Source organism: Mycobacterium sp. NGS68 (assembly GCF_059812195.1).
In genome coordinates this window covers 285,447-343,117 of the sequence record NZ_JCALCE010000002.1, presented here as the reverse complement: position 1 = coordinate 343,117, position 57,671 = coordinate 285,447, and the positions used below count along the sequence as shown (strand labels likewise).

General features: G+C 68.2%; 46 protein-coding genes and 2 tRNA genes (1 of these 48 only partly in view). 11 read left to right on the top strand and 37 right to left on the bottom strand.

The window, feature by feature from the left end:
- The 13 genes from rplU to AC5Y5V_RS04435 all read right to left on the bottom strand — a co-directional run.
- A protein-coding gene (gene rplU, locus AC5Y5V_RS04495; RefSeq protein WP_499931414.1) for a 50S ribosomal protein L21 crosses the window boundary here: on the bottom strand, positions 1 to 303 show its 5' portion. The gene continues 9 nt to the left of window position 1, outside the view; only the first 303 of its 312 coding nucleotides appear in the window; the start codon lies at positions 301 to 303; its stop codon lies off the left edge, out of view.
- A gap of 575 nt (positions 304 to 878) precedes the next feature.
- On the bottom strand, positions 879 to 3,692 hold the full coding sequence (gene rne, locus AC5Y5V_RS04490; RefSeq protein WP_499931412.1) for a ribonuclease E: 2,814 nt from the start codon (positions 3,690 to 3,692) through the stop codon (positions 879 to 881).
- Positions 3,693 to 3,998: 306 nt separating this feature from the next.
- Complete coding sequence (gene ndk, locus AC5Y5V_RS04485) at positions 3,999 to 4,409, bottom strand: nucleoside-diphosphate kinase (protein WP_499931411.1); 411 nt, start codon at positions 4,407 to 4,409, stop codon at positions 3,999 to 4,001.
- Positions 4,410 to 4,445: 36 nt separating this feature from the next.
- Positions 4,446 to 4,772, bottom strand: a complete 327-nt coding sequence (locus AC5Y5V_RS04480) for a DUF4233 domain-containing protein (protein ID WP_499931554.1) — start codon at positions 4,770 to 4,772, stop codon at positions 4,446 to 4,448.
- 53 nt (positions 4,773 to 4,825) lie between these two features.
- Positions 4,826 to 6,259 (bottom strand): bifunctional tetrahydrofolate synthase/dihydrofolate synthase, encoded by a 1,434-nt coding sequence (gene folC / locus AC5Y5V_RS04475; RefSeq protein ID WP_499931409.1) that lies wholly within the window; start codon positions 6,257 to 6,259, stop codon positions 4,826 to 4,828.
- A complete protein-coding gene (locus tag AC5Y5V_RS04470; protein WP_499931407.1) occupies positions 6,256 to 8,925 on the bottom strand; it encodes a valine--tRNA ligase in 2,670 nt (889 codons plus the stop codon). Before AC5Y5V_RS04470 ends, folC begins: the two co-directional genes overlap by 4 nt.
- Positions 8,926 to 9,016: 91 nt before the next feature.
- Entirely contained in the window at positions 9,017 to 9,625 is a 609-nt protein-coding gene (locus AC5Y5V_RS04465; RefSeq protein ID WP_499931406.1) for a LysM peptidoglycan-binding domain-containing protein, read from the bottom strand.
- A gap of 162 nt (positions 9,626 to 9,787) precedes the next feature.
- Complete coding sequence (locus AC5Y5V_RS04460) at positions 9,788 to 10,333, bottom strand: DUF937 domain-containing protein (protein WP_499931404.1); 546 nt, start codon at positions 10,331 to 10,333, stop codon at positions 9,788 to 9,790.
- A gap of 110 nt (positions 10,334 to 10,443) precedes the next feature.
- A complete protein-coding gene (locus tag AC5Y5V_RS04455; protein ID WP_499931402.1) occupies positions 10,444 to 11,700 on the bottom strand; it encodes a saccharopine dehydrogenase family protein in 1,257 nt (418 codons plus the stop codon).
- 72 nt (positions 11,701 to 11,772) lie between these two features.
- Positions 11,773 to 12,387 carry a transglycosylase family protein gene (locus AC5Y5V_RS04450; RefSeq protein WP_499931552.1) on the bottom strand — a complete coding sequence of 205 codons (615 nt, stop codon included), beginning with the start codon at positions 12,385 to 12,387 and terminating at the stop codon, positions 11,773 to 11,775.
- Between the two features lie 857 nt (positions 12,388 to 13,244).
- Positions 13,245 to 13,844 carry a molybdenum cofactor guanylyltransferase gene (mobA, locus tag AC5Y5V_RS04445; protein ID WP_499931400.1) on the bottom strand — a complete coding sequence of 200 codons (600 nt, stop codon included), beginning with the start codon at positions 13,842 to 13,844 and terminating at the stop codon, positions 13,245 to 13,247.
- Position 13,845: 1 nt separating this feature from the next.
- Positions 13,846 to 14,925, bottom strand: coding sequence for a 2-oxoacid:ferredoxin oxidoreductase subunit beta (locus tag AC5Y5V_RS04440; protein WP_499931550.1), 1,080 nt, complete (start codon positions 14,923 to 14,925; stop codon positions 13,846 to 13,848).
- A gap of 110 nt (positions 14,926 to 15,035) precedes the next feature.
- On the bottom strand, positions 15,036 to 16,988 hold the full coding sequence (locus AC5Y5V_RS04435; protein WP_499931548.1) for a 2-oxoacid:acceptor oxidoreductase subunit alpha: 1,953 nt from the start codon (positions 16,986 to 16,988) through the stop codon (positions 15,036 to 15,038).
- Between the two features lie 589 nt (positions 16,989 to 17,577).
- Here AC5Y5V_RS04435 and AC5Y5V_RS04430 point away from each other — a divergent pair.
- Positions 17,578 to 18,870 carry a PE family protein gene (locus AC5Y5V_RS04430; protein WP_499931398.1) on the top strand — a complete coding sequence of 431 codons (1,293 nt, stop codon included), beginning with the start codon at positions 17,578 to 17,580 and terminating at the stop codon, positions 18,868 to 18,870.
- Between the two features lie 27 nt (positions 18,871 to 18,897).
- Here the strand turns inward: AC5Y5V_RS04430 and clpX are convergent, their stop codons facing one another.
- A complete protein-coding gene (gene clpX, locus AC5Y5V_RS04425) occupies positions 18,898 to 20,178 on the bottom strand; it encodes an ATP-dependent Clp protease ATP-binding subunit ClpX (RefSeq protein ID WP_499931396.1) in 1,281 nt (426 codons plus the stop codon).
- Between the two features lie 341 nt (positions 20,179 to 20,519).
- Here clpX and AC5Y5V_RS04420 point away from each other — a divergent pair, with 341 nt between their 5' ends.
- On the top strand, positions 20,520 to 21,953 hold the full coding sequence (locus AC5Y5V_RS04420; protein ID WP_499931395.1) for a protein kinase family protein: 1,434 nt from the start codon (positions 20,520 to 20,522) through the stop codon (positions 21,951 to 21,953).
- 11 nt (positions 21,954 to 21,964) lie between these two features.
- Here the strand turns inward: AC5Y5V_RS04420 and clpP2 are convergent, their stop codons facing one another.
- The 4 genes from clpP2 to AC5Y5V_RS04400 form a co-directional block, all read right to left on the bottom strand.
- Positions 21,965 to 22,600 (bottom strand): ATP-dependent CLP protease proteolytic subunit ClpP2, encoded by a 636-nt coding sequence (gene clpP2, locus AC5Y5V_RS04415; RefSeq protein ID WP_499931393.1) that lies wholly within the window; start codon positions 22,598 to 22,600, stop codon positions 21,965 to 21,967.
- Positions 22,597 to 23,187 (bottom strand): ATP-dependent Clp protease proteolytic subunit, encoded by a 591-nt coding sequence (locus AC5Y5V_RS04410; protein WP_499931547.1) that lies wholly within the window; start codon positions 23,185 to 23,187, stop codon positions 22,597 to 22,599. The genes clpP2 and AC5Y5V_RS04410 overlap by 4 nt, the downstream gene beginning before the upstream one ends.
- 117 nt (positions 23,188 to 23,304) lie before the next feature.
- Positions 23,305 to 24,777 (bottom strand): trigger factor, encoded by a 1,473-nt coding sequence (tig, locus tag AC5Y5V_RS04405; RefSeq protein ID WP_499931392.1) that lies wholly within the window; start codon positions 24,775 to 24,777, stop codon positions 23,305 to 23,307.
- Positions 24,778 to 24,819: 42 nt separating this feature from the next.
- Positions 24,820 to 24,896, bottom strand: a tRNA-Pro gene (locus tag AC5Y5V_RS04400).
- Positions 24,897 to 25,040: 144 nt separating this feature from the next.
- Between AC5Y5V_RS04400 and AC5Y5V_RS04395 the strand changes: the two genes are divergently transcribed.
- Both AC5Y5V_RS04395 and AC5Y5V_RS04390 read left to right on the top strand, forming a co-directional pair.
- Positions 25,041 to 25,111, top strand: a tRNA-Gly gene (locus tag AC5Y5V_RS04395).
- A 33-nt stretch (positions 25,112 to 25,144) separates the two neighbouring features.
- Positions 25,145 to 26,341, top strand: coding sequence for a serine hydrolase domain-containing protein (locus tag AC5Y5V_RS04390; RefSeq protein ID WP_499931390.1), 1,197 nt, complete (start codon positions 25,145 to 25,147; stop codon positions 26,339 to 26,341).
- Positions 26,342 to 26,398: 57 nt separating this feature from the next.
- On the opposite strand, the gene AC5Y5V_RS04385 is transcribed toward AC5Y5V_RS04390, so the two are convergent.
- From AC5Y5V_RS04385 to AC5Y5V_RS04370, 4 genes are all read right to left on the bottom strand, one after another.
- A complete protein-coding gene (locus AC5Y5V_RS04385) occupies positions 26,399 to 26,662 on the bottom strand; it encodes an Mtp family mycobacterial-type pilin (RefSeq protein WP_499931388.1) in 264 nt (87 codons plus the stop codon).
- Between the two features lie 458 nt (positions 26,663 to 27,120).
- Positions 27,121 to 27,927, bottom strand: coding sequence for an Fpg/Nei family DNA glycosylase (locus tag AC5Y5V_RS04380; protein ID WP_499931387.1), 807 nt, complete (start codon positions 27,925 to 27,927; stop codon positions 27,121 to 27,123).
- Positions 27,928 to 27,930: 3 nt separating this feature from the next.
- Positions 27,931 to 28,410 (bottom strand): ribose-5-phosphate isomerase, encoded by a 480-nt coding sequence (locus AC5Y5V_RS04375; protein WP_499931385.1) that lies wholly within the window; start codon positions 28,408 to 28,410, stop codon positions 27,931 to 27,933.
- A 47-nt stretch (positions 28,411 to 28,457) separates the two neighbouring features.
- Positions 28,458 to 29,066 (bottom strand): TetR/AcrR family transcriptional regulator, encoded by a 609-nt coding sequence (locus AC5Y5V_RS04370; protein WP_499931546.1) that lies wholly within the window; start codon positions 29,064 to 29,066, stop codon positions 28,458 to 28,460.
- Positions 29,067 to 29,170: 104 nt separating this feature from the next.
- Here AC5Y5V_RS04370 and AC5Y5V_RS04365 point away from each other — a divergent pair, with 104 nt between their 5' ends.
- The gene (locus tag AC5Y5V_RS04365; RefSeq protein ID WP_499931383.1) at positions 29,171 to 30,544 is read left to right on the top strand and encodes an FAD-dependent oxidoreductase; all 1,374 of its coding nucleotides are present in this window, start codon (positions 29,171 to 29,173) and stop codon (positions 30,542 to 30,544) included.
- On the opposite strand, the gene AC5Y5V_RS04360 is transcribed toward AC5Y5V_RS04365, so the two are convergent.
- Positions 30,507 to 31,118, bottom strand: coding sequence for an Rv2466c family mycothiol-dependent reductase (locus tag AC5Y5V_RS04360; protein WP_499931381.1), 612 nt, complete (start codon positions 31,116 to 31,118; stop codon positions 30,507 to 30,509). The genes AC5Y5V_RS04365 and AC5Y5V_RS04360 overlap by 38 nt on opposite strands.
- A 198-nt stretch (positions 31,119 to 31,316) precedes the next feature.
- Here AC5Y5V_RS04360 and pepN point away from each other — a divergent pair, with 198 nt between their 5' ends.
- Positions 31,317 to 33,902, top strand: coding sequence for an aminopeptidase N (gene pepN, locus AC5Y5V_RS04355; RefSeq protein WP_499931380.1), 2,586 nt, complete (start codon positions 31,317 to 31,319; stop codon positions 33,900 to 33,902).
- Positions 33,903 to 33,911: 9 nt separating this feature from the next.
- Here pepN and AC5Y5V_RS04350 read toward each other — a convergent pair whose 3' ends face one another.
- A complete protein-coding gene (locus AC5Y5V_RS04350; RefSeq protein WP_499931378.1) occupies positions 33,912 to 34,484 on the bottom strand; it encodes a TetR/AcrR family transcriptional regulator in 573 nt (190 codons plus the stop codon).
- 96 nt (positions 34,485 to 34,580) lie between these two features.
- Here AC5Y5V_RS04350 and AC5Y5V_RS04345 point away from each other — a divergent pair, with 96 nt between their 5' ends.
- Positions 34,581 to 35,198 carry a hypothetical protein gene (locus AC5Y5V_RS04345; protein WP_499931544.1) on the top strand — a complete coding sequence of 206 codons (618 nt, stop codon included), beginning with the start codon at positions 34,581 to 34,583 and terminating at the stop codon, positions 35,196 to 35,198.
- On the opposite strand, the gene AC5Y5V_RS04340 is transcribed toward AC5Y5V_RS04345, so the two are convergent.
- The 4 genes from AC5Y5V_RS04340 to AC5Y5V_RS04325 all read right to left on the bottom strand — a co-directional run bounded on the left by AC5Y5V_RS04340 (position 35,189) and on the right by AC5Y5V_RS04325 (position 37,364).
- Positions 35,189 to 35,956 carry a hypothetical protein gene (locus tag AC5Y5V_RS04340; protein ID WP_499931377.1) on the bottom strand — a complete coding sequence of 256 codons (768 nt, stop codon included), beginning with the start codon at positions 35,954 to 35,956 and terminating at the stop codon, positions 35,189 to 35,191. The genes AC5Y5V_RS04345 and AC5Y5V_RS04340 overlap by 10 nt on opposite strands.
- Positions 35,957 to 35,979: 23 nt before the next feature.
- A complete protein-coding gene (locus AC5Y5V_RS04335) occupies positions 35,980 to 36,447 on the bottom strand; it encodes a DUF5130 domain-containing protein (RefSeq protein ID WP_499931376.1) in 468 nt (155 codons plus the stop codon).
- On the bottom strand, positions 36,434 to 36,661 hold the full coding sequence (gene ctaJ / locus AC5Y5V_RS04330) for an aa3-type cytochrome oxidase subunit CtaJ (RefSeq protein ID WP_499931542.1): 228 nt from the start codon (positions 36,659 to 36,661) through the stop codon (positions 36,434 to 36,436). Before ctaJ ends, AC5Y5V_RS04335 begins: the two co-directional genes overlap by 14 nt.
- Before the next feature lie 64 nt (positions 36,662 to 36,725).
- A complete protein-coding gene (locus tag AC5Y5V_RS04325) occupies positions 36,726 to 37,364 on the bottom strand; it encodes an HNH endonuclease (RefSeq protein WP_499931374.1) in 639 nt (212 codons plus the stop codon).
- Positions 37,365 to 37,479: 115 nt separating this feature from the next.
- Here AC5Y5V_RS04325 and AC5Y5V_RS04320 point away from each other — a divergent pair, with 115 nt between their 5' ends.
- The 3 genes from AC5Y5V_RS04320 to AC5Y5V_RS04310 are packed head-to-tail and all read left to right on the top strand — an operon-like array spanning position 37,480 to position 40,511.
- Entirely contained in the window at positions 37,480 to 37,878 is a 399-nt protein-coding gene (locus tag AC5Y5V_RS04320) for a globin (RefSeq protein WP_499931372.1), read from the top strand.
- Complete coding sequence (locus tag AC5Y5V_RS04315; protein ID WP_499931370.1) at positions 37,875 to 39,434, top strand: glycoside hydrolase family 13 protein; 1,560 nt, start codon at positions 37,875 to 37,877, stop codon at positions 39,432 to 39,434. Before AC5Y5V_RS04320 ends, AC5Y5V_RS04315 begins: the two co-directional genes overlap by 4 nt.
- 60 nt (positions 39,435 to 39,494) lie before the next feature.
- Positions 39,495 to 40,511: a pyridine nucleotide-disulfide oxidoreductase gene (locus AC5Y5V_RS04310; protein ID WP_499931369.1), complete on the top strand. Its 1,017-nt coding sequence runs from the start codon at positions 39,495 to 39,497 to the stop codon at positions 40,509 to 40,511.
- 50 nt (positions 40,512 to 40,561) lie between these two features.
- Here AC5Y5V_RS04310 and AC5Y5V_RS04305 read toward each other — a convergent pair whose 3' ends face one another.
- From AC5Y5V_RS04305 to AC5Y5V_RS04265, 9 genes are all read right to left on the bottom strand, one after another.
- Positions 40,562 to 41,155, bottom strand: coding sequence for a DUF8185 domain-containing protein (locus tag AC5Y5V_RS04305; RefSeq protein WP_499931540.1), 594 nt, complete (start codon positions 41,153 to 41,155; stop codon positions 40,562 to 40,564).
- 68 nt (positions 41,156 to 41,223) lie between these two features.
- Positions 41,224 to 41,640, bottom strand: a complete 417-nt coding sequence (locus AC5Y5V_RS04300; protein WP_499931367.1) for an acyl-CoA thioesterase — start codon at positions 41,638 to 41,640, stop codon at positions 41,224 to 41,226.
- The gene (locus AC5Y5V_RS04295; RefSeq protein ID WP_499931366.1) at positions 41,637 to 46,472 is read right to left on the bottom strand and encodes an NAD-glutamate dehydrogenase; all 4,836 of its coding nucleotides are present in this window, start codon (positions 46,470 to 46,472) and stop codon (positions 41,637 to 41,639) included. Before AC5Y5V_RS04295 ends, AC5Y5V_RS04300 begins: the two co-directional genes overlap by 4 nt.
- 55 nt (positions 46,473 to 46,527) lie before the next feature.
- On the bottom strand, positions 46,528 to 48,204 hold the full coding sequence (gene ettA / locus AC5Y5V_RS04290) for an energy-dependent translational throttle protein EttA (protein ID WP_499931364.1): 1,677 nt from the start codon (positions 48,202 to 48,204) through the stop codon (positions 46,528 to 46,530).
- A 127-nt stretch (positions 48,205 to 48,331) separates the two neighbouring features.
- Positions 48,332 to 48,814: a single-stranded DNA-binding protein gene (locus AC5Y5V_RS04285; protein WP_499931362.1), complete on the bottom strand. Its 483-nt coding sequence runs from the start codon at positions 48,812 to 48,814 to the stop codon at positions 48,332 to 48,334.
- Between the two features lie 332 nt (positions 48,815 to 49,146).
- Positions 49,147 to 51,147, bottom strand: a complete 2,001-nt coding sequence (locus tag AC5Y5V_RS04280) for a bifunctional copper resistance protein CopD/cytochrome c oxidase assembly protein (RefSeq protein WP_499931360.1) — start codon at positions 51,145 to 51,147, stop codon at positions 49,147 to 49,149.
- The gene (locus tag AC5Y5V_RS04275; RefSeq protein ID WP_499931359.1) at positions 51,144 to 53,504 is read right to left on the bottom strand and encodes a glycerol-3-phosphate 1-O-acyltransferase; all 2,361 of its coding nucleotides are present in this window, start codon (positions 53,502 to 53,504) and stop codon (positions 51,144 to 51,146) included. The genes AC5Y5V_RS04280 and AC5Y5V_RS04275 overlap by 4 nt, the downstream gene beginning before the upstream one ends.
- A complete protein-coding gene (locus AC5Y5V_RS04270; RefSeq protein ID WP_499931358.1) occupies positions 53,501 to 55,216 on the bottom strand; it encodes an HAD-IB family hydrolase in 1,716 nt (571 codons plus the stop codon). The genes AC5Y5V_RS04275 and AC5Y5V_RS04270 overlap by 4 nt, the downstream gene beginning before the upstream one ends.
- Positions 55,213 to 56,688, bottom strand: coding sequence for a WS/DGAT/MGAT family O-acyltransferase (locus AC5Y5V_RS04265; RefSeq protein WP_499931356.1), 1,476 nt, complete (start codon positions 56,686 to 56,688; stop codon positions 55,213 to 55,215). The genes AC5Y5V_RS04270 and AC5Y5V_RS04265 overlap by 4 nt, the downstream gene beginning before the upstream one ends.
- Positions 56,689 to 56,832: 144 nt before the next feature.
- Between AC5Y5V_RS04265 and AC5Y5V_RS04260 the strand changes: the two genes are divergently transcribed.
- Positions 56,833 to 57,381, top strand: coding sequence for a cupin domain-containing protein (locus AC5Y5V_RS04260; RefSeq protein WP_499931355.1), 549 nt, complete (start codon positions 56,833 to 56,835; stop codon positions 57,379 to 57,381).
- Positions 57,382 to 57,671 lie beyond the last annotated feature (290 nt).

The following is a 57,671-nucleotide window of genomic DNA, read 5'->3' as shown; positions in this document are numbered from 1 at the left end:
GCCGGTGACCTTGAGGACCGTCAGCTGCTGACGGTGGCCTTGCCGCTTGTGGTAGCCGGTCTTGTTCTTGAACTTGTGGATCCGGATCTTGGGGCCCTTGGTGTGCTCGAGCACCTCGCCGGTGACCGCGACCTTGGCGAGCGCCGAGGCGTCGGTGGTGACGTTTGCGCCGTCGACAACCAGGGCTACCGGTAGCGAGACGTTCGCGCCGGGCTCGGAGTCGAGCTTCTCGACCTTGACGACGTCTCCGACGGCGACCTTGTACTGCTTGCCGCCGGTCTTGACGATTGCGTAGGTCGCCATCCTGGGTGCACCTCTGCTTACTCTTGCGGGCACGCGTCACCGGTTGCGTGCGCGTGGTGGGTCTGGGTTGCGGGCCTGTATGTCCCGCGTCGTCGGCCAAAGTCTACGCACAGCTAGTCACCGGCCTGACGACAACTGTCCAAGGGTACGTGACCAGCAGCTACAGGGTCAAACCAGGGCGGGCCGCATCGTCTGCTCCCTGGCACGGCTTTTCGCGTTTCCCGCTGCACGGCTTTTTCTCGCTGCACCCAACGTATGCGGCCACTTTGCGGCCCCTCGCGGCCCCTTTGCGGCCCTGCCTTCGGCCCCTTTGCGGCCCTGCCTTCGGCCCCTTTGCGGCCCCGCCTTCCACCCCTTGCGGCCCCGCCTTCCACCCCTTCGCGGCCCTCCCCTTCCACCCAACGTGAAACCACTGCGAAAAATCAGTCCAGAACTCGCAGTCGTTTCACGTTCGGCGAAGGCCCGCTACAGCGACAGCCCCCGGCGGCCCCGCCTTCCACCCAACGTGAATCCACTGCGAAAAATCAGTCCAGAATTCGCAGTCGTTTCACGTTGGGTGAAGCAAACGCGAGGCTTTAGTCGGCGTGGACAGGCGGGCCCGCGGGACGGCCGGCCGCGCGGCGACGACGCGGGGGCGCCGACACGTCACTCACGGCGACGGCGGGGAGGTCGTCGAGGTCGTCCTCATCGTCGGGGTCGTCCTCGTCGTCGGAGTCGTCCTCGTCGTCGACGAGATCCAGGTCCTCATCCTCGTCGTCGTCCTCGTCGTCCTCGTCGTCGAGGTCGTCGAGTTCGTCGAGTTCGTCGTCCTCGTCCTCGTCGTCAGAGTCGTCGTCAGAGTCGTCGTCGGCGTCGAGGTCGTCGGTCTCGTCGGCCTCCTCGAAGTCCTGGTCGGTGTCCTCGACTTCGGCCTGGGCGACCTCGTCGACCGTCTCGTCGGCCGCGGCGGTCAACTCCTCGTCGGGCTCGCCGGCTTCCTCGTCACCGGCGGCATCGGCCGGGCCGGACGAACCCGCGGCCATCGCCTTGAACATCGGATGCTCGCCGGGAGCGTGCACTGGCACCTTGGCCACCACCGGCTCGTCGGTGCGGCCCTTCTTCGAACGCCTGGCCCGCCGGCTGCCGCCGGGTTCCGACTTGCGGCCGGCTGCAGGCGCCGAGTCGACGGGGTCGCCGTGCAGCAGGATGCCGCGACCGCTGCAGTTCGGACAGGACGTCGAGAACGCCTCGATCAGCCCGGTCCCCAACCGCTTGCGGGTCAGCTGCACCAGGCCCAGCGAGGTCACCTCGGACACCTGATGGCGGGTGCGGTCGCGGGCCAGCGCCTCGGTGAGCCGGCGCAACACCAGGTCGCGGTTGGATTCCAGCACCATGTCGATGAAGTCGATGACGACGATGCCGCCGATGTCGCGCAGCCGCAGCTGGCGAACGATCTCCTCGGCCGCCTCGAGATTGTTCTTCGTCACCGTCTGCTCGAGGTTGCCTCCGGAGCCGGTGAACTTGCCGGTGTTGACGTCGATGACCGTCATGGCCTCGGTCCGGTCGATCACCAGCGTGCCGCCCGACGGCAGCCACACCTTCCGGTCCATCGCCTTGGCCAGCTGCTCGTCGATGCGGTGCACCGCGAACACGTCGGGGCCGTTCTCCGCGGGCTCGTACTTGTTCAGCTTCGAAACGAGCTCGGGGGCAACGGAATTCACGTAGTCGTTGATCGTGCCCCACGCCTCGTCGCCGGAGACGATCAGCCCCGCGAAGTCCTCGTTGAACAGGTCGCGGATGACCTTGACCAGCACGTCGGGCTCTTCGTACAGCGAGACCGCGGCCCCGGCAGCCTTTTTCTTGGTTTCGGTCGCCTGGGCCTCGATCTGCTGCCAGCGCTCCTGCAACCGGGTGACGTCGGCGCGGATGTCCTCCTCTTTGACGCCCTCGGACGCGGTGCGGATGATCACCCCGGCGTTGGCCGGCACCACCTCACGCAGGATCTCCTTGAGTCGCTGGCGCTCGGTGTCGGGCAGCTTGCGGCTGATCCCCGTCGACGACGCGCCGGGCACGTACACCAGGTAGCGGCCGGCCAGTGACACCTGCGTGGTGAGCCGCGCGCCCTTGTGCCCGACGGGGTCCTTGCTGACCTGTACCACGACGTAGTCGCCCGGCTTGAGGGCCTGTTCGATCTTGCGATCGGCTCCGCCCAGACCGGCGGCCTCCCAGTTCACCTCACCGGCGTAGAGCACACCGTTGCGGCCGCGGCCGATGTCGACGAACGCCGCCTCCATCGAGGGCAGGACGTTCTGCACGATGCCCAGGTAGATGTTGCCCACCAGCGACGCTGAGGCGGCCGAAGTCACGAAATGCTCGACGATGATGCCGTCTTCGAGCACGGCGATCTGGGTGTACCGAGCGCCCGGGTGCGGCGGCTCGGCGCGGACCCGGTCGCGCACCACCATGACGCGTTCGACGGCCTCGCGGCGGGCCAGGAATTCGGCCTCGGTCAGCACCGGCGGGCGGCGACGCCCGGCGTCCCGCCCGTCGCGACGGCGCTGCCGCTTGGCCTCCAGCCGGGTGGAGCCGTCGATGCCTTTGATCTCGTTGCTCGACGAGCCGCCAGAGCCGTTGTCGTCGCCGCCGGACTTGCCGCCCGCCCGCGGCGCGCGCTCGTGCACGACGGTGTTGGGCGGGTCGTCGGGCGACGGACTGTCGTCGCCGTCGTCACCGGCGCCCGACTTGCGCCGCCGCCGACGCCGCCGGCGGCGGTTGCCCGCCTCCGCCGATCCGTTCTCGTCGTCACCGTTGTCGGCGTCGTCGGAATCCTCGCCGTCGGCGTCCTCGGCCCCGGAGTCCCTGGATTCGGTCTCGTCGTCGTCGGCGCCGTCCGATCCGCCCTGTTCGCCGCGGCCGCGGCCACGACCGCGACGACCGCGACGGCGGCGCCGATTGGCCGGCCGATCGGCCTGTTCGTCCTCGTCGTCGGCCTCGGCGTCCGCGGCCTGGTCGTCCTGGTCGTCCTGGTCACCCGCGTCGTCGCCGCTGTCGCGTTCCGGGGTGGCGCTGACGGGTTGCGGCGCGACGAACAGCGGCATGTAGTGGGGCCGCTCGATTGCGGTCTCCAGCATCAGCCGGGACTCGGGTTCTTCGGGCGTGGCGGCCTCGGCGTCCGCGGGGGCTTCCGGCGGCTCGGCCGCCAGCAGGTCGCGCACCTTTGCCGCATCGACCTTGTCGACGCTGGAGTGCGCGCTGCGGATCCGCCCGTCGAGCGCGCTGAGCGCGTCCAGCACCCGCTTGCTGGTGGTTCCCAGCGCCCGGGCCAGCGAATGGACTCTCAGGCGGTCCGGCAATTCCTCGCCCGGCGTCGGCTGATTTGCTGTCTCTGAAGTTGGGGCACCGTCTACCACGTATTCTCCTCAAGCCCCCGGGCGCGTCCTTGCGACGCGGCCACGCGAGGGCTTCGCTATGGGCCCGGGCCAGTGCTCCCGGGCATGTAATGGTCTCGCGCCGAGCAGCTCAACAGAACCAACTCGGCGCCGGGCTGAATGATGGCTCGGCATGCCGCGCCGCATCGCGGATGGCGATGGTCGCGCTTGCCAAAGTCTTCATTCGGGTGTCTGACGCCGGTCCGGCGACGTTCACCCGCAGCCAGTATTCCACATCACTCAACGGGGTCATCCGCTCGTGACCTGGGCGCAGTCCCGACGGGTTAGTCAGCCGCCGGGAAACCAGAGCGCGATCTCGCGCTGTGCGGATTCGGCCGAATCCGAACCGTGCACCAGATTGAACTGCGTCTCTAGCCCGAAATCACCCCGGATCGTCCCCGGCGTGGCCTTTTCCACCGGGTCGGTACCACCGGCGAGCTGCCGAAACGCCGCGACCGCCCGCGTCCCCTCCACGACCGCGGCCACCACCGGCCCCGACGTGATGAACTCCAGCAGCGAACCGAAGAACGGCTTGTCTTCGTGTTCGGCGTAATGACGGCTCGCCAGCTCCTCGCTGACGTGCCTGAGCTCCAGCGCCGCGATGGTGAGGCCCTTGCGTTCGATCCGGCTGATGATCTCGCCGATCAGCTGCCTTTCGACGCCATCCGGCTTGATCAGTACGAGGGTCCGTTCGGTCACGGCGGACAGCGTACCCAACGGATCGGGCCCCGCGGGTCAGTCCGGCGCAGACGGGTCCCGTTCCTGGCGCCGCCGGACCTCGCTGCGCAGGTAGGCGATCAGCCCCCACACTCCGGCGAAGAGCAGGCCGATGAATCCCACGCCCGGGTACACCAGGAACCCCGCGATGAGCAGCAGCTGCGCGCCCAGGTTCACCCAGACGCTCGCCCACGGTCTGCGCTGCAGCCCGGCGAGCGCGATCAGCAGCACGGTCACGCCGAGCAGATAGCCCAGCGACACCCCCGTCAGGCCGCCACCGACCGCGCCGACCACCGGTATCGCCAGCAACACCACGACGGCCTCGAGGAGCAGCGTCGCGGCCATCACCGCGGCGAAGCTCTTCCAGGGGTCCGGGGGCTGCTCAGTCGGCTGCTCGGTCACTGCGGATCACGACCGAACAGGCTGCGTGCGGCGCCGGCGGTGACGACCGAGCCGGTGATGACGATCCCGGTGCCGGAGAAGGCGTCTCCCGCTGACGCCGCCTCGTCGACCAGCGCGGTCGCGGCGTCGATGGCGTCGCGCAGGTTCTCGGCGGTCAGCACCCGGTCGGGCCCGAACCGCTCGCGCGCCGCCAGCGCCAGTGACTCGACGTCCAGCGCCCGCGGCGACCCGTTGTGGGTGACGACGACGGAGTCGAACGCGGGCTCGAGAGCGGCGAGGATGCCGTCGACGTCCTTGTCGGCGAGCACGCTGATCACCCCGATCAGCGTCCGGAAGTCGAACTCGTCGGCGAGCGCCTGCGCCAGCGCCGTCGCCCCGGCGGGATTGTGCGCGGCATCGATGAACACGGTCGGCGCGCTGCGCACGCGTTCCAGCCGGCCGGGGCTGGCGACGGCCGCGAAACCGGCCCGTACGGCGTCGACGTCGAGCTGGCGCTGGGCGCCTGCACCGAAGAAGGCCTCGACGGCCGCCAGCGCCAGGACCGCGTTGTGGGCCTGGTGTTCGCCGTGCAGCGGCAGGAAGATGTCGCTGTACACCCCGCCGAGGCCCTGCAGTTGCAGCACCTGTCCCCCGATCGCGATCTGCCGGCCCAGCACCGCGAACTCGGAGTCCTCTCGGGCGACCGCGGCGTCGGCCCGCACGGTCTCGGCCAGCAACACCTCCATCACCTCGGGCGCCTGCCGCCCGATCACCGCCACCGTGTCCGGCGCGCCCTCGGGCGCCCGGGTGATGATCCCGGCCTTCTCGCCGGCGATGCCGGCGAGTTCGGGGCCGAGGTAATCGACGTGGTCGATGCTGATCGGGGTGATGACGGCGACCGGCGCGTTGACGACGTTGGTGGCGTCCCAGCGTCCGCCCATGCCGACCTCGACGACCGCGACATCGACCGGCGCGTCGGCGAACGCCGCGAACGCCATGCCGGTGAGGACCTCGAACTTGCTCATCGCCGGGCCGCCGGCCTCCTGCGACTGCCGGTCGATCATCTGCACGAACGGCTCGATCTCCCGGTAGGTCTGCACATACTGCGCCGGGCTTATCGGCTTGCCGTCGACGGAGATGCGTTCGGTCGCCGACTGCAGGTGCGGGCTGGTGGTCCGCCCGGTGCGCTGGTGCAGGGCGGTGATCAGCGCGTCGACCATCCTTGCCACCGAAGTCTTCCCGTTGGTGCCCGCGATGTGGATCGACGGATAGCTCAGCTGCGGTGAGCCGAGCAGATCCAGCAGCGCGCTGATCCGGGTCAGGCTCGGTTCGATGCGGGTTTCCGGCCAGCGCTGGTCCAGCAGGTGTTCGACCTGCAACAGGGACGCGATCTCGTCGGGAGTGGGCACCGGGTCGGCCGCGCCGGAGTCGTCGGAAAGCTCAGAATTCACCGCAGCGTTGCCAATCGGGCCATGATCCGGTCGATCTCTTCCTGCGCCAGCTGCTGACGGTCGCGGATATTGCCGACGATCGCTTCGGGCGCCTTGGCCAGAAAGTCCGCGTTGCCCAGTTTGGCGGCGGTCTGCGCCAGCTCCTTCTGCGCCGCAGCCAAATCCTTTTCGAGGCGGCGACGTTCGGCTGCCACGTCGATGGTGCCCGAGGTGTCCAGTTCGACGACGACGGTCCGCTTCATGTTTGAGCCGAGCCGAATTTCCAGCGACGCCGTGGCGCTGAAGTCCGGCCCCGGGTCGGTGAGCCAGGCCAGCGCCGTCACGGCGGAAACCTGGCCGCCCAGATCCGCCTCGCTCACCCCGCTCAGCCGGGCCGACACCTTCTGCCGGTCCGCCAGGCCCTGATCGCTGCGGAACCGGCGGATCTCGGTCACCAGCTTCTGCATGTCACCGATCCGTTGCGCGGCAACCGGGTCCAGTGCGAGACCGGACGGTTGCGGCCACTGCGCGATCACCACCGATTCACCGCCGGTGAGCGCCTGCCACAGCGCCTCGGTGATGAACGGGATCACCGGATGCAGCAGCCGCAACAGCGTGTCCAGGCCGGCCGCCAGCACGGCGGTGGTGTGCGTAAGCCCCTGGGCCAGCTGCGTTTTGGCCAGTTCGACGTACCAGTCACAGAATTCGTCCCACGCGAAGTGGTAGAGCGCCTCGCAGGCGCGGCTGAACTCGTAGCCGTCGAACGCCGAATCAACTTCGGCGCGGACCTCTTCCAGCCGCCCCAGGATCCACCGATCGGCGTCGGTCAGGTCCTCCACCGGCGGCAATGGCGCCTCGGAAGACGTGGTAGCGCCGTTCATCAGCGCGTACCGGGTGGCATTGAACAGCTTGGTGCCGAAGTTGCGCGACGCGCGGACGTGGTCTTCACCGACGGCCAGATCGCCGCCGGGGCTGGCCCCGCGGGCGAGCGTGAAGCGCAGCGCGTCGGCGCCGAACTTCTCCACCCATTCCAGCGGATCGATGACGTTGCCCTTGGACTTGCTCATCTTGCGGCCCGACTCGTCGCGGATCAGCCCGTGCAGGAACACGTCGGTGAACGGCACCTGCGGGCCGCGCCGGCCGTCCAGCGTGATCGCGTCGTCGCCGCCGACGAAGGTGCCGAACATCATCATCCGCGCCACCCAGAAGAACAGGATGTCGTAGCCGGTGACCAGAACGCTTGTCGGATAGAACTTTTCCAGCTCGGGTGTCCTGGCCGGCCAGCCCAGGGTGGAGAACGGCCACAGCGCCGACGAGAACCAGGTGTCCAGCACGTCGGGGTCCTGCTCCCAGCCCTCCGGCGGGGTGTCGTCGGGGCCGACGCAGACCATTTCGCCGTCGGGCCCGTACCAGATCGGGATGCGGTGGCCCCACCACAGCTGCCGGGAGATGGTCCAGTCGTGCATGTCGTCGACCCAGGCGAACCAGCGCGGCTCCAGGCTGGCGGGGTGGATCACGGTGTCGCCGTTGCGCACCGCGTCGCCGGCGGCCTTGGCCAGTGTCTCCACCCGGACCCACCACTGCAGCGACAGCCGCGGCTCGATCGGCTCGCCGCTGCGTTCCGAATGCCCGACGCTGTGCAGGTAGGGGCGCTTCTCCGCGACGACCCGGCCCTGCGCGGCCAGCGCCTCGCGCACCGCGACGCGGGCCTCGAAACGGTCCATGCCGTCGAATTGCGTTCCGGTGTCTGCGATTGCACCCTTGGTGTCCATGATCGTGAGCATCGGCAGCTGATGGCGCAGGCCGATCTCGAAGTCGTTCGGGTCGTGTGCGGGCGTGACTTTGACTGCGCCGGTGCCGAATTCGGGGTCGACGTGCTCGTCGGCGACGATTACCATCTCACGATCGACGAACGGGTGCGGCAGGCTGGTGCCGACGAGGTGGCGGTAGCGCTCGTCGTCGGGGTGCACCGCGATGGCGGTGTCGCCGAGCATCGTCTCGACGCGGGTGGTGGCGACCACGATGTGGGGTTGGGAATCGTCCAGCGAGCCGTACCGGAACGACACCAGTTCGCCGTCGACCTCTTCGTGGTTGACCTCGATGTCGGAAAGCGCCGTCTGCAGCACCGGCGACCAGTTCACCAGCCGCTCGGCGCGGTAGATCAGCCCCGCGTCGTAGAGCCGCTTGAAGATGGTCCGCACCGCGCGGGACAGGCCCTCGTCCATGGTGAACCGGTCACGGCTCCAGTCCACGCCGTCGCCCAGGCGGCGCATCTGCCCGGCGATGGAGCCGCCGGATTCGCGCTTCCAGTCCCACACCTTTTCGACGAACAGCTCGCGACCGAAGTCCTCCTTGGTCTTGCCGTCCACCGCAAGCTGCTTTTCCACCACGCTCTGGGTGGCGATGCCGGCGTGGTCCATGCCGGGCTGCCACAGCACCTCGTAGCCCTGCATGCGCTTGCGGCGGGTCAGGGCGTCCATCATGGTGTGTTCCAGCGCGTGGCCCATGTGCAGGCTGCCGGTCACATTCGGCGGCGGCAGCACGATCGAATACGGCGGCTTGGTGCTGGCCGCATCCGCGGTGAAGTAGCCCGCGTCCAGCCACTGCTGATAGATCGCGTCCTCCATCGCGGCCGGATCCCACGACTTGGGCAGGGAGTCGGCGGTGGGGTGGGGGGTGGCGGTCACCGGTCAATTCTAGGAACCGCCGCGCGCGGGAGTGAAAAGCGCACCCCGCTGAGACCAGCCGGGTGCACTTCCTGGTGAGGCTTTGCGGCGATTAGGGAATCGTCAGCACCTGTCCCGGGTGGATCAGGTCGGGGTTGCTGATGCCGCTGGCGTCGGCGATGACCTGGTACTTGCTGCCGTCTCCATAGAACCGCTCCGAGATGGCCCACAAGGTGTCGCCGGACTCAACGGTGTAGGTCCGCGGCGCGGGCTCCGGCTCCGGCGCGGCCTCCCCGACGGGCTCGGCGACGGCCTCGTCGACGGGTTGCGGGGCGCCGTCGTCCGCGGTCTTCTCCTCGGCGGCCTCGGGGGCCGGTGGCGGCGGCTGGTCGGTCTCGGTCTTGGTCGACCAGGCCGGCCCGCTCGAGGAGTAGAGCACGAGGTTGCGGTCGTCCTGCAGGACCAGCTTGACGTCCTTCTTTCCCTTGGTGTCGCTGTGCCAGACCGGCTTGTCCGCGGTGTAGAGCACGAAGTTGCCGTCGGACTGGACTTCGGCGCGCACGACGTCCTGGCCGTTGGTAGAAGTCGACCAGAGCGCGTTGCCGCGCGAGGCCAGCACCAGGTTGCCGTCCTCTTGCAGGGTGAGCGTGTAGGCCCCGTTGTTCGAGACCAGCGATTCCCCTCTTACCAGCTTCTGGCCTTCAGTGAGCGTGTCGGACATTCTTATCCCTCTCGATCCTTCTTGTTTGTCTATGCGGCCGGCGGCATGCCGGACATACCGAACCATTGATCTTGATTGGGCCTGGGCATCACCTTCTCGATGCAGATCAAAACCACCCCGACACGAACGCGGCGCACTCCACTCAGGGGATGCGCGCGTCAGTTACTTCTTGCCCCCGAGCAGACCGCCGAGAATGTCGCCGAGCCCGCCGCCCTTGTTGGCGCCCAGCACGCTGCCCAGGATGCCGCCCAGGGACTTGTCGTTGCCGCCGCCAAGGATGCTGCCCAGCACATCGGCCAGGCCGCCACCGGATGCTTCCTGCTTGGGCGCGGGAGCCTGCGCGGCGCCGCCGGAGGTGAGCTGTTTTCCGATGTAGGCCAACACAATCGGGAGCACGACGGGCAGCAGTTGCTTGATCAGATCGCGATTGCCGGCGCCGCCGCTGGCCAGTGCCGCGGCGACCTGGTCGGTGTCATTGCCGCCGAAGAGGGTCGCGACCGCCTGGTGCCCGTCGGTGCTGTCCGCCTGGCTCGCGCCCCCGTCGACGTCGAGCAGACCCCGCGCCGCAGTCTCGTTGTGCTGAAGTCCGCCCAGCAGCACCGGCACCAACGTCTGGATCGCGCTGTCGACTTCGCCCTCGTCGGCGCCGATCTTGGTCGCTATGTCTGAAGTAGGGATTTGGGCGTAAAGATCGTCAAGATCGGCCATAGTTGCAAACCACCTTCGTCGCTGAAATGGAAGAGCAAAGCCAGTACCGACACTAGCCGGGTGCGATCTGGATCGACACCCCTTGCCGCAGGCCGATTCCAAGTTCGCGGTCAGTGCAGCCGTTCCACCTGTAGCGACACCCCGGCGGCTGGAAACCGCGCCAACAACGCCTCGCCCATCGCGGCCGCGGGAGTCAGCACACCGCGCAGGTCGGACAGCTTGTCGCGGTCGGTCGCCAGCGCCAGACCACACTCCCCCAGCAGCACCGACGTGGCCTTGTAGCCGGGGTCGCCTTCCTGAGCCATGCGCGCCACGTACCGGGCGCCGGTGGTCGTGGTGGTGTACGTCTCGATCCGGTAGTAGCCGCGGTCCCGCGCGGCCGCGCTCGGCCCGCTGCCGGGCTTGGGGACCACGCGCTCGACCAGCCCCTTCGGCACCAGCCGGAAGAAGCGGCCGCCGAGGCCGGTCATCGTGCTGCCGACTCCGGTGAGCAGCGCCGACGCCACCGGCGCCACCGCCGAGGACCCCGTGCTCATGGTTTCGCTGTATCTGAGCCGCTTGCCGTATGCCCAGTCCAGCAACGCGTTGCTCCGGCGCACGATCCGGGTGTTTGCGGCCGCCATCATGAATCCGCCCGTCCACACACCGTCCAATTCCGGCGCGATCCGGCGACCCCGACGCCATTGCAGGTCGGGCTGCTTGCCCAGGTCGGGTTCGGCGCCGCGGTCGGTGCTCAACGTGTAGGGGTCGCCGAACTGGCGACGCAATTCCGGATCAGCGGAGACCGCCCTGAGGATCTCCAGCATCGACGCCACGGTCCCGCCGGACACCCCGCCGCGCATGGAGCGCAGCACGAAGTCGGTGTCGGTCAGCTCACCGGCGTCGTCCGCCGCCGCCGCGCGGTAGAGGGCATAGACGCTCAGATCAGACGGAACCGAGTCGAAACCGCAGGAATGCACGATCCGGGCGCCGGTGTCGGCGGCCTGCTTGTGATAGAAATCGATGCTCTCGCGGATGAACGGCGACTCACCGGTCAAATCGGCGTAGTCGGTGCCCGCCTCCGCGCACGCGGCCACCAACGGCAAGCCGTAGCGCATGTAGGGCCCGACGGTGGTGACGACGACCCGGGTGCGGACCGCCATCGCGGTCAAGGTGGACGGTTGGTCGGCGTCGGCGGTCACCAACGGCCAGGACTGCGCGGATTCCCCGAGGGTGTCGCGCACGGCCCGCAGCCTCTCGGCCGAGCGGCCGGCCAGCGCGATGCGGGCATCACCCCCCGCCCGGGCCAGATATTCGGCGGTCAGCTTCCCTGCGAAGCCGGTCGCCCCGTACAACACAATGTCGAATTCGCGCGGCGTCTCTGTCACCAACCCGACGCTACCGTGAGACGCAAGAATGCCGGACGCAGTGCGCCCGGCATTCTCGTTTACTGCCTTAGGTCAGCCGCGGCGGCCGCAGACGGGCCACGCACCGATGCCCTGCGAGTGCAGCACGTTCTCGGCGACCCGGATCTGCTCCTCGCGGCTCGCGCCGTTCGCGGAGCCGGAGCCACCGTTGGCCCGCCACGTGCTCGCGGTGAACTGCAGGCCACCGGAGAAGCCGTTACCGGTGCTGATGCCCCAGTTGCCACCCGACTCGCACTGCGCGATCGCGTCCCAGTTCACGCTGTACGCCCGGGGAGCGGGCGGCGCCTCGACGGGCGGCGCGTCCGCGGGCGGCGGGACGTTCGGGTCGAAGCCGAGCGGCGCGGGCGGCGGGGCGTCCGGCGCCGGGGGCGGCGGAGCGTCCGGCGGCGGCGGCAAGTTCGGGTCGAAGCCCGCCGGCTCGGCCGCGGGGGGCGGCGCGTCTACGGGCGCCAGCGCGTCCGGCAGTCCGGGCGGGGGGACGTCAGGGTTCCCGAGCGGCGCCGGGGGCGCGGCTTCCGGGGCGGGCCCGGCGGGAGCGACGTTCGGGTCGAAGCCCGCGGGGTCGGCGAACGCGGTACCGGCTGTGGGCACAGTCACGAGCGTCCCTGTGATCGCTGCGACGACGAGCGTCTTGCGGACGTTCCTCAACATTGTTCCTTTCGCGGGGCGCGCGCCAAAGCCAGCCCATTGACGTGGGTTGGGTGCTGGAGACCGGGTTTCCGGGAACTAGCTGCTTTGGGGGGTGCCGTCTCGTTCAGGCACCACAGCGGGGCATTCGATCTGCCCGGCGGGGCTTCCGCCGGCCGCGGCGGCCGCTCAAGTCGCTGGCCCTCCGCAACCCCGCTCACACGCGGGTCCGTGGATTCAGTTTTTGTTGTTTTTCATGTGCCCGCTGGACGGGCTAGATATGGACGGTACGAGAAGGAAATCCATTCGTCACCTTCGACGCGCGGATATCGAACTTCTATAACGATGCGATCACGGTGCGATCCCAGAATTGTCATTGCAGGTCAGCCGCATGATTCAGGCCTGCGGCAATCGGTCGTGATCAACCCGTTATCGTGAGCCGAATCACGCAGTTTTTGTGAGCTGGGACACGGAGTTTGCCGGCCATTCCGTCGAGACGTTCTGCGCCGTCGCCAGCTGCCGCGGCGGCGCAGACTACCAGGCCCGATGGACCGATCCGACGTGACGCTCACCACGCGCGTCGGGCAACCGAGGCTTTACAGAATGTAAACCAAACCATCAGTCCAACAGCGACATTGGATCGATTCAGGTAGAGAACACGGCAGGCGAACGCGGCCCGCGGAGACCGCTTCGAACGCAGGCGTGGCACGGGCGCGACGGCGGGTCCCGAGCCAGCATTCGGTGGCTTGTTTACTAGCGGAAATTTGCGAGATCGAAATCGCCCATGCGCCAACGTGATTCGGCAGCGAATTATTGCAGGAAAAGCCGATAATTAATCAGAATTTATCGGCCGCTAATACTGTGGGAAATGCAGCTGGCTAAGCCAGCGCGCCCAGGTCTGCCGCGGAATTGACGTTGGTCAGCGGACGGGAATCCGAGATCACGATTCGCTGCGCGTCCGAAGCGGTGACCAGGGACCGCATGCTGCGCTCCCCCGCGGCGATCAGGGCGTCCACCCGGTCGGCCAGATCGGTGCGATACACCGCGGCCAGGTAGTGGTCCTGGCCGTCCCACGGCAGGACCACCTCGGCGCCGGTCTCGACGGCGCGGCGGAACAGGTCCTCGATCAATTCGACTGCCAGATAAGGCATGTCGACGGCGCACACGAACGCGAGCCGGGCACCGGCGGCGGCCGCCGCGCGCAGACCACGGCCCGTCGCCAGCAGCGGGCCGATGCCGCGCTGCTCGTCACGCAGGACGGGAACCTGCAGGGCCGGCATCGGCTGCCCCGGGGCCGCCATCACGAAGACCGGCTCGCAACGCTGCCTGAGCACGTCGACCACATGCTCGACCAGCGTGCCCGTTCCCCCGGGAAGCGGCAGGGTGGCCTTGTCGCGGCCCATCCGACGCGATTCGCCTCCGGCGACGACTATCCCCGCAAGTGACTGCGCCACTGCGTCTTGCGTGCGTTCGGCCACGTCAGTCGACGGTCCACGTGTCGCGGCCACGCAGCAGCGATTGCAACGCCGTGGCGTCGTGCGGGATAGCCGACCGCGCGGATTCGACCTGTGAACGGGCCGCGTCGTCGTAGGTGGGTCGGCTGACGTGGCGGAAGATGCCCAGCACGGTGTGGTCGAGGTTCTGGTCGGACAGCCGGGACAGCGCGAACGCGTAGGCGGCGTCGTCGGAGTGCGCGTCGTGCACCACGATCTCCTCGACCGCCACGTCGGCCGTCTTCGCCACCTCGAGGCTGAAGCCGGACTTCACCACGCAGTATTCGCCGTTGGCGCCGAACACGATCGGCTCGCCATGGCGGACGTTGATCACCCGCTCCTCCGCGCCCTCCTTGCGCAGGACGTCGAACGAACCGTCGTTGAAGATCGGGCAGTCCTGCAGGATCTCCACCAGGGCGGCGCCGCGATGCTCGGCGGCGGCGCGCAGCACCTCGGACAGGCCGGCGCGGTCGGAGTCCAGCGCGCGGCCCACGAAGGTGGCCTCAGCGCCCAACGCCAGCGACACCGGGTTGAATGGGTGATCCAGCGAACCCATCGGCGTCGACTTGGTGATCTTGCCGACCTCCGAGGTCGGCGAATACTGGCCCTTGGTCAGGCCGTAGATCCGGTTGTTGAACAACAGGATCGTGATGTTGACGTTGCGGCGCAGCGCGTGGATCAGGTGATTGCCGCCGATCGACAGCGCGTCGCCATCACCGGTGACCACCCACACCGACAGGTCCTCGCGGGCCAGCGCCAACCCGGTCGCGATCGCCGGCGCACGACCGTGGATCGAGTGGAAGCCGTAGGTCTCGAGGTAGTAGGGGAAGCGGCTGGAGCAGCCGATGCCGCTGATGAACACGATGTTCTCGCGGCGCAGCCCGAGTTCGGGCAGGAAGTTGCGGATGGTGTTGAGGATGACGTAGTCGCCACAGCCCGGGCACCAGCGGACCTCCTGGTCGCTAGTGAAGTCCTTACCTTTCTGCGGCTGATCGGTGGTGGGCACACAGGCGTTCTTAGTCACCTTCGGTGTCACGCCAAGGTCCGTGCCTACCAGATTGCTCATCACGTCAGTCACGAGCGCCGCTCCTCCTCATCGCTTCGCTCTGCATCGTCGCTGCGCGGGTCACGAGCGCCGCTCAATCTCATTGCTTACATCCATTATCGCGGCACGCGTCATGCGTTGGCTCCCACTTCCGCCGCCGACAGCCTGGCGATAATCGCCTTGTCCTGCTCGAGTTCGTCCAGCCGATCGGCCAGCGCCGCCCGGATATAGCGACCTACCTCGTCGGCCAGGAAAGAGACGCCCTTGACCTTGGTGACCGAGTGCACGTCGACCAGGTACTTGGCGCGCAGCAGCATCGCGAGCTGCCCCATGTTCATCTCCGGGCACACCACCCGCGGGTAGTGCCGCAACACCTCACCCAGGTTGGCCGGGAACGGGTTGAGGTAACGCAGGTGGGCGTGCGCCACCTTGGTGCCCCGGCGCCGCGCCCGCCGGCAGGCCTCACCGATGGGTCCGTAGGAACTGCCCCAGCCGATCAGCAGCAGTTCGGCGTCTCCGGTGGGGTCGTCGACCTCCAAGTCCGGCACGCTGATGCCGTCGATCTTTGCCTTGCGGATCCGAACCATCAGGTCGTGGTTGGTGGGGTCGTAGGAGATGGCGCCGGACCCGTTGGCCGCCTCCAGGCCGCCTATGCGGTGCTCGAGGCCCGGGGTCCCGGGCACCGCGAACTGGCGGGCGAGGGTCTCCCGGTGGCGGGCATAGGGCTCAAACGGTTCACCCGGTTTGGCGAATATGTGCGTGATCGGCTTGAACGAACTGACGTCCGGCACACACCACGGCTCAGAGCCGTTGGCGATCGCCCCGTCGGACAACACGATCACCGGGGTGTGATAGGACACCGCGATCCGCACCGCCTCGAGGGCCGTCTCAAAGCAGTCGGACGGCGACCGCGGCGCCACAACCGCCACCGGCGACTCGCCGTTGCGGCCGAACAACGCCTGCAGCAGGTCCGCCTGCTCGGTCTTGGTGGGCAGCCCGGTCGACGGCCCGCCGCGCTGGACGTCGATGACGATCAACGGGAGCTCGGTCATCACCGCCAGGCCCAGCGCCTCGGACTTGAGCGAAATGCCCGGGCCCGACGTGCTGGTGACACCCAGCGCGCCGCCGTAGGAGGCGCCGATGGCGGCGCAGATGCCGCCGATCTCGTCCTCGGCCTGGAAGGTGATGACGTTGAAATTCTTGTGCTTGGACAGCTCGTGCAGGATGTCCGACGCCGGCGTGATCGGGTAGCTGCCGAGCATGACCTGCTTGTCGGCCATGTGACCGGCCGCGACGATCCCGTAGGCCAGCGCGGTATTGCCGGAGATCTGCCGGTACTCGCCGGCCGGCAGCGAGGCCTTGGAAACCTCGTAGGTGGTGCCGAAAGCCTCGGTGGTCTCGCCGTAGTTCCAGCCCGCCTTGAGGGCCAGCACGTTGGCCTCCGCGACGTCGGGTTTGCGCGCGAACTTCTCCCTGATGAAATTCTCGCTGGTCTGGATCGGCCGGCCGTACATCCACGACAGCAGACCCAGCGCGAACATGTTCTTTGCGCGCTGACCGTCCTTCTTGGTTGCGCCGATCGACTCCACGGCCCCCAGCGTCAGCGTGGTCATCGCGACGGAGTGGACGACATACTCCTCGAGTTCGTCGGTCTCCAGCGGGTTGGTGACGTACCCGACCTTGGTCAGGTTGCGCTTGGTGAACTCGTCGGAATTGGCGATCACCATTCCGCCGCGCGGCAAGTCGCCGAGGTTGGCCTTCAGCGCCGCCGGGTTCATCGCCACCAGCACGTCGGGGCGGTCGCCGGCGGTCAGGATGTCGTAGTCGGCGATCTGGATCTGGAATGACGAGACGCCGGGGAGAGTGCCTGCGGGCGCGCGGATCTCGGCGGGATAGTTCGGCTGGGTGGCCAGGTCGTTGCCGAGAAGCGCCGCGTCCGACGTGAACCTGTCACCGGTGAGCTGCATGCCGTCGCCGGAGTCCCCGGCGAAGCGGATTACGACGTTTTCCAGGCGCTGCCGGTTGGAGTCGGATGTTGCACCACTATGAGATTCTGGGCCGGCCTCGTTGCCGTTCAGATCCACGTCTTCGCCTTCCATTTGTTACCCGGACAGGCACTCCGCTGCAGGTTTCAGATTACGCGCCGTCGGAGCGGCTCCCGCGCACTCACGCATTACGCCACTGGCGGTATCAATTATGGCACTCGTTGCCGCGTCGCATCGCCGTTCCGAGTCGGCGACAAATCGCTCTTAAGCTGGAAAAACCGATGTCAGACGCGGGCGGGAGTCGACTGCCAACCAAAACTGTGGTATTGGTCACGTCCCCGTATCGGCCTGCCGGGCCGCCGTTTCCGGCATGGCGAACGGACATAGGGCCAGGCCAACGGCGGCGACGGCACCCAGAGCCGCGACGGCGTTAAACACGGCCGCACCGTGCCGTGCGTGACGTCCTGCGCGACGGGGGAAACAGCGCGCCGACGACCATGACGAACCCGATCAACTCCTGGTCCCACGGGCGGGTCAGCACGGGAGGCCCGATCGGACCCACGTCACAGCCTCCCGGTGTTGCATTCGTCGAGCTAGTCGTACGAGAAATTTGGTCAAATCTTTTGAACCGCAACGTGTGTCGCCGCAGATTGATAGGCTCTCTTGCACTAGAGGCAGGGGGAAGATTATGTCCTATCTGATCGTGGCCCCGGACTCGCTGGCAACGGCGGCGGCCAACCTGGAGCAGATCGGTTCGGCTCTCAATTCGGCAAACGCCTCGACCGCCGCCGCGACCGCGGGGGTGCTGCCGGCCGCCGCTGACGAGGTGTCGGCGGCGGTGGCTTCGCTGTTCTCCCGATACGGGCTGGAGTACCGGCAGCTGAGCGCCCAGGCCTCGGCGTTTCACGACCAATTTCTGCAGACGCTGCAGAAGGGCGCCGCTTCGTACGGCAGCACCGAGGCCGCCAGCGCGCAGCAGAACCTGCTCAACATGCTCAATGCGCCGACGGAACTCATCTTGGGCCGGCCGCTGGTGGGCGACGGCGCTGACGCGACCGTCGCCGGAAGAGCGGGTGGCGCAGGTGGTCTGCTGTGGGGCAATGGCGGCGACGGCGCGGCGGGCGCCGCCGGCCAGGCTGGCGGGGCCGGGGGCGCCGCGGGACTACTGGGCACCGGCGGAAAGGGCGGGGCCGGCGGGACGGGCGCGGCCGGCGGCGCCGGCGGACACGGCGGCTGGCTGGCCGGCACCGGCGGAAACGGCGGCGTCGGCGGGGCCGGCGCTGCAGGGCAGAACGGTGGAAGCGGCGGGGCCGGGGGCGCCGCCGGGATATTCGGGTATGGCGGCACGGGCGGGACGGGTGGCGCCGGCGGCGTCCCCGGCGCGGGTGTTGCCGGCGTCGGCGGCACCGGCGGTGCGGGTGGGGCAGGCGGATGGTTGGACGGCACCGGGGGTAACGGAGGCAACGGCGGCGCTGGCGGCACCGGCTTGGGCGTGGTGAACAACCAGATCGTTTCCGCTGCGAATGGCAGCACGGGCGGCACCGGCGGAATCGGCGGGTCGGCGGGGCTGTTCGGCAATGGCGGTTTCGGCGGCGGCGGCGGGACCGGCGGGGCCACCGGTGGTACCTCCGCCGGCGACGGCGGCACCGGCGGCACGGGTGGGCGCGGCGGATGGTTGGAGGGCAACGCGGGCGCCGGAGGGAGCGGAGGAACGGGCGGAGCCGGCACCAACAGCGCCTCCGTGCACACCAGCAACACCGCTCAATACGTGTTTGACCAGGGCATCAACGGCGCCGGCGGGGACGGCGGGCGTGGCGGCTCGGCCAGGCTCATCGGGAACGGCGGCGACGGCGGCGCCGCCGGCGCGAACGGCGCCATCGCCGATCCGAACCTGACCGATTTCATCAACCCGGCCACCGGGACGGGTGGGACCGGCGGGGCAGGTGGTTCGCTCTCCGGAGTGCCCGGCTCCGCCGGGTAATAGGCGGCCGGGCGACCCGGCTGGACGCTACGCGCTCTTGTCGCGGCGCTCGGCGCGGGACGGCTTGCGCGGCACGATCGTCGGCAGCACGTTGTCCTGGACGGTCTCCTTGGTCACGACCACTTTGGCGACATCATCGCGGCTCGGGATGTCGTACATCACGGGCAGCAGGACTTCCTCCATGATGGCGCGCAGGCCGCGAGCACCGGTGCCGCGGTGGATCGCCTGGTCGGCGATGGCGTCGAGCGCGTCGTCGGTGAACTCCAGCTCGACGCCGTCCATCTCGAACAGCCGGATGTACTGCTTGACCAGAGCGTTCTTCGGCTCGGACAGGATCTTGACCAACGAGTCCTTGTCCAGGTTGGTGACCGAGGCGACCACCGGCAACCGGCCGATGAACTCGGGGATCAGACCGAACTTGATCAGGTCCTCCGGCATCACTTCGGCGAAGTGGTCGGTGGTGTCGATCTCGGCCTTGGAGCGGACCTCGGCGCCGAAGCCCAGGCCCCGCTTGCCGACGCGCTCGTAGATGATCTTCTCCAGCCCGGCGAATGCACCCGCGACGATGAACAGCACGTTGGTGGTGTCGATCTGAATGAACTCTTGGTGCGGGTGCTTGCGGCCGCCCTGCGGGGGAACCGACGCCTGGGTGCCCTCCAGGATCTTCAGCAGCGCCTGCTGGACGCCCTCGCCGGAGACGTCGCGGGTGATCGACGGGTTCTCGCTCTTGCGGGCGATCTTGTCGACCTCGTCGATGTAGATGATGCCGGTCTCGGCGCGCTTGACGTCGTAGTCGGCGGCCTGGATGAGCTTGAGCAGGATGTTCTCGACGTCCTCGCCGACGTAGCCGGCTTCGGTCAGCGCGGTGGCGTCGGCGATGGCGAACGGCACGTTGAGCATCTTGGCCAGCGTCTGGGCCAGGTAGGTCTTGCCGCAGCCGGTGGGGCCGAGCATCAGGATGTTGGACTTGGTCAGCTCCACCGGCTCATGCCGCGAGTCACGGCCCTTCTCGCCGGCCTGGATCCGCTTGTAGTGGTTATAGACGGCCACGGCCAGCGTCCGCTTGGCGGTGTCCTGACCGATGACGTAGCCCTCCAGGAAATCCCGGATCTCGACGGGCTTGGGCAGCTCGTCGAGTTTCACATCGTCGGCGTCGGCGAGTTCCTCTTCGATGATCTCGTTGCACAGGTCGATGCACTCATCGCAGATGTACACCCCGGGGCCCGCAATGAGCTTCTTGACTTGTTTCTGACTCTTCCCGCAGAACGAGCACTTCAGCAAGTCACCGCCGTCTCCGATGCGCGCCATGATGCAGAAGGCCTACTTCCTAATCGCCGTTCGTCTTCCCGTGCCGCGTGTATTCACCGACGCTACCCGTTCGATCCGGCACGATGCGACTGTTAGCGCCGAATCGCGTCTTTGATATTCCGGGGTATTCGTGTCCGTCGGTCTGAATGAAACATATAGCCCCACGTCGCTCGCCACTCGCGAAAGGCGCGCATTGCGTGTCTCTGGCGTGTCGCGGTCGTTACCCGACCGCGACTGGTGAGTGACGGACCCCACCCTACCGTGGACAGGCGACATCGGCCCGGCAAAAGCTTTGCGCGGCGATGCCGCCGTGGTCGGCCAAGGACTACCGTCTACAGGGCATGACCAGTGTGCGACCGTGGCGGATGTCGGCAGGTGTCGAGGTCGTCGAACACCGCACACTCACCACCCTCGTGAGAGCCGTGGTGCGCATGGGCACCGCGCCGGACGGCTTGCCGTGGCTCTGCGAGATCGACCGGTCGGCGCGTTCCAGCACGCTGCAGCGGGTGATCGGAGGCCTGGTCGACGCCTTCGAGGCGTCCGGAGTCGCCGATCTGCCCGATTCTGTGCGGGCCATGGTCGAAGACACGCTCACGCCCGCGCTGATGGGTATCCACGAGATCGAACTTTCAGCGGGGGTGGGCAGCCGCGGCTACCTGAGCCGCCGCGCCGCACGCGAGCTGCTCGGACCATCGCTCCTGCAACAGCTGCTGGCGCCGACCCACACAAAGAGCTCCCCAGGGTTCCCCGAACCCCCGGGGCAGGGCACCGCCCGGACCCTGATAACCGCGGGCAACTTCGGCGCTTCCCCTCCCGGAGCTCCCCCTCCTCCCGGCGCGGCCAGTCCCTCGCCGCCTCCCGGGATTGACGACGCACTGGACCGTGCCATCGCCGCCGCCGAGAGCGAACGGCACCTATTACTCACCCTGGACGGGCAGACGTGGACCGCGACCGTGCAGGGACGGGGAGGTTCGCTGCGAACCCCCACGGAGCCATTCCGGCCAGCCGTGTTCGAGTCGTTGGCCGCGCTCAGCGGGGCGGTCGCCAACGTCACCGTGGGGTATGTGACGTCGCAGGCGCCGTTGGCGGACTCCGAGGCCTACGAGACGCTGCTGAACCACGCCAGCACGGCGTCAGGTGGCACGGTCAGCTTCGAACTGCCCCGGACTACAGTGCTCGATCTGCTGATCGACGTCGCCGATCTGAGCGGTCAGCTACACGCCGAGGGAACCGTCCACGGCGACCTGACGCCGGCGAACGTGCTGCTCGACGGCGTGCGGGCTACCGCACCGGACGGCCTGTTCCTACGCAGTGGTGAGATCGCCAGCGGCGCCACATTCGAGTGGGCGCCACCCGAACAGGTCACCGGACGCCCGATCGACCCGCGCAGCGACGTGTTCACCATCGGTCGGATGCTGGCGGCGCTGACAGGTGCGGTGCCGTTCGGCGAGAAGGTGGAATACATCGTCCCGACGGGAGGCACCAATTCCCGTACCGTCACGCTGACCAAGACCGAGGGCGTATTCATCGACCGAACCGCGTTGGAGGTCGACGCCGACTGCCAAACCCGGCGGCAACAGGCGCTGGCCGCAATGCTGGCTTACGACCCCGACCGCCGGCCGGCCGACGGCGCGGCGCTGGCCGGCATGCTGCGCGAATTGCGCGACAGTCACCCGCTGCCGGGCAGCCTGCCGCTCTCCGGTGCGTTCGGCACCGTGACACCCGTCGGACCCGCCGATGAGCGCAGCTACGCGCGGATCGTGACGGATCGCTAGCGGGGCAGGTCTCAGGCCGTCTGCGCGGAGAGCTTGCGGTACTCCAACACGGTATCGATGATCCCGTATTCCTTGGCATCTTCGGCGGTGAGGATCTTGTCGCGGTCGGTGTCCTTGCGGATCACCTCGGCGTCCTTGCCGGTGTGGCGCGCCAGCGTGGTCTCCATCAGGGTGCGCATCCGCTCGATCTCGGCGGCCTGGATCTCCAGGTCGGAGAACTGCCCCTGAATCACGCCCGACAGCGACGGCTGGTGGATCAGCACCCGCGCGTTCGGCAGCGCCATGCGCTTGCCCGGCGTACCGGCGGCGAGCAGCACCGCGGCGGCCGAGGCGGCCTGGCCCAGGCACACCGTCTGGATGTCGGCGCGCACGTACTGCATGGTGTCGTAGATCGCCATCAGCGACGTGAACCCGCCGCCGGGCGAGTTGATGTACATGGTGATGTCGCGGTCGGGGTCCAGCGATTCCAGCACCAGCAGCTGCGCCATGATGTCGTTCGCCGACGCGTCGTCGACCTGGACGCCGAGGAAGATGATGCGCTCCTCGAACAGCTTGTTGTAGGGGTTGGACTCCTTGACACCGAAGCTGGAGTGCTCGATGAACGACGGCAGGATGTAGCGCGCCTGGGGCTGGATCTGAGGGTTCATTGCATTGCTCCGTTGGTGACGTGGGAGGCGCGGGTGATGATGTGGTCGACGAAACCGTATTCCAGGGCCTCTTGGGCGGTGAACCAGCGGTCGCGATCCGAGTCCGCCTCGATGCGCTCGATCGACTGACCGGTGAATTCGGCGTTGAGCCGGAACATCTCTTTCTTGATGACGGCGAACTGCTCGGCCTGGATGGCGATGTCCGCCGCGCTGCCGGTGACCCCACCCAGCGGCTGGTGCATCAGGATGCGGGCGTGTGGCAGGGCGTAGCGCTTGCCCTTGGTGCCCGCCGCCAACAGGAACTCGCCCATCGAGGCGGCCATACCCATCGCGTAGGTTGCGACGTCACACGGCGCCAGGACCATGGTGTCGTAGATCGCCATCCCGGCGCTGATCGATCCGCCCGGGGAGTTGATGTAGAGGTTGATGTCCTTGCTGGAATCTTCCGCGGCCAGCAGCAGAATCTGCGCGCACAGCCGGTTGGCCACCTCGTCGTTCACCTCCGACCCCAGGAAGATGATGCGCTCGGAGAGCAAGCGCTCATAGACCGAGTCCGTGAGGTTGAGACCCTGCGAGATCCCACGCATGTCAGTCACGACTGCGACACCTGCTTTCTTCGAGTTCTGTATGCACCGACACTATCCAACCGAACCGACCGAAGGGGGCTCACGCATCCCCCGAAACGGGCGCGTTCGCTCACAGCGTCACGCCTTTTCGGGTTCGGTCTCGTCCTCGGCCGCTTCCGCGACGGCCTCGTCGCCGTCGTCGGCTTCCTCGTCGGCCGCGTCGGCTTCCTCGTCGGCCGCGTCGGCGGCGGCTTCGGCCTCATCGTCCAGATCGTCGTCGTGATCGTGGTCGTGCTTGCCGAACAGTTCGTCGGTGTCGATGGCGTTGCCCGCGGTGTCGGTCACCGTAGCCGCCTGCGCCACCTCCTTGATGGCCAGCTCGCGCCGCACGTCGGCGAACATCGACGGCAGCTGGTTGTTCTCCTGCAGGTACGCGAACAGCTGCTGGGGCTCGATGCCGTACTGCTGAGAGGTCGTCAGCAGCCGTTCGGTCAGGGCGTCCTGGCCGACCTGGACATCCAGGTCGTCGGCCAGCGCATCCAGCAACAGCTGCCGCTTGACGTCCTTCTCCGACGCGCTGCGCGCCTCGGCGTCCCACTCCTCGCGTGACGAGCCCTGTTCGGCGAGCAGCTCGTTGAACTTGGCCTCGTCGTTGTTCAGGGGGCCGAGCGCGTGCTGCATGACGCCCTCGATCTGCGCCTGCACGTAGGACTCGGGCAGCGGCACGTCGACCTGCTCGAGCAGCGCGTCCACCGTCGCGTTGCGCACCTGCTCCGCCTGCTGGTGCAGCTTGGCGTGGCGCACCTGCTCGGCGAGGTTGGTGCGCAGCTCCTCGATGGTGTCGAATTCGCTGGCGAGCTGGGCGAACTCGTCGTCGGGCTCGGGCAGCTCACGTTCCTTGATCGACTTGACGGTGACGGTGACCTGCGCGTCCTGCCCCTTGTGCTCCCCCGACGCCAGCTTCGCGGTGAACTCCTTGGATTCGTCGACGGACAGGCCGACCACTGCGTCGTCTAGTCCCGCGATCAGCCGACCGGAGCCGACCTCGTGGGAGAGCCCCTCGGCCGTTGCGTTCGGCACCTCCACGCCGTCGACGGTCGCCGACAGGTCGATCGAGACGAAATCGCCGGTCTGCACGGGGCGGTCCACCCCGGTCAGGGTGCCGAACCGGGCCCGCAAGGATTCGAGTTCGGCGGCGACGTCCTCGTCGCTCACCTCGATCGGTTCCACCTCGACCTTGAGCGTGCCCAGCTCGGGCAGGGTGATCTTGGGCCGGACGTCGACCTCGACGGTGAACGCCAGGTCCTCGCCGTACTCCTTGTGGGTCACCTCGATGTCGGGCTGGCCCAGGGGGTGGACCTCCGTCTCGGCCACGGCCTGGCCGTAGCGGCTGGGCAGCACGTCGTTGACGACCTGGTCGAGCATCGCCTCCCGCCCGAACCGCGCCTCCAGCAGCCGCGCGGGCGCCTTTCCGGGCCGGAAGCCGGGCAGCCGGACCTGCTTGGCCAGTTCCTTGTAGGCGCGCTTGAAATCGGGCTCGAGCTCGCCGAACGGCACCTCCACGCTGATCCGCACCCGGGTGGGGCTCAACTGCTCGACGCTGCTCTTCACGGTAATGCTCCTCGGTGCTGGTTACGGGGTCGCTTCGGTGGCTGGTCGGGGTGACAGGATTTGAACCTGCGGCCTTCCGCTCCCAAAGCGGATGCGCTACCAAGCTGCGCTACACCCCGCGCTGACCACGCGATCCTACGGCCCGACAGCACCGGCCTCGCATGGACCTCCGGGGACCTGGCGGACCTCACGGAGCCATCACAAAACGGCTTCGATTAGATTCGACGTCTGCCGCCACGTAAAGTCGCGCTCGACTAATGCATGCGGGCGTAGCTCAATGGTAGAGCCCTAGTCTTCCAAACTAGCTACGCGGGTTCGATTCCCGTCGCCCGCTCGGACCTGGGTGTTTGCGCGAAAGAAAGGCGCCATGAGCGACCTTAAGGCGGATGTGGCCATTCACGGCTCGTGCGCGCCCGCGTTTGTCCCGGTGCGCGACGAGTTCGAACGCAATTTCACGGTGCGCAACGACGTCGGCGCGGCCGTCGCGGTATGGGTCGACGGCGAGCTCGTCGTCAACCTGTGGGGCGGCTCGGCCGACGCCGCCGGCACCCGTCCCTGGCGGGAAAACACCCTGACCACGGTGTTGTCCGGCACCAAGGGCATGACGTCCACCTGCGTCCACCAACTGGCCGACCGCGGCGAGCTGGACCTGTACGCGCCGGTGGCCCGGTACTGGCCGGAGTTCGGCCAGGCCGGCAAGGAAGACATCACCCTGGCGATGGTGCTGAGCCACCGCTCCGGCGTCATCGGCCCGCGCACCCGGTTGAACACCGAGCAGCTGGTCGACTGGGACTACGTCTGCGGGCAGCTGGCCATCGCCGAGCCGTGGTGGAAGCCGGGCACCGCGCAGGGCTACCACATGACCACCTACGGCTTCATCCTCGGCGAGGTGTTCCGCCGGGTCACCGGCCGGACCATCGGCCAGTACCTGCGCAGCGAGATCGCAGAGCTGATCGACGCCGACATCCATATCGGTCTGACGCCGGCCGAGCAACGGCGCTGCGCGGACCGGGTGAACAAGCCGACCGGCCGCCAGTTGCTGGCCGAACTGCAGGCGCCCGGGTGGCCGACCAGCCTGGACGAACATCCCAAAGCCGGGATGTCCATCGCGATGGGTTTCCTGCCCGACGACGACCTGGACACCGAAAACCTGCAGCTGTGGCGTCAGCTGGAGTTCCCCGGGACCAACGGCCAGGTGTCGGCGCTGGGACTGGCGACCTTCTACAACGCGCTGGCCCAGGAGAAGCTGCTCAGCCGCGACCAGATGGAGCTGCTGCGGGTGTCGCAGGGCGGCTACGAACCCGATCTGGTGCTGGGTCCCCGGGTCGCCGACCACGGCTGGGGCTTGGGCTACATGCTCAACCAGCGCTGCGTCAACGGCCCCAATCCCCGTATCTTCGGCCACGGCGGGCTGGGCGGCTCGTTCGGCTTCGTCGACCTCGAGCATCGGATCGGGTACGCCTACGTGGCGAACTACTTCGACGCCACCAAGGCCAACGCGGATCCCCGCAGCGTCGCGCTGAGCAACAAGGTCTACGAGACACTCGGCGTCACCGCGGAGTGAACCGAGGCGTGCGAGCCGCCCCCTCGGATGGCTCGCACGCGGCGGTTCAGCTGTTCCTTACGGGCGCCAGGGCTCCGGTGGCGGAGGCCCCCCTGGCCCCCCTGGCCCTCCGGGTCCCCAGGGGCCTTGGTGCTCCGGTCCGGGCGGCGGACCGTTCCAGTCGCGGCTGTGGTCCCAGCCGTCCATGTCGCGGTGGTGGTCGTCGTGGCAGTTCATGCCATCCCAGTTCCAGCCCCAACCCGGGTCCCACCACTGGCCCGGACACCAGTGGTAGTCCGGCATGGGCGCCGGCTGCGCCTGGGCGGGGGCGGGTTGGACCACAGACCCCACACCCAGAGCGGCAGCCGCCGCGAAAATCGTTGCAGTTAAGCGTGGCAGAGTTTTCACAACCCTTACTCTGACCCACCTAGCCCGGCCCAAAACAGTAGACGCAGGCGTTTCTTGCTTACGATTTCCTGCCAATGTGCTTGGGCTTCCACACATGTCGAACAACGTCAGCGCGCTCGGCCGGGCGCCCTGGCAGTCAGTCGAGGGTGACTGTCGCGACCTGATTCCAGCGGCGAGCCAGCGTGTCGGACTCCGTCTATGTGATCCGGCGGAGCGGAAAGCAACAATCCGAAGGCTGCCGGGCCTGATCCGTCGCTGCCAGTCACGATGCACTCCTGGTCACGGCCCTCGCCGGCCACCTTGTGCAACTCAGTCTGCACTGGTTCAGATAGGCAACCGTGAACCTGAATTGAAACTGCAGGTTCGCGCGACGCTCCCAATCGTGATCGGTGTCACGTCTGGCAGTTGGGGCACCAGAACAGGTTCCGGCCCTCGAGCACCGCGGTGCGGATCGTCGTCCCGCACACCCGGCACGGGTCGCCGGCGCGCCGGTAGACGTAGGTCCGGGGCCGTCCCGACCGGTACGACGGCGGGCCATGGTCATGTTCGGGGCGGACGACGATGATCTTGCCGCGCCGCAAGCCGACCTTCATCAGCGCCACCAGATCGGTCCACGCCGCGTCGAACTCGTCCTCGGAGATGTCCCGCCCAGGCCGATACGGGTCGATGCCGTGCCGGAACAGCAACTCGTTGCGGTACACGTTGCCCACGCCGGCGATGACGGTCTGGTCCATCAACAGCGCGCCAATGGGCCTGCGGGACTTGCTGATCCGTCCCCGTGCCCACGACGGGTCCGCGTCGGCGCGCAACGGGTCCGGCCCGAGCCTGGCCACGACGTCGGCGACCTGCGCCTCGTCCACCAGCTCGCAGACCGTCGGGCCGCGCAGGTCGGTGCCGTACTCCGCGCCGACCATCCGCATGCGCACCTGGCCGACCGCTTCGGGCAGCGAGCCGTCGTCAGGTCGCGGCCATTCCGCGAAGGTGCCGTAGAGCCCAAGATGCACGTGCACGATCGGGCCGCCGGCGTAGTGATGAAACAGGTGCTTGCCCCAGACGCTGGTACGCGACAACACCCGGTCGTTGACGACCGCGGCCGAATCGGCAAACCGTCCCTGCGGGCTGGACACCGCGACCGGCGCGCGACCGAAGCGCCGCTGGTGCAGCCGGGCCAGCCGGTGCAGGGTATGCCCCTCGGGCACGGTTCAGGATTGCGCGCCGGGGACCGGCGGCGCCTCATGGGTGCGTTCGTATTCGGCGAGAATGTCGATACGACGTTGGTGGCGTTCGGCTTTCGACCACGGGGTGGACACGAAGGCGTCGACGATGGCCAGCGCCTGTTCGAGGGTGTGCATGCGGCCACCGATGCCGATCAACTGCGCGTTGTTGTGCTCCCGGGCGAGTTGCGCGGTCTGCACGCTCCAGGCCAGCGCGCAGCGGGCGCCGGGCACCTTGTTCGCCGCGATCTGCTCGCCGTTGCCCGAGCCACCCAGCACGATGCCCAGGCTGTCGGGATCGGCGACCGTGCGCGTTGCCGCGGCGATGCAAAAAGCCGGGTAGTCGTCGTCGGCGTCGTAGCTGAAGGCGCCGCAGTCGACCGGCTCGTGCCCGGTCTTCTTCAGGTGCTCGCTGATCTGCTGCTTGAGCTCGAATCCGGCGTGGTCGGACCCCAGGTAGACGCGCATGCCCGCAATTGTGCACGACGGACTTGCGGGGCTCGCGTCGACTGGCCTCAGCTGTCCAGCAGCCCTTTTGCGAGTTCGCCGAGCATGATGACGCCCTGGGCGACGTGCACGGCGAGCGTCGCGGGATCCGGGTTGAGCTTCTGGGTCAGGTTCTTCGTCAGCGCCAGGGTGGCCAGGCCGTGCGACAGCGACCATCCCGCGACGACCAGGCTGTTCACCTCGTCGTGGGTGACAACTTCGCCACGTTGCGCGGCGAGAGTGGCCCTGGCCGTGTCGAAGAGGATGCCGAACGCCGCATCCTTGGCGGCGACCAGCGCGGGGTCGTCGGCGCGGTAGAGGTAGGGGCGGAACATCACCTCGTAGTGACCCGGGTGGGCGATGGCGAACTCGACGTAGGCCTGCCCGCCGAGCAGGAATCCGTGCGGACCGGCGGCGGCCGGACCGATCACCTCGGCCGCCAGCCGGAATCCCTCGGCGGCGACGGCGGTGAAAATGCCGGTCTTATCACCGAATTGGTAGGCCAGCGCGGCGTGGGACACGCCCGCCCGGCGGGCGATCCGGCGCATGCTCACCGCCGCGACGCCGACGGACTGCACCTCCTCGACGGCGCCGTCGATCGCCGCTCGTTCGAGTTGGCCGTGGTGGTAGGGCCGCACGGAGCTCAACGCTAGCAGCCGATCTAACCATTGATAAGTTTTGCCACACCCGCCAGACTTACCGTTGGTAAGTAACTGTCCATTGGTAAGAACGGGGAGGCATCATGGACACCTTCGACGTCGTGATCGTCGGCGCTCGCTGCGCGGGCTCGCCGCTGGCGAGCATGCTGGCGCGACGGGGGGTGCGGGTCTGCCTGCTGGACCGGGCCCGCTTCCCCAGCGAGACCCCGTCGACGCATGTGATCCAGCCGCACGGCGTGCGGATACTCGACGAGCTCGGCGTGCTGGATGCGGCGCTGTCCGCCGGCGCCGTCCCGTTGGACCGGTTCACGCTGGTCAACGAGGACGTCCGGATCGACGCCACGCTGGACCCGCCGGAATTCCCCCAACCCGGCCTGTGCGTGCGCCGTTCGACGCTGGACGCGCTGCTGGTCGACGCGGCCGCTGCGGCCGGCGCCGACGTGCGCACCGGTTGCCGGGTGACCGGCCTGATCCGCGACACGGCGGGGCGCGTAACCGGGGTGGAAACCGGTGCCGGCCGGGTGAACGCCCGTCTGACCGTCGGCGCCGACGGGCGGCACTCCACCGTCGCGGCGTCGGTCGGTGCCGCGGAGTACCTGGTCACGCCGCCGGGCCGCATGCCGGCCTGGGGTTATTTCTCCGGGGTGGACGACGCCGAGCGCAGGCTGCGCATCGGCCGTAAGGGCGAGCTCGCGTTCCTCGCCAGCCCGACGGACGGCGGCCTGTACATGGCCGTGATCGCGGTCGACATGGCCGCGGCCGGTGGGTTCCACGCCGACCGAGATCTCAATTTCGCCGATGCCGTCGCTCAGTGGCCCGAGCTGGCAGACCTGCTTGCGGGGGCGCAGCGGGTCGGCCCGATTCGCGTGCTGACGGAGTGGCACGGCTACTTCCGCGCCGGCGCCGGCCCGGGCTGGGCGCTGGTCGGCGACGCCGGTCACTTCAAAGACTTCTCCGCCGCCCAGGGCATCTCCGACGCGCTGCGCCAGGCCCGGCGGCTCGCGGACTCGATCACCGCGGGCACCGACCTGGATGCCGAGCTGCGGCGCTGGTGGCGGTGGCGTGACCGGGACGCCTACGCGATGTACTGGCTGGCCCACGACATGGGCGTGCCCGGTGTCTCGACACCGCTGATCACGAGCGTGATGCGGCAGATCGCCGAGGACCCGGCGGCGACGCAGACGTTGCTTCGGGTCCTCAACCACGAGCTACCGCCGGCGAAGCTGTTCACCGTTCGCCTGTTGGGCGCGGCCGCATTTCGCGCGCTCGTCGCGCATCCGCGTCAGGTCCCCGCGACGGTCGCGGAGATCGCGCGAACGGTGTCCAGCGAACTCCGCCGCATGTCGGGTTATGGCACGTTTTCCGGCTGGAAACGTGTCTCAATCCGACACTCGCCCAGAGCGAAGCGAGCGGAACGACTCAGTCGAACTCTGGCCCCTCGGTGCGGGACCGCTTGAGCTCGAAGAAGTGCGGATAGCCCGCGAAGATCACCGACGCGTCCCAGAGCTTGCCGGCCTCCTCGCCGCGCGGGATCCGGGAGAGCACCGGGCCGAAGAACGCCACACCGTTGACGTGGATGGTCGGCGTACCGACGTCGTCGCCGACGGCGTCCATCCCGGCATGGTGACTCTTGCGCAGCGCCTCGTCGTAGTCGGTGCTGGTCGCGGCCGCGGCAAGCTCCGCGGGCAGGCCGGCATCGGCCAGCCCCAGCTTGACCACCTCGTCGAGGTCCTTGTTGCCCTCGTTGTGGATCCGGGTGCCCATCGCGGTGTACAGCGGCTCCAGCACCTTGGCGCCGTGCGACTGCTCGGCGGCGATGGCCACGCGCACCGGACCCCAAGCCTTCTGCATCATCTCGCGGTACTGCTCCGGCAGCCCTTCTCGGTTCTCGTTCAGCACCGCCAGGCTCATGACGTGGAAGTTCACCTCGATATCGCGGACCTTCTCGACCTCGAGAATCCAGCGCGAAGTGATCCAGCACCACGGACACAGCGGGTCGAACCAGAAGTCGGCGACAGATTTCTCGGCCATTGCAGTCCTATCGGTAGGGAGTCAAAGACGATCAGAACACCGTCAAGACACAACCGTAGTCCCGCAGAAACTCTTCCCGCAGACGGCAAAGTTCGCGGTTCAGCCGGGTGTCCCGCATCCCCCGCGTTGCCCACGTTTTGCGGTGTCGTCGATTACTCGGGTTGATAGCCCCGGATCGCCAGCCGATAGGTTGGACGCGTGGCTCTTCCAAATCTCACGCGGGATCAGGCCGTCGAACGCGCCGCCCTGATCACCGTCGACAACTACCAGATCAACCTCGACGTGACCGACGGCTCGGGCGCCCCGGGCTCCGGCACGTTCCGGTCCACCACCACCGTCGTATTCGACGCGCTGGCGGGTGCCGACACCGTCATCGACATCGCCGCCGACACCGTCCGCAGCGCCAGCCTCAACGGCCGCCAACTTGACGTCTCCGGGTACGACGAATCGACGGGTATCGCGCTCACCGGGCTGGCCAACCGCAACGTGGTGATCGTCGACGCCGACTGCCGCTACTCCAACACCGGCGAGGGCCTGCACCTCTTCGTCGACCCCGTGGACGGTGAGACGTACCTGTACTCGCAGTTCGAAACCGCCGACGCCAAGCGGATGTTCGCCTGCTTCGACCAGCCTGACCTCAAGGCCACCTTCGACGTGCGGGTCACCGCGCCCGCGCACTGGAAGGTGGTCTCCAACGGCGCCGCGGCCTCCGTCGAAGACGGGGTGCACACCTTCGCGACCACCCCGCGGATGAGCACCTACCTGGTGGCCCTGATCGCCGGGCCGTACGCGGTGTGGGAGGACACCTACACCGACGACCACGGCGACGTCCCGCTCGGCATCTACTGCCGGGCGTCGCTGGCCGATCACATGGACGCCGAGCGGTTGTTCACCGAGACCAAACAGGGATTCGGCTTTTACCACAAGAACTTCGGCCTGCCGTACGCGTTCGGCAAGTACGACCAGCTGTTCGTGCCGGAGTTCAACGCCGGCGCTATGGAGAACGCCGGCGCGGTCACGTTCCTGGAGGACTACGTCTTCCGTAGCAAGGTCACCCGGGCCTCCTACGAGCGGCGGGCCGAGACGGTGCTGCACGAGATGGCGCACATGTGGTTCGGCGACCTGGTCACCATGACGTGGTGGGACGACCTGTGGCTGAACGAGTCGTTCGCGACGTTCGCGTCGGTGCTGTGCCAGGCCGAGGCAACCGAATACACCGAGGCCTGGACGACGTTCGCGACCGTCGAGAAGTCCTGGGCCTACCGCCAGGACCAGCTGCCGTCGACGCACCCGATCGCCGCCGACATCCCCGACCTGGCCGCGGTCGAGGTGAACTTCGACGGCATCACCTACGCCAAGGGCGCCTCGGTGCTCAAGCAACTGGTCGCCTACGTGGGCCTGGAGCACTTCCTGGCCGGCCTGCGCGACTACTTCCGCACCCACGCCTACGGCAACGCCACGTTCGACGACCTGGTGGGCGCGCTGGAAAAGGCCTCCGGCCGCGACCTGTCCGACTGGGGCAGGCAGTGGCTGAAGACGACTGGACTCAACACGCTGCGGCCCGATTTCGACGTCGACGACGGCGGGAAGTTCACCCGCTTCGCGGTGGAGCAGAGCGGCGCCGCCCCGGGCGCCGGCGAGACCCGGGTGCACCGGCTGGCGGTCGGGATTTACGACGACGATCCCGGCGGGAACGGCAAGCTGGTCCGGGTGCACCGCGAGGAACTCGACGTGACCGGTGCAGTGACGGAAGTCCCTGCGCTGGTTGGTGTTCCGCGCGGCAAGCTGATCCTGGTCAACGACGAGGACCTGACGTACTGCTCGCTGCGGCTGGACGCCGCGTCGCTGCAGACCGCACTGGAGCGCATCGCCGACATCGCCGATCCCCTGCCGCGCACGCTGGTGTGGTCGGCCGCCTGGGAGATGACCCGCGACGCCGAACTGGCCGCGCGCGACTTCGTGGCACTCGTGTCGGGCGGTATCCACGCCGAAACCGAGGTCACCGTGGCCCAGCGGCTGCTACTGCAGGCCCAGACGGCGCTGGCTTCCTACGCCGAACCGGGCTGGGCCGCCGAGCACGGCTGGCCGCAGTTCGCCGACCGGCTGCTGGAATTGGCGCGGGCCGCGGAGCCCGGATCGGATCACCAGCTGGCCTACGTCAACGCGCTGTCCTCGTCGGTGCTCTCGCCGCGGCACGTGGAGACGCTGACGGCCCTGCTCGACACCGACCCCGCCGAGCTGGGCCTGGCCGGCGTCGAGGTCGACACCGACCTGCGCTGGCGCGTGGTGACCGCGCTGGCGACCGCGGGCGCCATCGACGCCGACGGGCCCGAGACGCCCTTCATCGACGCCGAGATGCAGCGCGACCCGACGGCCGCCGGCAAGCGGCACGGCGCGCAGGCGTCGGCCGCCCGGCCGCAGCTCGCCGTCAAGGAAGACGCATTCACCACGGTGGTCGAGGACGACACGCTGGCCAACGCCGCGGGGCGGGCGATCATCGCGGGCATCGTCGCGCCGGGCCAGGGCGAGCTGCTCAAGCCGTTCGCGCCGCGCTACTTCCAGGCGATACCGGGGGTGTGGGCGCGGCGGTCCAGCGAGGTCGCGCAGTCGGTGGTGGTCGGCCTGTACCCGTACTGGAACATCAGCGAGGACGGCGTGGCCGCCGCCGACGAGTTCCTGGCCGACCCCGAGGTTCCGCCTGCCCTGCGCCGGCTGGTACTGGAGGGCCAGGCGGCGGTCAAGCGCGCGCTGCGGGCCCGCACGCTGGACGCGGCTCAGGCCTAAACGAACCGGTCAGCGGGGTCTGACCACCGGCAGCAGGACGTCGTCGACCAGGCGCACGACGAGGTCGTCGTCGATCGGATCCCCGGTCACCAGCAGTCGGTGCCACAACACGCTTTGGCCGAGCTCACGGACGATGTCCAACGGGACATCGGCACGCACCTCGCCGCGGTCGATTCCGCGCTGCAACAGGCGCGCCATCTCGTCCTTGCGCCAGCCGATCACGTCGGCGCGGAATGCCTCGGTCAGTTCGGCGTCGGTCGCCATGGCCGCGATGATGGACCGCATGATCGACGCCTGCGGCCCGGTGAACAGGCCCACCCAGCCCCGCAGCACCGCGAGCATGTCGTCGCGGTAGTTGCCGGTGTCGGCGGCCGGGATCGCGGCCGTCGCGGTGCGCAGCAGAGTGGCCCGCAACAGCGCCGCGCTGTCCGGCCAGCGGCGGTACAGCACGGGCTTGCTGGTGCCGGCGGCCGCAGCGACGGCCTCCATGGTCACGCCCCCGGCGCCGCGCTCGCCCAGAATTCGCAGTGCCGCGGCGTGGATGGCGTCCTCCAAGTCGGTACCGTGCCGCCGCTGCGCCATGCGCCTCCCACCCACCCAGTAGAAACGGTTGCGTTTCTACGGCGCAGAGCATACGCTTCTGAACGTAAGAAACGTATCCGTATCTTGGAGGATGTGATGGCCCTGCCGGTGCTCTTCCCGCTGCGTCCCGTCGACTCGGCTGTGGTGCGCTACACCCGGGCCGCACATCTGCGCCGCCGCATCACGATCGACCACCGGCCTCTCGCCGGGGTGACACCGCAGATGCTGCTGGACTGGTTCACCCACCTGGACGGCACGATGGCCTACGGCGGCCAGACGGTGCCCCGCTACCTGGCCTGGCACCCGCTCGACCACATCCGCTGGGAGCTGGCCAGGCCCGCACCCGGCGGTGGTGCCGGCGAGGGGGCGCGCTTCCGCATCGTCGAGAAGTTCGGCGCGGACCCCGATTTCAGCGTCGACGTGGTCGACGGGGTCGAGAAGCTCGACGAGACGGGCATCCGGTTGGTGACCCGTGTCGCCGGCGCCATCGTCTTCCAGTTGGAGCACACCTGGTCGGCCGGCGCGGCGGGCACGCACTACGTCACCGTGCTGGATATCGGGGGGCGTTCGGCCCTACTGACCCCGGTGAATTACGTGCTGACCCGGCGGCTTCCCGACAACATGGCCCGCGCGTGGGTGCGCCACAACATCGAGGAGGTGGGGCAGTTGGAGTACTTGCTGCCCGAACTCGCGGCGGTAACCAGTCAGCGATAGCCGCCGTCGGACAAACCGGCCTCCTCTTCGATCCGGTTCGTCGTGCGAAAGATGCGCTCGCGCAGCAGTTCCCGGCCGTAGTCCCTGATCATGCCCGCATAACCCCGCGCGGCCCATTGCGCGCTGTGGCGCTCCTCGTGATGCAGCACGCGGGCCAGCGCGAGGCCGGTCTCGCACGGCCTGCCGTCGGCGTCGGAGTACCAGGCGTGCCCGGACTCGACGATCAGGCGCAGCATCCCGGCGGGGTCGGGGGCCTTCATGTTGACCATGAAGATCTCGCCCCACGCCGTGCCGCCCTGCTGGGTGAACAGTCGCTGAATCCAGTTGCCGCCCACGCCCATCAGCATGCCGTTGGGCGTGGTGACCAGGCGCCCGCCGTTGCGGCCGACGAACCCGACGTCCTGCCGGTAGCTCCATCCGTTGGCGCGCTGCCGGTCGGCGATGCGCTGCACCTCGCCGGCGCCGTACGGCGTCTCGGGGAAATCGTTAATGACCCCGGGCGCCTTGCCCGCCTCGCCGTAGCCGGTGCCCGCGTTCAGGACGTAGGTCGCCAGCACCGCGTCGCGCACGTCGTCGCCGCCGGTGCGCGGCGGGATCAGGAAGAACGACTTACCGGCGGGGTCCTTGATCTCCTCCATGTCCGCCAGCACCGCGAAGTTGTCGGCGCCGACGGCGTGCCGTTCGGCGATCTCGGCGATGACCGCCGGCGCCACGTCCTGACGTTCGGCGTTGGCCAACCACTGCTCGTATCGGTTCACCGCGCGAGGGGTCGCGCCGACACCTAGGCCGGGGAAATGCCCGCGCTGAGCACGCCGATCGCGCTGACCAGCCCGTCGACCAGCTCGCCCTGCTCGAACGCCGCGGACGCCGCAGCGACGCCCTGCGGGGCGGCCGACTCCGCGCCGCGACCACGCAGCGCCGAACCGTAGACCACCTCGATGACGCTCTGGTCGGGCGAGACAGCCAGCAACACCGCGTTGTCCGGCGTCGGGACCCTGGCCAGGATTTCGCGCGCCCGCGCGGCGGTGTCGCTGCCCAGGTCGCCCAGGTAGATGGCGAACCGCGCCTGCGATTGCCGCGAACCGTATTTCAGGGCGTCGTCGATCGCGACGAGGTCCTTGATCGGGAACGGGTATTGCGAGGACAGCTCGCCGGGCTCGGTGACACCGGACAGCCGACCGCTGCTGGTGATCGCCCAGCCCCTCGGGAGCGTGGAGTATTCGACCGTCGCGACCTCACCATGTGCCACTGGCGCCACCTCCCACTGTGAACTCCGAACCGTGGCCGTGTCCGTGCCCGCCGCCGACGGCTTCGTCGGTCGCGGCCCACAGGATCGGCGCATGCGTCCACGGTTCCGACAACTTGTACGTCGCGGGGTGGTTGCCCTTGCGCGACCAGATCAGTAGTGACAGCACGGCCACCAGCGCCAGCGGAATGCCGACGAAGATGAGGTGAATCTTCATTGCGTCCACGACGCAAACCGTATCCCACCGCGGGCCCTATCGCTGCGGTTGGACGGCAAATGCGTCAGGCGGCGCCTTCGCCGAGGTACCGGGCCCAGGCCGGGTCGAGTTCCTTGACCGTGGACAACAGCCGCCAGTGCTGCCCGGTGGGCGCCAACGGCGCCCGGCGCAGCGCCCAGCCGAGTTCGGTGAGCAGCTTGTCGCCCTTGCGGTGGTTGCAGGTCGAACAGCAGGCGACGCAGTTCTCCCAGGAGTGGTCTCCGCCGCGGCTGCGCGGCACTACGTGGTCGACGGTGTCGGCCTTGCCGCCGCAGTAGGCGCAGCAGAACCGGTCGCGGTGCATCAGCGCGGCCCGCGTCATCGGCACCCGCGCGCGGTACGGGACGCGCACATAGGACCGCAGCTGGATCACCGACGGCACCACGATCGACTGGGTGGCCGAGTGGATGACCGGACCGGCCGGGTCGTGGTGCACCACGTCAGCCTTGCCGCAGATCACCATGACGATCGCGCGTCGCATCGGCAGCGCGGTCAGCGGCTCGTAGGTCGAGTTCAGCAGCAGAACGCGCCGACGACTCCAGATCGACGCGCTCTCGGGGCGGGGGGTTTCGACGCTATGCAGGCAGGGCGCGGTCGGGGGCCCGGCTAACCCTGCCGCGGCACCGGGACTGCGGTGGCTGCGGCGTCTCTTGCCCTGCGCCATAGATCCTCCGCGGAACAGTCCACCATGATTCGACGCCGATCGCACCCTTATTGCAGGCGCGCGCCGTGTCGATCCGGTGAACAACCAACGCGGCAGATGCCCCACAATGGAGGAGATGGATCAGCCACAACAGTCCTTCTACGACGCTGTCGGCGGAGCCGAGACCTTCAACAAGATCGTTTCGCGGTTCTATGCGCAGGTCCCCGAAGACGAGATTCTGCGCGAGCTGTACCCGTTGGACGACCTCGCGGGCGCCGAAGAGCGGCTGCGCATGTTCCTCGAACAGTATTGGGGCGGGCCGCGCACCTACTCCGACCAGCGTGGCCATCCGCGGCTGCGGATGCGGCACGTCCCGTTCCGGATCTCGCCGATCGAGCGCGACGCCTGGCTGCGGTGCATGCACACCGCGGTGGCGTCGATCGACGCGCAGACCCTGGACGACGAGCATCGCCGCGAGTTGCTCGAGTACCTCGAGATGGCCGCCCACTCCCTCGTGAACGCGCCGTTCGGATGAGCGAACACTGGTGGCGCAACGCCGTGTTCTACCAGGTGTATCCGCGCTCGTTCGCCGACAGCGACGGCGACGGCGTCGGTGACCTCGATGGTTTGACGGCGCACCTGGATTACCTGAAACAGCTCGGTGTGGAGGCGATCTGGATCAACCCGGTGACCGTCTCGCCGATGGCCGACCACGGCTACGACGTCGCCGACCCCCGAGACATCGACCCGTTGTTCGGCGGGCTGGCCGCGTTCGAGCGGCTGATCGCCGCCGCACACGAGCGGGGCATCAGGGTCACCATGGACGTGGTGCCCAACCACACCAGCTCGGCGCACCCCTGGTTCGCCGCGGCGCTGGCCGCCGGCCCGGGCAGCGCGGCCCGGGAACGCTATTTCTTCCGCGACGGCGCGGGCCCCGACGGGTCGGCGCCGCCCAATAACTGGGAGTCGGTGTTCGGCGGGCCGGCCTGGACCCGCGTGGTCGAACCCGACGGCAACCCCGGCCAGTGGTACCTGCACCTCTTCGACACCGAGCAGCCGGACCTGGACTGGGAACACCCGGACGTCTTCGACGACTTCGAGAAGACGCTGCGGTTCTGGCTGGAGCGCGGCGTGGACGGCTTCCGCATCGACGTGGCGCACGGCATGGCCAAGCCGGAGGGTCTACCGGACTCGCCGGACCCCGACATCGAGATCCTGCGGCACACCGACGACGATCCCCGGTTCAACCACCCGAACGTGCACGCGATCCACCGCGACATCCGCGCCGTCGTCGACGACTATCCCGGCGCCGTGACCGTCGGCGAGGTGTGGGTTCACGACAACGCGCGGTGGGCGGAGTACCTGCGCCCCGACGAGCTGCACCTGGGCTTCAACTTCCGGCTGACCCGCACCGACTTCGACGCCGCCGAGATCCGCGACGCGGTGGACAACTCGCTGGCGGCCGTGGCGTTGCAGGGCGCCACGCCGACGTGGACGCTGTCCAACCACGACGTCGGCCGCGAGGTCAGCCGGTACGGCGACGGGGCGATCGGGCTGCGCCGGGCGCGGGCCATGGCGATGCTGATGCTCGCCCTGCCGGGCGCCGTGTTCATCTACAACGGCGAGGAACTGGGGTTGCCCGACGTCGAGCTGCCCGACGAGGTGCTGCAGGACCCGACGTGGGAACGCTCGGGGCACACCGAACGCGGTCGCGACCGGTGCCGGGTGCCGCTGCCGTGGTCGGGCGAGGATCCCCCGTTCGGCTTCTCGACGTCGGCCGACACCTGGCTGCCGATGCCGGCGGACTGGGCGCCGCTGACCGTGGACAAGCAGCTCGCCGATCCCGAGTCGACGTTGTCTTTCTTCCGGCGGGCGATCGAAATGCGCAGGGAACGCCCGGAATTCGCCGGCGGTTTGGAATGGCGTGACGCGCCGTCCGGTGTGTTGGTGTTCCGGCGGTCCGGCGGCCTGACGTGCGTCTTGAACGCCTCGACGCGCGCGGCGGCGCTCCCGCCGGGCGACGTGCTGCTGGCCAGCGCACCGCTTGCCGGGGGGAAATTGCCTGCGGACGCGGCGGCCTGGCTGGTTTAGGTGCGCGCGATATTGCGTCGACTGCTCTATACGTAGTTCATGGCGCCCTACGCATGGACCGTGATCGGAGCCGGACCCGCTGGAATCGCCGCGGTGGGACGGCTGCTCGATCACGGCATCCCGGACGACAGCATCGCCTGGATTGACCCTTATTTTGCCGCGGGAGACCTCGGCCGGAAATGGCGTTCGGTATCGAGCAACACCATTGCCGGGACTTTCCTGGATTACCTGAACGCTTCGTCGACGTTCCGATTCTCCGAGGCGCCCCCGTTGCCATTGGCCGAACTCGATCCGGACGAGACGTGCGCGCTGACTTTGGTGGCGGATCCGTTGCTGTGGATAACGCAACATCTGCGGGAACGCGTGCCGACATTTGCGACGAAAGCGACACGTCTTTATCTGCGGAACCGGCAGTGGCGCGTCGAAACCGAAAGCCAGGAAGTCCGGTCGGAAAATGTCATCCTCGCGGTCGGCGCCGTGCCCCGACGGCTCGACTATCCGCAGCTGAAGGAAATCCCGGTGGAGGTCGCCTTGGACCCGGAGCAGCTGGCCGAACAGCCGCTTTCGGGTTCGACGGTCGCGGTCTTCGGCTCGTCGCACTCGTCGATGATCGCCCTGCCGAACCTGTTGCGCCATCCCGTCGAGAAGGTCATCAACTTTTACCGCAGCCCGCTCAAATACGCCGTATACCTGGACGATTGGATCCTCTTCGACGACACGGGCCTGAAAGGCCGGGCGGCGCAGTGGGCCCGGGAAAACATCGACGGCGTTTACCCGGATCGGCTGGAAAGGTGTTGGGTTTCCGCGCCGGAATTTGACGAGAAATTGCACGAATGCGACCGGGTGGTCTATACCGTCGGTTTCGACCGCAGAAAGCTGCCCGAGACGCCACAATGGGGTCCGTTGGAATACAACCAGCAGAACGGAATAATTGCGCCCGGTTTATTCGGGCTGGGCATCGCATTCCCCGAATACGCCGAGGATCCATACGGCTACGGGCAGTACCGCGTCGGGCTCAAGAAATTCATGGATTACCTCAATTCGGTGCTGCCGTTGTGGCTGAAGTACGGCACGTGACGCGGGGGCGGCGCCCGCCGGCCTCGATTAACTCGCCCTGATCCGAAATCTCAGCGCAGCATCAACGCCGGCTGGCCGCGCCGCCGGTATACCGAGCCGAACCGGGCGTCGACCCGCAGCCACGTCGGCAGCGTCCGGACCCGGATGATTTCGCCTGCGTCGCTGGGTTCCTGTGGCAGGAAGCCCATGGCCGTCAGCGCGAACACGCAGCGCATCGGCAGCCCGACGCTGACGTCGGCCGAGCTGACCTGGATCACCTCCTGATCCAGCAGCGAAGCCGGCGGACCATGGGAGCTGCTGTGCTCCTTGGCAAGTCGCGCGCCGCTGGCCGCGAGGTCCAGCAATACGCTGGCCGGGACGTCGTCGAGGTGGGCAAAGCCGGCTTCCGGGGGCAGCGCGCCGCGCCAGGCCGAGTCCATCGGGAACCCCGGGTCGACATAGCCGGACGCGTCCGCGGCCGCCAGCCCGCGGGCCAGCGCGTCCGCGGCCACCGACAGGTCGGCGGGCCGCACCTTGCCGGCCACCACCCGGCTGGCCAGCACGTCGAAACCCGTCGCCACCCAGGCCGTGAGCAGCCCGGCGGATCTGGCGCGGATCCGGATGACCGCGGCGTCGTCGAGCCGCAGCGCGTGGTCGACGAACATGGCCAGATCCGCGCGGTGGGCCGCGTCACGCAGCCACAACCCGCGCTCGGCCGTCGGCGCCGTTCCCTCTAGTCCCTGAGCCACCGTTGCAGGTACTCCCGATGTTGCGGCGACAGGCGCACCAGGCGCTGCTCCTCGATGTGCACGGCGGCCAGTTGCGACTCGGCGATGACGGCCGGCTTGGACTGCGGGTCGACGTTGACCGAGCGCACCTCATAGCCCAGCGTGAAATCGACCGCCCGCAGCCGCTTGGTCCAGATCGTCACCTGCAGTGGCGAATCCACCAGTCGCAGCTGGTCCTTATAGGTGACCCGGACGTCGGCGATCAGCAGGCCGATGGTCGCGATGTCCGCGCCGAACGGCTCCCGCAGGAACGGGACGCGCGACTCTTCGAGGATGGTGACCATGGTCGCGTGGTTGACATGCTGGTACATGTCGATGTCCGACCAGCGCACCGGCACCGGCGCGACGAATCCCTTGCTCATCCAGAGGATCCCCGTCCGCTGGTGCGTGTCATCTGGCGGATCTGTCGCGCCGCCACCGACAGCGTCGCGAGATCCTTGGCGCCACTCTCGTAGATCTCGCTGAGCGTGCGGCGGGCCCGCTCCACCCGGGACACGCTGGTGTGCTCCCATTCGGCGATCTTCTCTTCGCCGCTCTCGTCCGGCTCCCCGGCGGCCAGCACGTCGAAACACAACGACCGCAGCGAGGCGTAGATGTCGTCGCGAATCGCCAAGCGCGCCAGCGCATGCCAGCGGTCGTTTCGGGGCAGCTCGGACACGGCCGTCAGCAGCCCGTCGGTGCCCAGCCGGTCCATCAGGGCGAAATAGGTGTCCGCGACTTCGGCGGGCTCGATCTCGGTGATGTCGGCGATGTCGATGATGTCGAGCAGGCTGTAGCGGTAGAGGCCCGCGGCGACCCGATAGGCCAGGTCGTCGGGCGCCCCCTGCGCCATGAATTCGGCGGCTTCCTTCTCGACGATGGCCTTGTCGTCACCGCGCAGCCATTGCGACATCTGCGGCGTCAGCGCCCTGACCTTCGCGGCGAACCGGTTGATCTCCGCGCCCACGGCCAGCGGCTGGGGGCGGTAGTTGAGCAGCCAGCGCCCGGCGCGGTCGATCAGCCGGCGGGTGTCCAGGGTCAGCCGGTCGGCCAGCGCGACGGGCAGGTCCGCCGCCAGGATCCGCCGCCAGATGTGGTTCACGCCGAAGATGGCGTCGGTGGCGACCCAGGTGCGCACCGCGTCGATTGAGGTGACGCCGACGTCCTCGCTGATCCGGAACGCGTAGCTGATGCCGGCGTTGTCCACCAAGTCGTTGATCAGCATGGTGGTGACGATCTCGCGACGCAGCTGGTGCGAGCGGATCTCCGGGGTGAACCGCTCACGCAGCGGCCTGGGGAAATATTGCGGCAGCCTGGACGCGATGACGTCCTGATCCGGCAGCTCGGTGCCCAGCACGTCCTCTTTGAGCGCCAGCTTGACGTGCGCCATCAACGTCGCGAGTTCCGGCGACGTGAGGCCCATGCCGGCCTCGGTCCGTCGGGCGATCTCCTTCTCCGACGGCAGGGCCTCGAGTTCGCGGTTCAGCCCGCGCTCGGCCGCCAGGTACCTGATCTGGTCGGCATGCACCGGGAGCAGGCTGGCCGCGTTGGCCCGGCTGGTACCCATGAGGTCGTTCTGGTCGACGTTGTCGGCAAGCACCAGCGTCGCGACCTCGTCGGTCATCGATTCCAGCAGCGCGGTGCGCTCGTCGGGCTTGACTTTGCCGGCGGTGACCAGCGAGTCGATCAGGATCTTGATGTTGACCTCGTGGTCGGAGCAGTCCACGCCCGCCGAGTTGTCCATCGCGTCGGTGTTGATCCGGCCGCCGGACAGGTCGAACTCGACGCGGCCCAACGCCGTGACACCCAGATTGCCGCCTTCGCCGATGACCCTGGCGCGCACCTGGTTTCCGTTGACCCGCACCGGGTCGTTGGCGCGGTCGCCGACGTCGGCGTCGGATTCGGTTTCGGCTTTGATGTAGGTGCCGATGCCGCCGTTGAACAGCAGGTCCACCGGCGCCTGCAGGATCGCGCGCATCAGGTTGGGCGGGGCCATCTCGGCGGCCTCGCCCTCGATGCCCAGCGCAGCGCGGACCTGCTCGCTGACGGGGATGGCCTTCTGCTCGCGGCTGTACACGCCGCCGCCCTCGCTGATCAGCGACTTGTCGTAGTCGTCCCAGCTGGAACGGGGCAGGTCGAACATCCGCTTGCGTTCGCGCCACGAAGAGGCGGCGTCGGGGTCCGGGTCGAGGAAGATGTGCCGGTGGTCGAACGCCGCGATCAGCCTGATGTGCTGGCTCAGCAGCATCCCGTTGCCGAACACGTCGCCGCTCATGTCGCCGACGCCGACGACGGTGAAATCCTCGGTCTGCGTGTCGTGGCCCATTTCGCGGAAGTGCCGTTTGACGGCCTCCCACGCACCCTTGGCGGTGATGCCCATGGCTTTGTGGTCGTAGCCGACCGATCCGCCGGACGCGAACGCGTCACCCAGCCAGAACCCATAGGACTTGGCGACGTCGTTGGCGATGTCGGAGAACGTCGCGGTGCCCTTGTCCGCGGCCACCACCAGGTAGGCGTCGTCACCGTCGCGGCGCACCACCTCCCGAGGCGGGCTGACGTTGCCTGTTGCCTTGTCGACGTTGTCGGTCACGTCGAGCAGCCCGGAGATGAACAGCTGGTAGCAGGCGACGCCCTCGCTGCGCTGCGCGTCGCGGTCGGTGGCGGCGTCGCCCGTCGGCAGCGGCGGACGCTTGAGCACGAAGCCGCCCTTGGCGCCGACGGGCACGATGACGGCGTTCTTCACCGCCTGCGCCTTGACCAGCCCGAGGATCTCGGTGCGGAAATCGTCGCGCCGGTCCGACCAGCGCAGGCCACCGCGCGCCACCGGGCCGAAGCGCAGGTGCACGCCCTCGACGCGGGGCGAGTACACGAAGATTTCAAACTTGGGCCGCGGCAGCGGCAGTTCGTCGATGAGCTGCGCGTTGAGTTTGAGCGACAGCACGTCGCGGCCGCGGGCCGAACCCTCGCGCGTGACAAAGTAATTCGTCCGCAGCGTGGCCTGCACCAGCGACGCGAAGGCCCGCAGGATCCGGTCGGTGTCCAGGCTCACCAGCGCGTCGATGTCCGCGGCGACGGCCGCCGCGGCGGCCTGCGCATCGCGGGTCGACGGGGCGTTTGACGGCCGGGGATCGAACAGCGCCTCGAACAGAATGACCAGAGATCGCGCGGTGGAGGCGTGCTCATTGAGCACCGACTCGATGTAGGACTGGCTGTACGGGAAGCCTGCCTGCCGAAGGTATTTCGCGTACGCGCGCAACAGCGCGACCTGCTGCCAGCTCAGCCCGGCCCGCATCACCAGTTCGTTGAACCGGTCGACTTCGACGCGGCCCTGCCAGATCGCGGTGACCGCTTCGGAGAAGCGCTCGGCCGTCGCGTCGCGCTCGGCTTCCGTCGTCGCGGCCGGGATGGTCGGATGCGGCGAGATGCGGAATTGGTAGATCCACACGGGCAGGCCGTCGCGCCGGGTGACCGTGAACGGGCGCTCCTCGAGCACGACGACGCCCATGCTCTGCAGCATCGGCAGCAGTTCGCTCAGCGATGCGCTGCGTCCGCCCAGAAACCACGTCAGCCGGGCCACGCCGTCTTCGCCGCGGTCGGCAAACACCAGCTTGACCGAGTTGTCGGCCAGGTCGTTGACGATTTCGATGTCTTTGATGGCGTCGGCCGGGCTGACGACCTGCTTGTAGGCCTCGGAGAACGCCGTCGCGTAGTGCTCGGCGTCAGCGTGGCCGACGGCGCCGACCGCCGCCGCGCCGATCAGCCGGTCCGACCAGGTCCGCGCCGCCTCACTGAGCAGCGCCTGGATCCGGATTCGGGTCCCTTCGGAGATGTCGACCGAGCCCGGTGCCGCATCTTCGGGCAGCCGCACCATGAAATGCATCAGGGCCCACGGCGATTCGCTGACCCGGGCGGTGAATTCCAGGCGGGTCCCACCGAACTCGCGGACCAGGATGTCTTCGATCTGTAGGCGCACCGCCGTGGTGTAGCGGTCGCGGGGCACGTAGACCAGGCAGGAAACGAAGAACTGCAGCCGGTCGGCGCGCAGGAACAGCAGCGCGCGCCGCTCCGAACCCAGGTCCACCACGGCCTTGGCCATCGTCAAGAGCCGTTCGGCGCTGAGCGTGAACAACTCCGAGCGTGGGACAGTCTGGATGACGTCGAGCAGCAACTGGCCGGGGTGGATCGGGTCGCTGGCGGCCATCGTCAGCGCCTTGCGGACCCGGCCCGCGATCATCGGGATTTCGAGGACGTCGGCATTCATCGCCGCCACGGTGAACAGGCCGACGAAGCGGTGCTCCAATATCTCGCCGTCGCCCAGGTTCTCGCGGACCGCGATCGCATAGGGGTAGGCCCCGTAGCGCAGATAGCTGCCGACGGCCGCCTGGGCCAGGACCAGCAGCTTGTTGTCGTCGGTGAGGCGGGGGCGGGTGCCCGAGCGCGCGCGCAGCACGCCCAGTCCGGTGGCGCCGTCGCCGATGACCAAAGCGCCCTCCACCCGGGTGTGCTGGTAACCGAGCAGCAGGAAATTCCCGTCGCCCAGCCAGCGCAGCAGTTCCGCGACGTCTTCACGGTCGGGAGCCGTGTAGTGCCCGTCGGCATTGTTTTCGATCTGGGCCGCGAGATCTTCCAGAGTGGCGATCATCGTGGACGCGTCGGCGGCGACGCGCTGCACGTCGGCCAAGACCTTGGGCAGCAGCCGCTCGACCTCGGCCAGGGTGTTGCTGTCCACCGACGGCGCAAGTTGAACGTCTATCCAGGCCTCGCCGACGTAAGGCGAGCTGCCCGCGGCCTTCGGCGCGACCCTCAGCAACTCGCCCGTCGGGCTGCGATGCACCTCGAACACCGGGGTCATGATCGAGGTGTAGGAGACCCCGAGCCGGTGCAGCAGCACCATGACCGAGTCCATCAACATGCCACCGTGGTCGGTGACGACCTGGAGCGCGGGCCCGAAGCCCGCTGGGTCGTCCGCGGGGTGGACGCAGACGCAGCTCTCGCCGTGCGGGCGCTGCTCGCCCACCCGATAGTGGGCGGACAGCATCGCCGGCGTCACCAGCGCGGCCGCATCCCGCGTGGAGGCTCGATCGGATTGTGCCGCGTCATCCTGCGGTCCCCGGAAGCTGTCGATGTAGGCCTTGGAGACCCAGTCGGGAATGTCGCTGCTGCGGGTGAACTCGGTCCACGCGATGTCCTGCTTGGCTCCGGGATCGATCGTCATTCCGATTGCTCCCTAACTCGCGACGGGTACCGGGTTCGTTAACGCAGATGTGACATTAGTCCCGAGTCAGCTTGCGGTGGGTCACTCTGTGCGGGCGCGCTGCATCCGCGCCCAGCCTTTCCACCTTGTTCTCCTCGTACGCGCCGAAGTTGCCCTCGAACCAGAACCACTTTGCTTCGTTGTCGTCGTCGCCCTCCCACGCCAGGATGTGCGTGCACGTGCGGTCCAGGAACCACCGGTCGTGGGAAATCACCACCGCACAGCCGGGGAAGTTCACCAGCGCGTTCTCCAGCGAGCTCAGCGTTTCCACGTCCAGGTCGTTGGTCGGCTCGTCCAGCAGGATCAGGTTGCCGCCCTGCTTGAGCGTCAGCGCCAGGTTCAGCCGGTTGCGTTCACCGCCCGACAACACGCCGGCCGGCTTTTGCTGATCGGGCCCCTTGAACCCGAATGCCGACACGTACGCGCGCGACGGCACCTCGGTCTGACCGACCTCGATGTAGTCCAGCCCGTCCGACACGACTTGCCACACGGTTTTCTTCGGGTCGATGCCGGCCCGGCTTTGATCCACGTAGCTCAGCTTGACGGTCTCGCCGACCTTGACCGTGCCGCTGTCCGGCTCCTCAAGCCCGACAATGGTTTTGAACAGCGTGGTCTTGCCAACCCCGTTCGGCCCGATGACGCCGACGATGCCGTTGCGGGGCAGCGTGAACGACAGGTCCTTGATCAGGGTCCGCCCTTCGAAACCCTTGTCGAGGTGTTCGACCTCGACAACCACGGAGCCCAGCCGCGGCCCGACCGGGATCTGGATCTCCTCGAAGTCGAGCTTGCGGGTCTTCTCCGCCTCGGCCGCCATCTCCTCGTAGCGCTGCAGGCGCGCCTTGTTCTTGGCCTGCCGGGCCTTGGCGCCGGACCGCACCCAGGCCAGCTCCTCTTGCAACCGCTTTTGCAGCTTGGCGTCCTTGCGGCCCTGCACCGCGATCCGCTCCGCCTTCTTCTCCAGGTAGGTCGAGTAGTTGCCCTCGTAGGGGTAGGCGCGGCCGCGGTCCAGTTCCAGAATCCATTCGGCGACGTTGTCCAGGAAATAACGGTCGTGGGTGACCGCCAGGATCGCGCCCGGGTACGAGGCAAGGTGCTGTTCGAGCCACTGCACGCTCTCGGCGTCCAGGTGGTTGGTCGGCTCGTCGAGCAGCAGCAGGTCGGGTTTGGACAGCAGCAGCTTGCACAGCGCCACCCGCCGCCGCTCACCGCCGGATAGGTTCGTCACCGGCTCGTCGGGCGGCGGACAGCGCAGCGCGTCCATGGCCTGCTCTAGCTGCGAGTCCAGATCCCACGCGTCGGCGTGGTCCAGATCCTCCTGCAGCCGGCCCATCTCCTCCATCAGCTCGTCGGAGTAGTCGGTGGCCATCAGCTCGGCGACCTCGTTGAAGCGGTCCAGCTTTACCTTGATCTCGCCGAGGCCCTCCTCGACGTTGCCGCGGACCGTCTTCTCCTCGTTCAGCGGCGGCTCCTGCTGCAGGATGCCGACGGAGGCGCCGGTGGCCAGGAAGGCGTCACCGTTGTTCGCCTTGTCCAAGCCGGCCATGATGCGAAGGACGCTCGACTTGCCGGCCCCATTGGGACCGACCACACCGATCTTGGCGCCGGGGAAGAAGCTCAAGGTGACGTCGTCCAGGATCACCTTGTCGCCGTGCGCCTTGCGGACCTTCTTCATCGTGTAGATGAACTCAGCCATGCCGCGGTCTTGCCTTTCTGGTCTCTCAGATCTATCTCGCGGACCATCCTATGCACCGCCCAGCCGTGGGCGGTCGCCCGAGACTCCCCCGCGAGCGGCTGATGGTTGCCGCCCGCGGGGGAATGCCTCACGCCGACAGCGCCAAGGCGACGCGCTCCGCTCCGATCTCGTCGGATTCGGCCGGTGGAAGCCCGGCGGCGTCGTCGTCTGCGGCGGCGGCGGGAGCAGCGCCCTGGTCGGTGTTCCGACCGGTGTAGCCGGGCTTCTCGACGCGCACGATCGCGCGCGAGACATCCGGCCCGACCGACGTTGCCCGCATCTCCAGCGACGACCTGCGGTTGCCGTCGCGGTCCTCGTATTCGCTGGTGTAGACGTGGCCCACCACGATCACCGGAGCGCCCTTGCCGAGCGCCGCACCCACCCCGGTGACCAGCTTGCCCCAGCAGTTGACGGTGATGAACAGCGAGTTCCCGGGTTCCCAGGTGCCGTCGGCGGTGCGGCGGCGTGAATTGCTGGCCACCCGAAACTTGATGACCTCCTGAGTGCCGACCGTCCGGCGCTGCAGGTCGTTGACGATGTGGCCGACGACGGTAAGCGGTGTTTCAAACATTGACTCGATTCCTCTCGTAGTAGCGCGTGCTCTGCGCCCATTCAGCGCCGGAGCACCGACAACCCGGCCCGGCCGCGGCGGCAGCGGCCGGAGCCTGTGGATGAAGCGGCAACTGTGGACAAGCGAGAGGCTGCGAATCGAGGGCCGGGTTTTCGCAGTGTGGTTACGCTCGCGAACCCCGACCCCGCCCGGCACCGCGCGAGCCGCGCGAGCCGCGCGCAGTGAGCCGCGAGCGTAACGCCACCGCGAAACGAGGACCGCAATCTCGCAGCCCCGTTACGCTCGCAAACCAAGACACCGCCGGAGCGAGGGCCGAAAAATCCGCGCCCCCGTTACGCCCGCGGATCGCCGGAGACTCCTGGCGCGTCGCGGCGGGCCAACTCGGCCAGCATCGCGTTGTAGGCCGCCAGGTCGGCGTCGTCGTCGCGGTCGGCGGCCCGATCCAACCGGCGCGCGGTCCGCTCGTCGCTGCGCGCCCACTGCACCAGCAGCGCGATCATCACGATCACCAGCGGCAATTCCCCTGCAGCCCAGGCGATTCCGCCACCCAACCGTTGGTCCCCCAGCAGATCGGTGTGCCAGCCCAGGCCCAGCGACCGGTAGTAGGCGCCGCCGAGCACTCGCCGCGTGCTCATCAACTCCACCCCGAAAAAGGCGTGCAGCGGCAGCGAGGCGAACACCACCGCCACCTTGGCCAGCGGCGGGATCGGCCGCGGCGTCGGGTCCACCCCGATCACGATCCAGTAGAACAGGTAGCCGCTCAGCAGAAAGTGCACGTTCATGGCCAGATGTCCGGCGTGACTGCTCACCGCGTCGTCGAAGATGCTGCCGAAGTACAGCCCGTAGAACCCAGCGACGAATAGCACGGTCGCGACCACCGGGTTGGTCAGGATCCGCGAGAGGCGGCTGTGCAGCGCCGCCAACAGCCATTCCCGCAGGCCCGGCGGATCATCCCGGCTCGCGGCCGGCAGCGCCCGCAACGCCAGGCTGACCGGGCCGCCCAGGACCAGCAGTATCGGGACGAGCATCGACAGACCCATGTGGGCCGCCATGTGCATGCTGAACATCGCCGGCATGTAGCGACCCACCCCGGACGACGTCACGAACAGCAACGTCGCGCAGCCGAGCAGCCACGCCACCACCCGGCCCGGCGGCCACCGGTCCCCGCGGCGTCGCAGGCGCAGCACCGCGGCCACATAGAGCACCGCCAAAACGATTGCCGCCGTGCCGAAGACGAGGTCGAAACGCCAGTCGAACAGCACCCGCCACACCGTCGGCGGACCGGCGAAGTCGTAGCCAATCTCCGCTTCGGGGATCGAGGGTATCCGCACGGGCGGCGGTGGTGGCGGCGTGCGCCCAAGCCCGACGGCGATGCCGAAGGTGAGGCCGAAGACCGCCGCCTCGACCAGCGCCAACCGGATCGACAACCCGCCGGCGATGGTTCGCCGCTGCCGCCAACCGATACCACCCAGCAGGCACAACGCCGCGATCTTGGCCACGACCAAACGTCCGTAACCGGTGCTCAGCAGATCCGACGGCAGCACCCGGACCAGGGCGTTGACGACACCGCTGAGCGCCATTGCGGCCCAGCACCACAGCGCGATCATCGAGAACCGCCGCGCCGCCAAGACGGCATGCTCAGAGCGCCGTAGCGCGGCCGCGAGCAGCGCCAAAAGGCCGCCGGCCCAGACACTTCCGGCGACGAGGTGGATTAGCAGGCTGTTGGTGGCCAGGTCATGCGAGCCGCCGGCCGACGAGTGACCGGTCAGCCCCAGCGGAATCAGCGTCAGCAACGAGCCGACCAGCAGCATCGGAGTCCAGGACCAGCGCAGCACCACCACGCTGGCCAGCGTCACGACAGCGGCCAGGACCGCGGTCCAGCGCCATGCCGAAGCGACGTTGACCACCCCGGCCACCGACCACAACGCCACCGGGTTCAGGTGCTCGGTGACCGGATGACCCGACACGTCGGAAATGGTCAGCGGGACCAGCAGCGCGGCGCACACCGCCCAGACGCCCGACGCCACGGTGCCCAGTCGCAGCGCGCGGTATCCGCCGGCATCCAGCACCCCGCTGCGCTGCGGCGGAGTCAGGAAGGCCGCGAACAGGAAAGCGCCCACGGCCGTCACCGCGGCGATCTCACCGGCCGCCCGGACGAACGGCAGGCCCAGCGTCGTCGTCGGGCCCGGATCCGGCAATCCCGTGGCGGTCAACGCATTCGCCAGGGACAGCGCCGCGATTCCGGCCGCCGTACCGCCCGCAAGCGTCGCGACGCCGGCCAGCAGCGGCCACATCAGCGCGCCGGGCGAGCGATGCGGGTCAGCGGCCGTCATGCCCCCTGGTCCTGCAAGCGCCCCTTGCGGGACTTGAATTCTCGGACGACGAACTGGTTGCGCGCGATCTTCCCGACGTGGCCGAAGTCGCGCAGGATGTCGCGCAATTCCCGGCGGAAGGCGTTGCGGCGTTCGGCGAGGTCGGGGGCGTCGTCGATCAGGTCCTGATCGGCGACGACCTGGCGCGCCGTGGCGAACAGCAGCGTCGACACCGGTTCACTGCTGCTTACCCGGCCCTGAGCGACGTATTGGCGTCCCACCCCGAGCGCCAGCTCGGTGAGTTCCTTCTGGCTGACGCCGGGGGGTGTGTCGCGCAGCACGTCCGCGACGATCTCGTATGCCTCGAAGAACACCCGCAGCATGGCGTCAGACATCAGCGGGCGCTTGGCGTAGAGAATCGCGTCGATCTCCTCGCCGCCGGCGGCGACCTGGGCCTCCCAATTGTCGTGCCACGCCATCTCTTCGGCGATGTTGGCGCGGAACGCCGCCGAGTCGGCGAAGTAGAAATCGAACTTCAACAGATCGCGCAGCCGCATCGCCTGGGACCAGAAGGCGGCCAGGCGGTCGCCCTCGACATGACGGGCGTGCGCCAGCGCGAGTTCGACGATCGAGGTCTCCAGGAAGGCGTGGATCACCGAGTTGCGGTAGAACGCGGCGGCGTGCTCGTCCTCGGGGGCGATGTACCACACCGGTTCCCGACCGCTGTCGACGCGAGTGACGGGATGGCCGTTGGATAGGGCATCCACCGCCGCGCGCACACCTTCGCGGGAGCGCAGCCGTAAAGCGCTGGTGGACACCGGGGTTTGCCGGCGTTCCAGGTAGTCGAGCGAGTCCTGCAGGGTATGGTGCAGCTGGTCGAGCGTCAGCGCCTGCCCTCGGGTGGTGAGCAGCAGCGCCGACACCAGTCCCGTCGCCGTGATCGGCGTGGCCTGCAGGATTCGCCAGGCGACTTCGAACGACATCTTCTGCATCGCAAGCCGTTTGGCGTCGCGGTCGGCGGCCAGCGGTCCGTTGGGCGGCCCGAGGTACTGCCGCATCGAGACTGCCTCGGGGAAGCGGACGTAGATCTTGCCGTAGTTGCGCTCGCCCTGCGCCTTGATGAAGTTGTAGAGCCAGCTGAAGCCCTCCGGCGTCTTCTCGGCGCCCTGGGCGTAGGCGGCGTACTCGGCGATTTCGTGCAGTTGGTCGAAGCAGATCGATACGCCCTGCAGCAGAATGTCTTCGCTGCGCCCGTCCAGGTAGGCGTCGGCGACATAGCTCATCAGACCGAGCTTGGGCGGCAACATCTTTCCGGTGCGCGAACGGGTGCCCTCGATGGACCAGCTCAGGTTGAACCGCTTCTCGACGATGTAGCCCACGTATTCCTTGAGCACGTATTTGTACAGCGGGTTGTCGCCGATGTTGCGACGGATGAAGATCGTCCCCGAGCGGCGCATCAGCGGTCCCATCACGCCGAACGACAGGTTGATGCCGCCGAACATGTGCACTGGCGGTAACCGGTTGTCCTGCATCGCAACCGGTACCACCGCGCCGTCGATGTAGGACCGGTGCGAGAACAGCAACACCGCCGGATGGGTCTCCAGCGCGGAGCGCATGGCCGCGACTTGATACTCGTCGTAGTCGAATTCGGGATCGAAGCCGCGGCTGAGGAGCCTGCCGAGCACCGAGATCACGTCGACCGACGCCTGGCTCCATCCGGTCGCGAGCTCGTCGAGCATCTTGCCGGCCTCTTCGACGGTGGCGCCGGGGATCTTTTTCAGGCCCGCCCGAAATCGTGAGGACGCCAACATCTCTGGCTTCACCAGGCGCGGCGACTTGTATTGCGGCCCCAGGATCCGGTATTCGGCACGCGCCAAGGCCAGGACGGCCCGACGGGTGACGAACTGCGCGAAGTCGCGCGCGTTCTCGCCGACCGTGGTGTCGCGCCACTGCTGGCGCAGTTCGGACACCTTCGCCGGCTCGCCGGCCAACACCAGCGCGCGCCGCGGGTCGGTGCGCAGGATGCGCCGTTGCTGACGCTGGCTGGGGTGGTATGGATCCCGGCCGGGCAGCAGCCCCGACACCTTGTCCAACTTGCTGCGATCCGCGGCGGGCAGCCAGACGACCCGTACCGGGACGATCGAGCGGTCCGCACCTGCGTCGGATTCGAGTTGTTCGACGAGCGCCGTCAGCGCCGCCGGAGCCGCATTGCGGGGCGGCAGCTTCAAGACGTCGAACTTGGTTTCGGGATTGCGATCCCGCTGCTGCGCAAGCCAATTCATAACCAGTTGCAGCTCGACCGGAGTGTCCATGGACGCCAGCACCAGTGAGTCCTGAGCGGTCAGGACGGCGCCGGCGTCCGCGGCCGGTTTGGTCATGTCTCGTCCGGACTGGGGAGCGGCGCCTCCGCCGGAGCCTTCGCCGGAGTCTCCTTGGCGGCGGCCTTCTTCGCCGGAGCCTTCTTCGCCGGAGCCTTTTTCGCCGCAGCCTTCTTGGCGGCGGCCTTCTTCGCCGGAGCCTTCTTGGCGGCGGCCTTCTTGGCCGGCGCCTTCTTCGCAGCGGCGGGCGCCTTCTTCGGCGCGGTCTTCTTGTACAGCGCCGCCTCGGGCAGTCCGTCAACGGGCCAGTCGGCCAACGTATCCAGATACAGTTGGCGTACCTCGGCGATGTGCTCCGGCAGCTTCTCCAGGGTCCAGTCGTCGACCGGGATCGGCGGGAAAACTGCGACGTCGACCGTGCCCGGATTCATCGTGGTGGAGTTGCGCGACGCGATGATCTCCGCGTTGCGAATCACGATGGGAACGATGGGGATTCCCACCGCCATGGCCATCCGGAACGGCCCCTTCTTGAATGGGCCGACCTCGGTCGTATCAATCCGGGTGCCTTCGGGGGCGATGACGATCGACAGACCGTCGCGGGCGCGCTCTTCGACGGTGTGCAGCGTCTCCACCGCCGACGCCGGGTCGTCGCGGTCGATGAACACCCCGTCGAGCAACTTGCCGAGCGGGCCCATGATCGGGTCGTTCGCCAGCTCCTTCTTGCCCACACCGACCCAGTTGTCCTTGACCAGCGCTCCGGAGATGATCGGGTCGACCTGGTTGCGGTGGTTGAAGATAAAGACCGCCGGCCGCTGCGCGGTCAGGTTCTCCTTCCCGATCACGTTCAGCTGCACGCCCGCGGTAGCCAGCAGCAGTTGCGAGAAGTTGGAGGTAAAGAAGTTCACCCCCCGGCGCCGGCTGCCGGTCAGCACGCCGACGCCCACCGCGGCGGTCGCCACCGGAAACATCGAGCCCAGGCCGGCGAGGGTGCGGATCTGCCGCCGAATGCCCACTCCCCCACGGCTGTTGAACTTCAGGATCGGCCAGCCGCGGCGCTTGGCGACGGCGGCCATCTTGCCCTCGGGGTTGGTCGGGCGGGGATTGCCGACCAGGTACATCAGCGCGACGTCCTCGTCGCCGTCGGCGTAGAAGTAGCTGTCCTTGAGGTCGATGTCGTGCTCGGCCGCAAACCGTTGCACCGCAGCAGCTTTGCCGGGGCCCCACAGGATCGGCTTGAGGACACCGCCGGTGAGCATCCCGTCTTCGTTGGTCTCGAACGTGTTGGTCAGCAGGTTGTTGATACCCAGGAAGCGCGCCACCGGGTTGACCTGAATGGTCAGCGCCGACGAGCTGAGCACGACAGTGTGCCCCCGCGCCACATGCGCGCGCACCAACTCGCGCATTTCCGGGTAGATCCGCGACTCGATCCGCTGGGCGAACAGCCGCTCGCCGATCTCCTCCAGATCGTCGATCAGCCGCCCGGCCAGCGCCATCGACGCCTTGCCGATGAGGTCTTCAAATTCGATCCGCCCGAGCGTGTGGTTCAGCCCGGCCTGGACCATGCTGAGCAGCTCGCCCACACCCATGTCGCGGCGCCGCAGGCGTTCCTGCGTGAGGATGACGGCAGTGAAGCCGGCGACCAGCGTCCCGTCCAGGTCGAAGAACGCACCGACCTGCGGGCCGGGCGGGCTGGCCATGATCTCGGCGACCGACCCCGGCAGCCGCAGGTCCTTCGAGACCGTCGCGGTTTTGGGGTCTTGCGAGGCGCTCATGAGCCCGACACCGATCCGGAGACCGCGCCGGCCGGCTCGGCGGAGAACGATGCGGGCACCGCGCGCGGCGCGTCGTCGCCGGCCAGCGCGAGGATCTCGTCGAACCCGTCGAGCAGACACTGCGCGAACAGCGCCTCGTTTCTGATAGAGGCCCGGTCGTAGCGCACGGTGATGGTGCACCACCCGCCGCGGGAGATCAGAACCACCATCATGGCCACCCCGGGCAGCGGGCCGACTCCGTACTGGCGCAACACCTTTGCCCCGGCGATGTAGGTGTCGCCCGGGTAGACCGGAACGTTGCTGGCCTGCACGTCGGCGCCGACCACCGAGCCGGTGATGCCCTCGAGCACCGCCGTCGGCAGGACGCTCAGTACCGGCGCGATGGAGCCGATGATGTTCATCGCCGGCTCGTCGCGGCGTTGGGTCATCTGGGCGCGGACCTTCTTCATCCGGGCCACCGGGTCGATGGTGCCGATCGGGGCCGCCAGATTGACGCCGGTGAACTGGTTGCCGGCGGTCGCGTCGCCCTCGGCGCGCAGGTTCACGGGCACCGCCATCGGCAGCGTGTTGATCGGGACGCCAAGGGCCTCATGGTAGCGCCGCAGGGCGCCGCACAGGCCGGCCAGGTAGGCGTCGTTGATCGAGCCGCCGCCGGCCTTGGCGGCCTTGTGCAGGTCGGAAAGCGGGATGTCGATCGCTTCGGTGCGGCTGGCCAGGCTGCGCCGACGCAGCAGCGGCGACGGCTCCGCGGCCCGGTTCATCACGCGCACACCCGATGTCGCGTAGCCGACGATCCCCGACACCGTCGACACGGGGTCCAGAATCGCCCGCCCGGCCGCCGAGACCGCCCCGGACACCGCGCCCACGACACCCCCGACGATCGCGAGCGGCAGGTGGTTGAAGCCCTCGCGCATCAGGTCGTTAGGGGTCAGGTCCTGTGGCACCGGCTGCGGCGCCGTCGGCCTGGGCGGTGGGTCGCGCTCGAGATCATAGATCTGCGCGAACATCTCGACGCTGCCCACGCCGTCGGTCACGGCATGGCTGAGGTGCAGCAGCGTGGCGGCCCGTCCGTCGGCCAACCCCTCGACCAGGGTGGCGGTCCACAGCGGCCGTGAGATGTCCAGCGGCGACTGCAGGATCACCTCGGCGAGGTCGAATACCTGGCGCAGCGTGCCGGGTTCGGAGACGCGCACCCGACGCAGGTGGAAGTCCAGGTTGAAGTCGGGGTCCACCACCCAGCGCGGCGCGGCGGTCGGCAGCGTCGGCACCACGACCTTTTGCCGCAGCCGCAACACCTTTCGGGAGGCGTTTTCGAACCTGGCCGCAAACCGGTTCCAGTCCGGCGTGGTGTCCAGCAGTTCGAGCGCCATGATCCCCGACCGGGTGCGCGGGTTCGCCTCCCCGCGATGCAGCAGATAATCGACCGGCCCCAGTTCGTCGGTAAATTTCACGGTCTCGACGGACTCAGCCATGTTCACGACCCCACCGACGCGTCAACCCAGTCACCGCCGCTCAAGCCTCCTGCTTTCTGACCCGCCCTACCCGATTGCCCTCACAACGCTAGTCCGCTCGGCGCGCGGGTGAAAGCGGTGCCTATGTGCTGGTTTACTGAGCAGATGCTGGTTCGCAGAGTGGTCACCGGGCATGACGCCGACGGGAAGTCCGTGTTCGTCAGCGACGACGCGGTGGAACCGGTGCAGCCCCTCTTGCTGCCGAGTTCCGAGTTTCACCTGCTGTGGGGCGCGGACTCCACGCCGCAGTTTCCCGACGACGGTGCCCAGCCCCAGTGGCACAACTACTTTCCCCCGATCGGCGGCCTCCGGTTCGGGCTGTTCTCCATCCCGCCCCACTCCACTGCCGGCGGGGATACGGGCGTGGATCCGGCCGACGCCGTCGCCGACATGGAGTCGAAGTTGCCGGGCATGCTGCGCTACATGGATCCCACAGATCCCGGAATGCACACGACGGACACGATCGATTTCGAGGTGGTTCTCGACGGTGTCGTCGTGCTCGAACTCGATGACGGCGCCGAAGTCACCCTGCGTCCGGGCGACACCGTCGTGCAGAACGGCACGCGCCACCGGTGGCGCAATCCCGGGGACAGCGCGGCACGGTTGGCGGTGTTCATCTGCGGCGCGTCGCACTCGGGCGTGGCGCCCGCTTAGGTCCGCGCCGGCTCGGCTGGTTCACCCGCTGCGCCCGCTGCGCCCGCTGCGCCGGGTTCGCCCACATCGCCGGCCGCGCCGGCCGCGCCCTCAGGGCCAGAAATCGGCGATTTTTTTCTGCCCCTGGAGCACGTGGGCCAGCTCTGCCGAGAGTGAACTGACTGCGAAAAAGCCGCCGGGATTTCGCAGCAGATCCACACTCGGCGAAGAGCCTAAGGACGACCGGCAGCAGCTCCGCCGAAAGTGAAACCACGACGAAAACCCCGCCGCATTTCCGCAAGGATTCACGT

Coding starts and splice junctions, on each gene's coding strand:
- AC5Y5V_RS04480 (WP_499931554.1), bottom strand. CDS start 4,772: ATGGCCGCGACGCTGCTCCTCGAGGCCGTCGTGGTGTTGCTGGCGATA.
- AC5Y5V_RS04465 (WP_499931406.1), bottom strand. CDS start 9,625: ATGTCCGACACGCTCACTGAAGGCCAGAAGCTGGTAAGAGGGGAATCG.
- AC5Y5V_RS04460 (WP_499931404.1), bottom strand. CDS start 10,333: ATGGCCGATCTTGACGATCTTTACGCCCAAATCCCTACTTCAGACATA.
- AC5Y5V_RS04440 (WP_499931550.1), bottom strand. CDS start 14,925: ATGAGCAATCTGGTAGGCACGGACCTTGGCGTGACACCGAAGGTGACT.
- AC5Y5V_RS04430 (WP_499931398.1), top strand. CDS start 17,578: ATGTCCTATCTGATCGTGGCCCCGGACTCGCTGGCAACGGCGGCGGCC.
- clpX (WP_499931396.1), bottom strand. CDS start 20,178: ATGGCGCGCATCGGAGACGGCGGTGACTTGCTGAAGTGCTCGTTCTGC.
- AC5Y5V_RS04420 (WP_499931395.1), top strand. CDS start 20,520: ATGACCAGTGTGCGACCGTGGCGGATGTCGGCAGGTGTCGAGGTCGTC.
- clpP2 (WP_499931393.1), bottom strand. CDS start 22,600: ATGAACCCTCAGATCCAGCCCCAGGCGCGCTACATCCTGCCGTCGTTC.
- AC5Y5V_RS04410 (WP_499931547.1), bottom strand. CDS start 23,187: ATGCGTGGGATCTCGCAGGGTCTCAACCTCACGGACTCGGTCTATGAG.
- AC5Y5V_RS04390 (WP_499931390.1), top strand. CDS start 25,145: ATGAGCGACCTTAAGGCGGATGTGGCCATTCACGGCTCGTGCGCGCCC.
- AC5Y5V_RS04375 (WP_499931385.1), bottom strand. CDS start 28,410: ATGCGCGTCTACCTGGGGTCCGACCACGCCGGATTCGAGCTCAAGCAG.
- AC5Y5V_RS04365 (WP_499931383.1), top strand. CDS start 29,171: ATGGACACCTTCGACGTCGTGATCGTCGGCGCTCGCTGCGCGGGCTCG.
- AC5Y5V_RS04360 (WP_499931381.1), bottom strand. CDS start 31,118: ATGGCCGAGAAATCTGTCGCCGACTTCTGGTTCGACCCGCTGTGTCCG.
- AC5Y5V_RS04350 (WP_499931378.1), bottom strand. CDS start 34,484: ATGGCGCAGCGGCGGCACGGTACCGACTTGGAGGACGCCATCCACGCC.
- AC5Y5V_RS04345 (WP_499931544.1), top strand. CDS start 34,581: ATGGCCCTGCCGGTGCTCTTCCCGCTGCGTCCCGTCGACTCGGCTGTG.
- ctaJ (WP_499931542.1), bottom strand. CDS start 36,661: ATGAAGATTCACCTCATCTTCGTCGGCATTCCGCTGGCGCTGGTGGCC.
- AC5Y5V_RS04325 (WP_499931374.1), bottom strand. CDS start 37,364: ATGGCGCAGGGCAAGAGACGCCGCAGCCACCGCAGTCCCGGTGCCGCG.
- AC5Y5V_RS04320 (WP_499931372.1), top strand. CDS start 37,480: ATGGATCAGCCACAACAGTCCTTCTACGACGCTGTCGGCGGAGCCGAG.
- AC5Y5V_RS04315 (WP_499931370.1), top strand. CDS start 37,875: ATGAGCGAACACTGGTGGCGCAACGCCGTGTTCTACCAGGTGTATCCG.
- AC5Y5V_RS04305 (WP_499931540.1), bottom strand. CDS start 41,155: ATGTTCGTCGACCACGCGCTGCGGCTCGACGACGCCGCGGTCATCCGG.
- AC5Y5V_RS04300 (WP_499931367.1), bottom strand. CDS start 41,640: ATGAGCAAGGGATTCGTCGCGCCGGTGCCGGTGCGCTGGTCGGACATC.
- AC5Y5V_RS04295 (WP_499931366.1), bottom strand. CDS start 46,472: ATGACGATCGATCCCGGAGCCAAGCAGGACATCGCGTGGACCGAGTTC.
- ettA (WP_499931364.1), bottom strand. CDS start 48,204: ATGGCTGAGTTCATCTACACGATGAAGAAGGTCCGCAAGGCGCACGGC.
- AC5Y5V_RS04285 (WP_499931362.1), bottom strand. CDS start 48,814: ATGTTTGAAACACCGCTTACCGTCGTCGGCCACATCGTCAACGACCTG.
- AC5Y5V_RS04280 (WP_499931360.1), bottom strand. CDS start 51,147: ATGACGGCCGCTGACCCGCATCGCTCGCCCGGCGCGCTGATGTGGCCG.
- AC5Y5V_RS04275 (WP_499931359.1), bottom strand. CDS start 53,504: ATGACCAAACCGGCCGCGGACGCCGGCGCCGTCCTGACCGCTCAGGAC.
- AC5Y5V_RS04270 (WP_499931358.1), bottom strand. CDS start 55,216: ATGAGCGCCTCGCAAGACCCCAAAACCGCGACGGTCTCGAAGGACCTG.
- AC5Y5V_RS04265 (WP_499931356.1), bottom strand. CDS start 56,688: ATGGCTGAGTCCGTCGAGACCGTGAAATTTACCGACGAACTGGGGCCG.
- AC5Y5V_RS04260 (WP_499931355.1), top strand. CDS start 56,833: ATGCTGGTTCGCAGAGTGGTCACCGGGCATGACGCCGACGGGAAGTCC.